A 57,671-nucleotide genomic window follows, 5' to 3' on the forward strand; every position below is an offset into this window, starting at 1 on the left:
ACTCACCTGTCTCATCAAGTACTTCACCTGTTTCTAATACGATAAATGTCTGGATAACCCCCTCTTTTTTTAACGCATTTCTTGCATTTCTAATTCCCCATGCAAGTTGTTTTTTTCCTAAATCACTTGTCGCATTCATCAAATATGGGGTAAGTGACCCCCCTGTTGCATACTTGTAAATTGGATCGATAATGTTTTCTAGTTCTGCATGTACGTCTTTGGAGATCGAGGTAAGGATGAGTTCGTTTATAGTACTTGCGCTTTTTGAAACGTTTTTGAAGGCAAGATATGATGAAATTGAAACACTTGTTACCGTAGCAATTATTGCTACCAATACTAAGGATAGTATGAGTTTAAATTGTAGTTTCATTTAACCACCTCCGAAAGTATGTATTCTCTTACATTTTCAAAATCTTCTCCAAAATATCTATCACCATTCATTTCGATATTAATATTTGAAAGAAAATCTTCAATCATTTTAGAGGACTTTAATGGACGCCTAAATTCCAAAGCAACCCTAACTAACATTGTCTCAATTGATATTAAATCTACTACATTTGTATAAATTTTTCTTAACTTCCTTGCAGAAGTTGCTCCCATACTTACATGATCTTCTTGGTATGCAGATGTTGGAATCGTATCACATGATGCAGGATGAGATAAAACTTTATTTTCATTACATATTGCAGCAGCCGCATATTGCCAAATCATATAACCAGAGTTAAGTCCCTCTTTTCCAGATGCAAGAAATGCAGGTAATCCCCTATTAACTAGTGGGTTTACCAATCTATCAATTCTTCTTTCGATCATATTACCTAAATCAGTTAACGCTATAGATAAATAATCACAAACTAATGCAACTGGTTCACCATGGAAATTTCCACCACTAATTATTTCCTCATCAAATATTAACGGATTATCCGTTGCCGCATTAATTTCATTTTCAGCAACTTTTTTGGCAAATTCAAGAGTATCATACACTGCACCATAAACCTGAGGAATAGCTCTAAGTGTGTATGCATCTTGGACATTAGAACATTTGATGTGTGATTCTCTTAATTTACTCTTATTAAGATATTTTCTCAGTAATTCGGCAATATAAATTTGGCCTTTATGATTTCTTACTCTTTGCAATCTATCATCAAATGCGACTGGTGTCCCAAGTAAAACATCTGTTGATGCTGCTGCAATTAAAGTTGCAATTTCTATTAATCTAAACATATCTCTGACAACAAGTGAAAGTATCGCTGTCATAAATTGCGTGCCATTTAATAAACTTAAGCCTTCTTTTTCTTTTAAAGTCAATGGTGTTATATTTTTTTCTTTCAATATTTCTCTTGTTTCAACTTTCTTGCCATTCTTTAAAACATATCCTTCACCAATTAGTGCCATTGAAATATGTGATAATGGTGCCAAATCACCACTTGCACCAACACTCCCCTTCTCCGGCACATATGGTACAACATCTTTATTCAAAAACTCTACTAATTTTTCTATTACCGACACTCTTACCCCTGAAAAACCTTTTGCTAATGAATTAGCCCTCAACAACATCATCGCACGAACGATATCATAGTTCAGTGGCTCACCGATACCTGCTGAATGAGATAACACAATATTTTTTTGTAAATCCTCTAATTCTTCTTTTGAAATTCTTACATTAACCAATGCACCAAAACCTGTATTCACACCGTAAACTGGTTTGTTTTTTTCTAAAATTTCTTCAACTTTTTTTCTAGAAAGTTCAACATTTTTTTTGGCCTTATCATCAAGCAAAACTTGTTCATATTTTCTCGATACTTTATGAACATCCTCAACGGTTAAGCTATTTCCGTTAATATATATCAAAAAAATCCCCCCTCTAATATTATCTATGACAAATATATCACAATAAAAATTTTAATCAAATACCAATTCTTATCTTTTTTATAAATCAGATACAGATATCTTATTTATTTCATCATTTTCTAAATATCTTGCAATAACATAAAGTAAATCTGAAATCCTATTAATATACGCCAATAACTGTAATCTTACATTTTCGACTTTTGACAGTCTAACAATGTATCTTTCGCCTCTTCTTGCAATTGTTCTACAAACATCAAGTAATGCACTTTCCTTTTTAGCACCCGGTATTACAAAAGAGCTTATATTTAATTTCTTTTCGTAATTTTCTACATATTTTGTTACTCTATCAACATCTCTTTTGTCAATAAGCTCAATAAATTTTTCACCTTTTGCTAATTCAGTAGCTATTCTAAACAAATCCTTTTGAATTTCTTCAATTATAGTTTTTTCATTCACATCCAAACCAATTTTTGCCAATCCAAGAAATGATACCAGCTCATCTATCGTTCCATATGCTTCTACTCTGATATTATCTTTGTCTACTCTCTCACCATTTGCCAAAAATGTCTTTCCATCATCACCCATTTTTGTACTTATCATTATTTATCCCCTCCTAAAATTACTCTTTTAAAAAATTCTAATTCTTTGATAATAATATCTATATTTACATCCTGCATTAAAAATGATTTTAAAATAGATAAAGGTATTAATTCCAAAACATTATTTACATTCTTTAAACTATTAAAAAAACACTTTTTTTGTATATCAATACTAATATTCATATTTAATTTCTCCACTTCATTCCAAAAACTCTGAAAAAGAGCATAATCACTCTTAAATTTTACCTTATAAATTAAAGTATTATCTGAGTTAATTATGTAGCCTAACTTTTCTACAATTCTCAACAATCTAGAAAAAATTATTAAATCAAGGTATTTCTCCGCATTCTTTACAGAAAATACGTTAGGATGCTCTATTAAAAAATCCATATTTAAATTTATAATAATTTCATTTTTTTCAAAAGAATTTTCTATTTTTAATACCTCTCTTTCACAGTTTACTTTCTTTTTAAATAATTCTTTTGAAACGAAATTTCTAATCTTAAATAATTCAAAATTTTCATCATTAAATTCAATGAAAATATCGATATTTGAATCTTTTTCCTTACATTTATATATATTAAAATTTATATCATTAAACTCTTCACTGCCAATATAAATACACTCACTTAAATTCCAGTCAAAATAGCTGTTACAAACAATATATCGTTTTTCAACTATAATTGGTACTAGATAATCAAACACTTCCTTTATCGAAAAGAAAGAATCAATGTATAAAATCACACCTAATCCCCCTTAAAAATTTTTTTTAGTTCTTTAATATCATCCTTAAAATCATCTTTGTTTTCGCAATTTTCAATTATATTTTTCAAGATTTTTAATGCTTTAACCGTCTTTTTTAGCTTTCTTTCAGGTTCCCTTTCAAAACGTTTTAAGTAAAAAAAGAAATAGTAAATAATAAACAAAGAAACTGGGACAAATACAAAATACAACATTATATGATGTGCTGGATAAGCAGAATAAACCAAAAAATTCAAGTCTTTTTTTTCAACTATTTTAAATAAAACTTTTTTCCCGTTATAATAAGTAATATTACCTTTAACATCAGGAAACATTTCATTAAAACTTACAGAAAAATTGTTACTATTAACTATCTTTTTATCATTAGTAAAAAATACAAAATAAGATGTTATTTTAGGAATTGTATAAAAAGCATTATCTTTTACATAAATAAGATTTGAAGTTTCACCAAACTTTACAATTGAAATCCCCTCTGAAAGATTTTCCACTTTAAAAACCTTCCCCATATAGTATATTTTATTTCTTTCTACTACATAACCTTCTGGTTGTCTGTTTGAAATTATATTTGCAATCAAATTTTCATAATTTTCATAATCAAAATCAGCAATTTTTTCATACTCATTTAGTTGAAATTTTGAGTAAGACAAATCCATTTTAAACATTAAATAAGGCAAAACCATAAAAAAAATAACAAAAAAAATAACGGGTAACTTCCTCATCCTATCATTCCTTTACTTTTGCCATTATTAAAAGATCAACATAATTTCCATCTAAATTCACAGCTTTTTTCTTTCTACCTTCGATTTTATATCCAAGTTTAATATAAAGATTAATTGCAATTAAATTACTCTCAATTACTTCCAATTGAATTCTTTTTACTCCATTCTTAAAAACCCACTCTTCTGCAATCTGAATAAGCTTTTTACCAATACCCATTCCTCTAAATTCCCGTAAAACAGATATTCCATATTCAGCAACATGTCTCATACGTTTTCTTTCATGAATCATTATATCAATTTCACCTATAATTTTGTTTTCTAACTTAGCGATAAAAATCTTTCTTAACTCATTTTCAATGTAGAATTCTACATATTTCTTAAAAGATTTAAAATCCATCAATTCTTCTAGAGAAGTTACTAAAAATTTTGTTTCGCTTAAAACACTTTTTCTAAATTCATATAACTTATTAATTTCATTAAAAAAAATTTCCTTAAAAACAAAATCAAAATTCAACGTTAAACTCCTCCAATATTTTGTTATTGAGATCTATAACCTTTATATTTAAATCATCATTAAGTTCCAACAAAACGAAATGATATTCTTTATAAAACGATACAAGATATTCATTATCAATCACTTTCCCATAAAGTGATGCACCAGCACCTCCGGTAATAATATAATGAGTATTATTAACATAAAAATGTTGATAATTATGCTCATGCCCAGAAATAACAATTTTAATACCTTTATCAGCAACAATTTTATCTAATTTTGACAAATCCAATCTATCTTTCCAATGTGGTCCAACTGTATAAATTGGATAATGCAAAAAGACTATGCTTCTCTCATTTCCATAATTTTCTAAAAATTCTAAATAACCTTTCGTATACGGATCCAAAAAAATAAGTCTATATTTCTTAAAATCTGCATAATAATTGTACAATCCAAAATACTTTTTATAATAAACATCAGGATTCTCGTGATTGCCTTTTACTAATTGGAAATAAGAATTTTTTCTCAAGTTTTTTGTTATTTTAAAAAAAGTATTCCACTCCTCTTTCCTATCTCCTCTATTTACCATATCCCCCAAATGAACTACGACAGTTGGATTATAAGAAGAAATCAACTCTACAATTTTTATATGAACTTTATTTCCAAAACGTGAATCACCGTATACAGCTACCAAATTTGTTGTGTTAGGAAAAAACTCTCCATCACACAACTTACACATATCATTTTCTTCATACAAATAATAAAAAACATTAGAGAATAAAAACATTGGAACAAAAATAAATAAAAATACCATCTTCTTTAACATTAATCTGCACTTCCAGAATTTTTTCTAATTTCAACAATATCAAAATCTATATCCATTTTTAAACTATCTAACATTTTTAAAATGTCCTCTTTAAAATAATCGGTTGTAACAATCCTTAAAATTCCACCTTCGTATTTTCTTATATTAACCATATTATCTTGCGCTTCTAAAATGTAACTCAAATAATGTACATCATTCTTATCAATATTCAATAAAATATCAATCTCCATATTTATCCTCCTTTTTAGTCATAAATGGACATTTACTTATTATCTTATTATTCTTTAAAAACTCATCAAAATGCTTTAAAAACAATGGCTTTTCCTGCGGGCACTCATTCATAAACTTTGCAAATAAAACAAACTTTTCAGCGACTTCATCCCCCAAATCAAAATATATCTTAAAACATGCTTCTTGTGCTTTTAAAGGTTCTATTTTCAAGAATTCTATCAAAAATCTTCTAAATGCTTGAATGTTTTTATTTTCCTTCAAAGCTATGTTTTTGCCTTCCTCAGTTAAAGTTATAGCTCCTCTTTTTTCATAATAAATCAAACCTTTTTTTGCCAATGAATTTAAAGTCTGCTTCGCAGAAGGCATTTTAACTCCTGCATAATCCGATACTTTCTTTAATCTTGTCCAGCCCATTGAGTTTAAAGTAAGATATACAATCAAAAGATATTTTCTTTCTGCTTTAGTTAAATTACGGTGACTTGACAAAAAAATCCCTCCACATAAGTTTATTCTAATTGTATTTTAACACATCATTCCAATTCAAGATACTTTTGAAGAAGTTTAAGTGTTGCTTCAATTGCATCGACATGAGTTCTTTCATAGCCATGTGACGCATAAATCCCAGGACCAATTAATCCATGTTTTACGTTATATCCCGCACGCACTGCAGCACTTGCATCAGAACTATAATACGGATATATATCAACAGTAAAATTTACCTTTGATAGTTCAGCAGCTCTTATCAATTTACCAACTACATCATAATCATATGGTCCACTTGAATCTTTGGCACAAACTGAAACTGAATAGACATCTGAATCTAAATCATCTCCCACTGCTCCCATATCTACAGCAATAACTTCTGTTACGTCATCTGGAATTCCAGAAGATGCTCCATGACCAACTTCCTCATAACTTGTAAACATAATATAGATCTTTCTTTTTGGTTCTATAGTAAAATCTCTTATTACCTTTGCCAAAGTTAGCAAAATACCTGCTCCTGCTTTATCATCTAAAAATCTACTTTTTAAAAATCCAGTTCTTGTTAAAACAGTTCTTGGCTCAAATGCTATATAATCACCTGGCCTTATTCCAAGGTTTTCCACATCTTCCTTGCTATAAACTTTCTGATCTAAAACAACTTCCACGTTATTTTCATTTCTTTCAATAGTTCCAGTATCATTATAAACGTGGACTGAAGGATGTATGTTATAAATTGTACCAGTATATGCTTTGTTATCTCTTGTGAAAACTATACAATTTTCATTTTCAATATGCGAAAAAGGATACCCACCAATTCTTGTTAACTTTAATCTACCATTTGGTTTTATTGATCTAACCATAGCACCAAGTGTATCAACGTGCGCCATAAGTAATATTGCATTGCTATCCCCATGACCTAAATCTACAATTAAGCTTTTTTTATTAGTATATTCATATCTAAAACCTAATTTTCTAACTTCATTAATCAAATAATTCATTATCCTATTTGTAAAACCAGTAGGACTTGGAATCTCACACAAATCAATAATTTTACCGATTGCTTCTTGAACGTACGACATTTATATCCCTCCCAATTTATAATTTTTCAAAATTTTCTTCAAATAATCTTGCGTATAAAAAGAACTAAATTCCATAAATTCAATAGAATTTTTATCGGAAAAAGTTAGGTAAAAAACCTTATTTGAAATTTTTTTTATCTCACTTAAACTATTTAAATTAATTAATTCAAAATAACTCAATTCTTTGTTATTAACCATATAATAAGGCACATCTAAAATTTTAAAATCACCTTTGAATGTTATACCTAAATCCACTTCGCCTTTCTCAATTAACTTCATACATTCCCCAATTGTTAAAACTTCAACGTATTCAATCTTATGATTATACTCTTTTGAAAAATCTTCTAAAATTTTTGGAATAATTCCCGCAAAAGTATCTTGATATTTTTGACAAATAACTGGGATCCTTACAACAGCCACCTTCAATTTTGAATGAATTTTAAAAGAGAGTAAGTAAACAAATGTAGTCAACAAAGCTCCAAGCATTGCTTCGGTAATTGCCACATCTGGTGCTAAATATACAACGTAAATTGCAACCATCAAAACACTCAGTACCGTTCTATATAAAAAAGAATTAAATACTTTTTTAGAAAAAAACACAAAAATAGTTACCAAAACCGCAAAAAAAGATAAAACATACTGCATCATTATCTTTTATCCTTTCTAACAAAAGAAATTGAAATAAAATAAGTTACTGCAGGCATTCCTATTAACATAATTAAAAGTGCAACTAAAATCTTTTCAATTTGAAAACCGCGTATTAATAAACCTATTAATATCAAAATCCCTCCACCAGTATCTCCCGCGCTCAAATAGTGTAGTTTTTTAAACATGTTTTTATTAAACAACGCAAAAATATTCCCAATTAACATCAAAAAAGCACCAAAAATTATTATCATCAATCACTCCTTGAAAGAAATGAAGTAATAGCAAATGCTCCACCTATTGAAATCAAAACATAAAAAATTGCAACATCTACTATTATTGGCAAATCACTATAATATGAATATACCAACAACAAAATTGATATCTTAGTAGAAATAGAAAGAAGAGGAATCAATTTTTCATAAACATTCTTAAAATATCCAATCCCAATTATCGAAATAAATAATGAAATCAATATTAACAATATTGCTACCATCTCAATCACCTAATTTATGAATATAAAGGAATCTGTCATCGTGATCAAAAGCTATTGTCTTTGGTGTTAATGTTATATACAATATCTTTATTAACATCTCAAAATCATCTTTATATTCCTCAAATTCGATTTTTTCATTTTTAATAAAGAAAACCAAAATTGATTCATACAAAGTTTTGGGAATATACTTTAAAAGTAAAAACACCAATTTAGAAAAATTTAAAACATTTTGTTTGAAAATTTCATATACTATTATTGAAACAAAAAGATTTAGAAAAAAATATTCTTTCCCCGAAAATACACTCAAGAACAAAGTACCTAAAATAATATTAATTAAATGTACCATTCTTCTTTTAATGGCCTCCTCATTAAATCCAACATAGATAGCCTTGGATTTTTATTTGCGTATAGTATTTTAAACACTTCACTAGAAATAGGCATATCTATACCTCTCTTTAAGGAAAGCTCAACAACAGCTTTCACAGTATACATACCCTCTGCAACCATTTTGGTATTTTTCATTACCTCTTCAAGTGTTTGACCTTTTGCTATTAACTCTCCCAAAAGTCTATTTCTACTATGTCTACTATTACATGTGACCATCAAATCTCCTACGCCTGAAAGTCCAAAAAAAGTTTTTTCCTGTGCTCCAAAGATTTTTCCAAACTTTATCATTTCATATAAAGCACGTGTCATTAGTGCCGCTTTTGAATTATCCCACCCACCTAATCCATCTAAAACTCCTGCGGCAATTGCCATAACATTCTTCAAAGCACCAGAAATCTCTATCCCAACCACATCATCAGAGGTATACACTCTAAAATAATCATTACTGAACAATATTTGTAATTCTTCAACATTTTCACCGGCGATTGTTACAGCTGTAGGTATATTTTCAGCTACTTCTTCAGCATGTGATGGTCCTGAAAGAACGGTATAGGGTATACTAACAAAATCTCTTATAATTTCCGAAACTCGTTTTAAAGTCTTTATCTCTAAACCCTTTGATAAGTTAACGATTCCTTTAACATTATCCCAATACTTAATCTTACTTAAATTTTCCCTTATAAATTGCACAGGTATAGCTATAACAAGATAGTCCGAAAAATCCACAACTTCTTGTATGTTATCTGAAGCATTAAATTTTGGTCTAATCCCATTTAAATAACTTATCTTTTTTAAAACATTTATTTCAAATACTACTTCCTTTCTTCTAGCCCAAACCAATACATCTTGTCCATTATCAACCAACAAATTTGCAAAAGCACATCCCCAACTTCCTGCACCAATTACTCCAAATTTCACTCGAGCACCTCCATAATCTTTTTTACGGACCACTTTACAGCAGGTGTTCTATACGGGTTTGATTCACTATCTAATTTTAATACCCACTTCATCTTCTCCTTAGGGTATAAAACTAAAAAGTAATGTTGCGTAAATTCATCATCAGAAGATATAATTTTAAATATATAAGCATCTCCATTTACTTCCTTATAAACATTTTTAACCACAAAAATCTTATTATCTTCCTTAAAAACTTGTCCCTTTAATTCCAATACCTTTTGTTCTGTTATTTTTCCCACAGCATGTGGCATATCATCCTCACTCCTCAACAAACGTGTTATCTTTCCCTTTTTGATTTTCCAAACCTTTAATCTAAAAATATCTCTATTAAATCTTATCCATTTTTTCTCATATCTGGTTAAAAATTCACGTTTAGGGTTTTTTTCGATATCATTTACTTTAAAGTATCCGCTCTCCTTTGCATTTTCGTATGCTTCAATTGCGTACCACTCTTGATCAGTAACAAGTTCAAATTCCCCATTGTATTTTAAAACTACTGACAATACATTGAAAAAATCCTTAATTATTATTCTTCTATGTGCCTGTGAATTTTTATACCAAGGAACAGGAAAATTCATTATCAACTTATCAATAGAATCGTCGCTAAAAAATTCTCTCACACCAAACCTTGCATCACAGAGAATTAATTTTGCATTTTTTATACCATTTCGTTTTAATTTTCTTTGTGCTTTCACCATAGATGTAATTGAAAGCTCAAATCCAATATAATTAATATTCTTATTCTTACTAGTATAGTAAGCCGCATATTCCCCATTCCCAAAACCAAGTTCCACATGAATTGGACCATAATTTCCAAAAATTTCATCCCAATTTAAAGGAAACTTATTTAAAAATTGAGGTTTCAACTCAAATTCCGGATATATCATCTGAGACCTCCTACTCTTTCAATAAAATACTTTGCATGCTTGCTATAAGTACTATTTGGAAATCTTTCTATAAAATCTTTAAATAACAAGTAAGATTTTTCAAAATCACCTATCTGATAATAATTTAAAGCTCTATAATAATATGTATCATCTAAGAAATAAATATTCTTCACATTCAAAGAAACAGCTTTATCTATTACAAATTCCAAAATATTAATCGACATTAAATAATTTTTCTGTCTATAATATTCATATCCCATTAACCATAAAAAACGTAAGGTTTCAATATTTTTTGGATTTAACCTTTCAAATAGTTCAACACTTTTTGTTTCTTTATCTTTGGAATTTTCAAGTACTTTTAAGTTTTCTTCAACTTCAGAAAGTTTTAAAATAAGATTTTTAGAACTTTCCTGTTGTAATGTTTTTATTTCCTCCAAGATTTTAGAGACTGTTTCATTCGAGGAAATAATCTCATTTTTTACTTCATTACTTGATTCCAAAATTTTTGTATTCAATTTTTCAAAATTAACTTCAATTTTTGAATTTATTTTATCTAAAGAATTTTTTAATGAAAATATAGTCGGATTAAACAATGAGATAATTGTAAAAATCAATATAATAATCAAAGTTCCCATAATAAATATGTTAATATTTTGTGGTTTTTTTTCTTGGAGTTCTAAATCTAAATTTGGTTCGAAATTTAATAAAATACCTTTCAAATATCTTATAAGCTCTTTATCATTATTTCTAATTGCTTTTTCTAATTCAAGTCTTATCACTTGAACAACTTCTGGATACTCACTTTTTATTGAATTATAATCTATATTTTTATCAAGTTCATTATAAATTTTTTCTACTGCATTTTCTAAATCACCAATCTGTATCTCTCCCGTTTTAAGTGCAATGCCATAAAAAAATTTCTCTTCATAACTCAAACTTTCAAATATCTTTCTTGCATTTTCTAAATCACCTGAAAAAACAGCATATTCAAATTTTAAAAATGGATATTCTCTTTCAACTATTTGTATTATACTTTCCGCTAACTGGTATTTCCCCTCTTTCATAATTTTTCTAATAAATCTTACAAGATTGTCATTCACTTTATCACCTCCGTAATAGCTTTTGGTAAATAATCAAGAATTTCACTAACGAAATTACGCCCCTCGTATTTATACATCTCAGCAGCAAGTCCCATTGTATAAATTCCTGTAAGTACTCCATTTAATACCTCATGGTTCTGTGCAACAAATCCTGCTATAACTCCACTTAATATATCTCCACTTCCACCTTTTGACAAAGAGGAATTTCCCGTTAAATTGAAATAAATACTTTCTCCATCCGAAATTATAGTCGTAACATCTTTTAAAGCAATTACTAAATTATATCTTTCTGCAGCTTCTTTTACTAGTTTATAATTATATTTTACTTCAGATATTTTCATTTCCATAAATTTTGCAAATTCACCTGGATGAGGTGTTATTACAACTTTTTCTTTAAATAAAATTTCATCTTTAAATCTTGAAAGATAGTATATACCATCTGCATCAACTATTATCGGTACATTTACATTTTCAAAAACTTTCTTTACAAATTCACTTATTTCTTCTCTTCTTCCCAATCCAGGTCCAATTACAACAACTGTATTTGGATCAAGCACCTTTTCTATCTCATACAAACTATTTTCAGTAAAATCTATTGTAATAGGAATAATTCCAGGCTCATAATTTACCGCATTAACTACAACTTTATTATTACCTGCAATATACACCCTTCCAACACCAGCCCTTAAAGCCCCTAACACAGATAATAAAGGCGCACCTATATAATTTTCAGAACCACCAATAACAATAACTTTTCCATAAGTCGATTTATTACTTTCCTTTAATCTTTTTGGAACCTCAAAATAACTTTTCGTTAAAAGTAATTTATCACATGGGTAAATAGCCCCCAAAATCTTCGGTATACCAATTTTAACTACTTTTAACTTTCCAGTAAGTGCTCTTCCAGGAAATAAAAAATGGCCAACTTTTGGGTATTCAAAAGTAACTGTTAAATCTGCCTTAATTGCCGTTCCCAAAACTCTTGCAGTATCAGCCGAAACACCTGTTGGTATATCAACTGAAACCGTAAATTTTGAATATAAATTTATATAATCAATAATTTCTGCATAAATTCCTTCCACTATTTTTGATAATCCAGTACCAAAAATAGCATCTATTACCACATCACTGTTTCCCAATAATTTAGGCACTTCCAAAATATTCTCCTTTGAAATTTTTATTACCTCTCCGCCAAACGATTTATAAACTTCAAAATTCTTTTTTGCCTCTTCTGTAACAAAATCATCTATAAAAACTACTTTTACTGCTTCTGTATAATTTAACAGTTCTCTTGCAATTACAAGACCATCTCCTCCATTATTTCCAGGTCCACAAAACACTAAATAACTGTATTTTGATAATTTTTCCAATTCATTCCATAAAACTTCTACTGTTGACACTCCAGCTCTTTCCATTAAAATCAAACTATCTATTCCAAAATCGTTTATAGCCTTTTTTTCTAATTCCTTCATTTCTTTAGATGACACTATTCTCAAATCAATCACCTCGATATAAAAATTTATAAATATAATACGCAGTATAGACTTTCTTTAAGTATCTTTTACCAGCACTTTCTTTAACCTCTTTTGATGCATGTGGGCCTGTATTATAACCAATTAAAGCATCCGCTAAATTACCGTTAAGTTCATACAGATACTCAAGATATTTTATTCCCAATTGTATATTATCCTTTGGAACATAAAGATTGTAATTTTTATCAAACTTTTTATTAATCCACTCAGAAGTTTGTGGCATTACCTGCATTAAACCATAGGCACCAAGCGGAGAAACAGCATCTTTTATAAAACTACTCTCAACTTTTATAATGCTTAATATCAAGAGCTTATCAAAAATTGTTTCTGGAAAATATTCAGTATATTTATACGGAAAATTTTTAAATAACCAAAACAAAAAAAATAAACAAATTACTGAAACAAAAAACATAAATATTCTCAAATTAAACACCTCAAAAATATTTTAACATAAAAAAATACAATAAATATCCAGAAATTGAAATAAATGGTCCAAATGGTATTATTTTTTTCTTTCTAATCAATGAAAATAACAAACCCAAAACAGACGAAAGGAGTAAATGATAAATTGAAAATGGTAGGCTTAGCAAAAATGAAAAAGGGACAATTAAGTAGATATCGCCTTCTCCTAATTCATCTTTATAAAATTTCTTCAAGAGTAAAAATATACTCAACATTAAAGTTAGAGAAATTATTCTTAAATACCAAAAATACTGATTTCTAATTAAATCCAAAATTGCTGAAATCCATAACAAAACCCAAGTAAAATCTGGTATCATCAAAATTTTCATATCAACATAAACCACTACAACAACTGAAAAAATCATTATATCTAAAATTAAACTTTCAAATCTTGTGAAAAATACACTATGTACTAAAAACATAATACCTGTAAAAAGCTCAACAAAGAAGTACCTGAAAGGTATTTTAACTCCACAATTCCTACACCTTCCACCCAATAAAATATAACTTAAAAGTGGTATGTTATCATACCACTTAATTTCCACTTTGCAATAAGGGCAAAAAGAACGTGGAGGATCGTTAACCTTTAATCCCTCCACGCTTCTATATAATATTACATTTAAAAAACTCCCGAATATCACTCCCAAAACAAAATTTACGAAATACCACACAATTGTTTCTCCTTATTTGTTAAATATTTATCAAAAATTTCCTTTTTACCAAACAAGTACCAAAAATCATTTTGTTTTAGCTCCTCATAAAATTTTCTGGCTTTTTCAGTTTTACCTAATTTTATATATGGAACTATCAATAAAGCTTTGAGATGTAATGATTCAATAGATTCATCTATCATTGGTTCAATAGCTTTTACAATTTCTTCGTACTTTCCATATTTCATTTTTATTTTAGCCCAAATTTCCATTCCATTTGGATCGCTTGGCTTGGAATTTAAAATTTCCTGCTCTACAATCTCTGCTTCCTTTTCTTTTCCAATCTCTCTGTATATTTGTGAAAGTTCATACATTGCAATTACATTATCATTATCAATTTCAATTAATCTATTTAAAATTTCAATTGCCTTCTCATAATTTTTGGATCTAGTATATGCATCTGCAATCATAAAATAAGTAAAAATATCATTTGGTGAATATTCTATCTCTTTCAACCAATAACCAATCGCCTTATCATATTCTCCTTTATTGTAATACACTTCACCAAGAGTAGAATACGCCTGAACAAGCCAAGGATCAACTTCAATAGCTCTATTTAAAAATTTTATTCCCTCATCAAAATTCCCCTGTTCAATTAATATAGTTCCCAAAAATTCGTATGCAGGAGCAAAATTTTTATCAATCTTAAGTGCAAATTCTAAAATATTTTTCGCATCACCAAGTAAATCCTTATCAGCATACTCTATTGCAAGTTCATATAATCCATCAACCGTACCATGCTCAAACTTATCAGGATGTATATTTCTTTTATTTAAAAATGCAATAATCTCTGACCAAATAATTGGACCATAAAATGCTTCACCTAAAATAGTGATATTTTTTTCAATAAATTCCAAATCTTCAATTTCATTTACAAATTCGGTAAAATCCTTCTTCATGTTATACCAATCTCCACCATAAAACAAATCTCTCAACATTATAAAGAAAGGAGTCTCATCTGTTAAAATTAATGTTTTATCTTTTACCATCATTTCTACCTTCATAATTATCACCTCCAAAAATCTTGTTACTTTCTATTTACATTATAACACAACATGTAAAATTCGAAAACTATATTTTAGAACTAAAAAAGTTACAAATTAGTCAAATAAGATGGTAATTGAAGATAATTACTAATAATCTCAGGAGGTGAAAAACATGAAAAAAAGTTTAGTTGTAGTATTCTTTGTCACTTTGTCAATTTTAACATTGGGATTTGTAAACCAAAATTACGAAAGTCCTATTACAAATGTTGTAGAAGCGGCAGCTCCAGCCGTCGTTAAAATTGAAGCAACGGTTTACTCAACTTCGTATATTGATCCATTTATAGAAGATTTCTTTAAAAGATGGTTTGGAGATATACCAAAACAATATCAACAAAAAGGTACAAGTTTAGGTTCAGGATTTATTTTTGATAAAGAAGGATACATTTTAACAAACTTTCATGTTGTAGACGGTGCTGAAGATATAAAGGTAACTCTATTGGATGGTACAGAATTTAAAGCAAAATATATTGGTGGAGATAGAGAATTAGATATTGCCATACTTAAAATAACTCCAAAAAACAAAGAAATTCCAACTTTGGAATTTGGTAATTCCGATAAATTAAAAATTGGTGAATGGGCAATAGCAATTGGTAATCCTCTTGGATTCCAACACACTGTAACAGTAGGTGTTATTTCAGCAACAGGTAGGAAAATCCCCAAACCAGATAATAGCGGATACTACACAAATCTTATCCAAACTGATGCTGCGATTAACCCTGGAAATAGTGGAGGTCCATTATTAAATATTCACGGTCAAGTTATAGGAATTAATACCGCTATAATAGCCCCTTCTGAAGCAATGAATATTGGATTTGCAATACCGATTAATACTGCAAAAAGATTCATTGAAAGTATAATAAAAACTGGAAAGGCAGAAAAAGCATATTTAGGTGTATACATGCAAACTGTTACAAATGAACTTGCAAAGGCTCTTGGACTTAAAGTAAATAAAGGGGTATATATTTCACAAGTTATCGAAAATTCTCCAGCAGAAAAAGCAGGATTAAAAGAAGGAGATGTTATCACTGAAGTTGAAAATCTGTCTGTAACTACCGCTAGTGAACTTGCTTCAATTATCCATAATTATACACCAGGTTCAAAAATAAAGATAAAAATAAATAGAAAAGGAAAAGAAATTGAACTTGAAGTAGTCCTTGGAAAATCTGAAAATAAAAAAGAGACCATTGAAACGAAAGAATTCATAGGAATAACAGTTAAAGAAATTACAAATTCTGATAGAGAAGAATACCAAATACCAGAAAAAATTAAAGGAGTATTGGTTATAAACAGCAAAAACAATTTTATAAAAGAAGGAACAATAATATACAAAATTGCAATAAACGGAAAAGTTTATAATATTAAAAATTTAAACGATTGGAATGAAACAATTTCAAAGGTTAAAAAAGGTGACTATGTGGCTTTATTCTACTTTTATAAAGGTGCTACTGGTGTCTTTTCATTTGGTTACTGAAATCCTGGCTAAAAAGCCAGGATTTTTTTTTATCATCAAAAATCTTCGTAATTCTTTTTATTCCTTGACATTTCATAACAAAAAATGATAGAATTTAAATGTCAAATCTACTGGAAACGATTCCGAATGGAGGTTTTCAAAATGGGAGTTACTAAAAAGATAAAAGAAGATAAAAGGTTTAGAACTTCTAAAGGACTCATCAAAGAAAACTATTTAGATCACATCAATCTAACCCTTGGAAAAACACTTGAAAATGCAACATCATGGGACAAGTATAATGCACTTGCACTCTTGGTTAAAGACCAAGTAGTAGAAAAATGGTTGCAAACTCAAAAAAAATACTTTGAAAATCCTGATACCAAAAGAGTTTATTATTTCTCAATTGAATTCTTAATTGGTAGACTACTTTACAATAACCTATTAAACTTACAAATCTACGATGACGTAAAAAAAGCGATGCAAGATTTAAATCTAAAATTAGAAGAAATAGCCGAAATTGAGCCCGATGCAGGATTGGGAAATGGCGGACTTGGAAGACTTGCAGCGTGTTTTCTAGATTCTATTGCCACGCTTGGTATACCTGGATATGGTTACGGTATAAGGTACGAATATGGTATATTTAAACAAATAATCAAAGATGGTTTTCAAGTTGAACTACCAGATGATTGGCTCAAAAATGGGAATCCATGGGAAATCGAAAGAAAAGATAGAAGCGTAAAAATTAAATTCTTTGGAAAAACAGAGAGTTACAAAGACAAAGATGGAAATTTAAGATTTAGATGGGTAGATACATACGATATTTTAGCGGTTCCCTATGACACACCGATAATTGGATATGGAAATGAAGTTGCAAATACATTAAGACTTTGGTCTGCAAGGCCAATCAATGAATTTGATTTTGACAATTTTCAAAAAGGAAATTATATAAAATCCGTTGAATCTCAAGCAATTGCAAGTGCAATCTCCAAAGTGTTATATCCAAACGATGCTTTTTACGCAGGGAGAGAGCTAAGACTAAAACAAGAGTACTTCTTTGTTTCAGCCTCCATACAAGATATTATAAGAAGATTTAAAAAACAATTTGGAAACAATTTTGATATATTCCCAGATAAAAACGTAATCCAGCTAAATGATACACATCCAGCACTTGCTATTCCAGAATTAATGAGAATTTTAGTTGATGAAGAAAAATTATCTTGGGAAAAAGCATGGAAAATTACCACTAAAACTTTTGCATATACAAATCATACAGTTATGCCAGAAGCTTTGGAAAAATGGGAAGTACATCTTTTGGAAAGGCTGCTTCCAAGACATCTTGAGATTTTATACGAAATAAATGCAAGGTTTTTAGATAACGCAAATAAAATATTTAGTGGAAACATTGATAAAATAAGGAATGTTTCTATTTTTGAAGAAGGACATGTAAAGCAAGTCAGAATGGCTAATTTATCAATAGTTGGCTCTTTTTCAATTAATGGTGTATCTAAATTACACACAGAAATACTTAAAAACAGTGTTTTTAAAGATTTTTACGAAATATGGCCAAAAAAATTCAATAATAAAACCAATGGAATTACTCAAAGAAGATGGTTATTGCAATGCAATCCAAATCTTTCAAATCTAATTAATGAAACACTTGGAGATAATTGGATTATAAACCTAGACTATCTAAAAAATCTTGAAGCCTATGCAAATGACAAAAACTTTTTAGATAAGTTCTTTGAAGTAAAACAACATAACAAAAAACAACTTTCAAACTATATAAAAAAGGAATTAGGTATAAATGTAGATCCTGAATCTATCTTTGATGTACAAGTAAAAAGGCTCCACGAATATAAAAGACAGCTTCTCAATGTGATGCATATTATATATCTTTACCAGACTTTAAAAGAAAATCCAAATATTGATATCTATCCTAGAACATTTATCTTTGGCGCAAAAGCTGCACCAGGATATAGAATGGCAAAGTTGATAATAAAACTGATAAACAGTGTAGCAGACATAGTAAATAATGACAAAGAAATAAACGATAAAATAAAAGTTGTATTTATACCAAATTATAACGTATCCCTTGCAGAAATAATAATACCAGCCGCAAATGTAAGTGAACAAATATCAACTGCTGGAAAAGAAGCATCAGGTACTGGGAATATGAAATTTGCATTAAACGGGGCATTGACCATTGGAACACTTGATGGTGCAAATATCGAGATAAAAGAATGCGTTGGTGATGAAAATATCTTTATATTCGGATTAACTGCAGAACAAGTCCAAAAACTAAAAGAAAGTAGGCTTTACAATCCATATGACATATACTTGAGAAATGAAAATATTAGAAAAATACTAGATGCTATAAACAATGGATTCTTCAACAAAGAGAATCCTGACTTGTTTAAAGATATATTTCAAGCGTTATTATTTGGTTTAAATGGCTCACAAGCAGATGAATATATGCTACTTGCAGATTTTGACAGTTATAAAACTAGACATAAAGAAATAGACATAACATATAGAGATAAATATCTTTGGAATAAAAAAGCATTACTAAACGTTGCAAGAGTCGGCATTTTCTCAAGTGATAGAACGATAATGGAATACGCAAAGGATATTTGGAATGTGAAATAATAAAAATAAAGGCTCCTTAAAAGGAGCCTTTATTTTATCCCAATTGGTTGAACTGGTCCAAAATTTTTCAATGGCCAAATTCTCAATATAGGTCTTCCAATAACAGCTTCTTTGGGAACGAATCCAAAATATCTACTATCTAAGCTTTCCCTAGAATTATCTCCCATAAAAAAGTAGAAACCGTTTGGTATTTTTACAAAGACTTGCCCATTTTTTTTCCATATATAATCTTCAAAATTTATATTCTTTGGTTTTAAATATTTATCCACATATTCATAATACGGGATACCGTATTTCACTGGTTCCATTCCGCCAACTATACTAAAAACTATATTGGCAAATTTTGAACCTTTTTTCAAAGCAAGTTCATAGAGAAATTTCCTATATTCTGTTTGATTATTTCTCAATCTACTAGCCTTATCTAAATAATTCCAAAGTTCCGGATATTCAAAAACACCTTCAGGTAAGTAATTAACATCCCTTAAATTTTCTGGAATCTCTCCATTAACAAATAGTTTCCATTTACCATCAACTAACTTTAACGTAATAACATCGCCTTCTTTTGCCACAAGCCTTTTTACATATTTTACATGTCCTTTAAATTCCTTGGGGGAAAACAAATCCATAAATTTATCAAACGCTCTAAGCATCTGTTGAGCTCTCTCATCGCGGAAAGGCGTCCAAAATACTGTTATTTCACCTATTTCAGGTTCTCTCGCTTGAAAAGTTATTTTTTCAATAAAAAGGCGGTCCCCAATGTTAATAGTTGGTATCATAGAACCTGTGGGGACCATCATAGTTTCAAAAACAAACAGCCTAATAATTGTAGCTGCAACTATAGCATAAACAAGCGTAATAACTGTATCCTTAAAGATTTTTGAAGGTCTTTTTTTCATTTAAATTACCTTCTCTCCTTAATTTTCACCTTTCCGCGGATGTTTCTCAAGTAATATAGTTTTGCCCTTCTAACTTTACCACGCCTGACAACCTCAATTTTTTGAATTATTGGTGCATACAGTGGAAAGATTCTTTCAACACCTACACCATTAGCACCAATTCTCCTAACTGTAAATGTTTTTCCAATACCAGAACCTCTTAAAGAAATTACAATTCCCTCAAAAGCTTGTGTTCTTTCTTTGTTGCCTTCTTTAAATTTAACATATACTTTTACAGTATCTCCAGGTCTAAATTCTGGCACCTCTTTAATTTGATTCTTTTCAATAATTCTAATAAGGTTATCCATACTCATATAAATCCCTCCTTTATACATTCTCTCCTATTAACCTATCAAGTATTATTGCAACAGCAGCCCGCACAGAAAGATGATTAAAATCGGATTTTCCTCTTACAGGCTCTAATGCATAATCACATTGCTCTAAAATCTCATCTGGCATACCCCAACCAGTACCAAATAAAATTAAAATAGGTTTATCACTTCTCAAAATCATTTCTTTTCCTTCATCAAATGTTATAGTATTTTCGCGCCATTTGGCAGATGTAAACATGATGATAGGTTTCTCTTTTTCAATATTTTCTATATCTTCAATAACATCCTCATAATAACTCATTAACTTAACTAATGATAAGGCCTCTGAACGATTGGGATTGTACTCTTTTCCAAATCCCTCTCGCCAATATGCCAAAACTTTCTTTACTATATCTTGCTGGGCAGGTAAGTTATTCACAAGATAGTACTTTTTAATATTGTAAGTCCTACAAGTCCTTGCAATGTCATGTATATCTAAATTTGTAACAGCTGTAGATATAATCTTACCATCTCTTCCTAAAATTGGATAATGAATTAAAGCGAGATAAATTTTATCTAACACCATCAATCAACTCCCTAAACAACTCCAGCAACGCAACTTTATCAAGCTTATCAAATTCTTTATTAAAGAACAAATCCGGCCTTTTCTCCATAGTCTTTTTTAACGCCATTTTACGTCTCCAAATTTCTATTTTATTGTGGTCTCCACTTAGTAGAACTTCTGGAACCTTTAAACCATTTATTTCTCTCGGTCTTGTGTAATGTGGATGATCAAGTATTCCCGTATTAAAAGATTCTTGCTCAACCGAATCTTTATCTATGACTTCTGGAACAAATCTTGAAATTGCATCTGCAATGATCATAGCTGGTAGTTCCCCGCCAGTTAAAACATAATCACCTATTGAAATTTCTCTATCAACAAAACTCATTACTCTTTCGTCAATTCCCTCATACCTTCCACAAATTATAAGAACATTTTTTTCACAACTCAATTCTTTTACAATTTCGTTATTTAACGTTTCTCCCTGTGGCGAGGTTAAAATTGTATAAGGCTTTCCAAATTCTTTATTAAAATACTCAAAAAACCTAAAAAAAGGCTCGGGCTTCATAACCATTCCTGGCCCCCCACCAAAAGGGTAATCATCAACAACCTTATGTTTATCATTTGTAAAATCTCTAAGATTAAATATTTGGATATCTAAAATCTTATTCTCCACCGCTTTGGAGATTACTCCATATTTTTTTATTACACTTACCATCTCAGGAAAGATGGTTAAAATACTTATTTTCACCCTAACCACTCCGGAAGCCTGACAACTATCTTTCTATCTTTCTTGTCAATTAAAACAACATAGTCCTTAATAACAGGTATCATAAGTTCATTTTCGGTATCCTTATTTATTACAAGAACATCGTTACTACCCGTTTGTATAATCTCATCAACTTTTCCTATGTTCTTACCATTCTCATCAAAGACATTTAAACCTAAAATTTCGTAAAAATAATACTCATCATCTTTTAAAGATGGCAACATACTTTTTTCAATATAAAGTTTAGACCCCACAAATTTTTTAGCGTCATTCACAGAATCAATTCCCTTAATTTTCACAATGTAATAACCATTTGACAATACCATGTATGAGATTCTACCAAATAGAAACTTTTTTACCTTTTCGTTATATATAAAAACTTCATCTAAAGATTCAATAACTTCAGGTATATTAGTTAATGGTAACAACCTTAACTCTCCACCAAGCCCGTGCGTTTTCCCAAGTATTGCAACTGGGACTTTGTCTTTTAAAAGCTCATGGAGAGTCTTAATCATCTTACCACCTTCAAAATAAAATCATTTTCATCGGTTATTGAAGATAAAAGTATCTTAATTGACTTTATTGTTCTTCCATCCTTTCCAATAACCTGCCCAACATCTTCAGAATTTACCGATATTTCAAATATTCTTTTTCCATCCTCATTAAATTCCAAAACAACTACCTCTTCGGGATTTTTTACAATCCCCTTGAGTATGTACTCAAGGAGCTCTTTCATTGATTAGCCTCCTTCTTTTTTGCATTTTTTATTTCATCAACTTTTTTAAAGACCCCTGCCTTTCTCAAAAGGTTTCTTGCCGTTTGGCTTGGTTGTGCACCTTTTAAAATCCAATCAACTGCCTTATCTACATCAACATTTAAAACATAAGGGTCCTTAATAGGATCATAATATCCCAAACTTTCAATGTATGCACCATCTCTTCTTTTTCTTTGATCAACTACCACAATTCTGTAAAATGGTTGTTTCTTTTTACCCATACGTGTTAACCTAATCCTTACCACACTAAACACCTCCATACAAATTTTTATAATTTAAAACCTCTTAAATTAAATGGTAACTTTCCTTTTTTAAACATTTTCATCATTTTTTTCATTTCCTCATAGTTTTTTATTAATTTATTAACTTCTTGTACACTAGTTCCACTACCTTTTGCAATCCTTTTCTTTCTGCTTGCATTAAGTATCTTGGGATTTCTTCTTTCCTCAGGAGTCATTGAATTTATTATCGCCTCTGTTATTTTTAATTCTTTTTCACCTTGATCTAAATCAACCTTCGGGGCACCTGGTAAAAGATCAATAATTTTTGAAAGAGAACCAAGTTTTTTTATTTCCTTCAACTGTTCTTGAAAATCTTCCAAGGTAAACTCCGCATTTATCATTTTCTTTCCTAAATTTTTCATTTTTTCTTTATCAAGTTCCTGCTCTGCCTTTTCAATTAACGTCAAAACATCCCCAAGCCCCAATATCCTACTTGCAATTCTTTCTGGATAAAACTCCTCAAGGTCCTCTATTTTTTCACCGGTTCCAATAAATTTCACAGGTTTTTGTGTAACATATCTAATTGATAAAATCACTCCGCCCCTTGCATCACCATCCATCTTTGTTACCACAAATCCCGTGACATCTAGCCTTTCATCAAAAGTTTTAGCAGAGTTTACCGCATCTTGCCCAGTCATTGCATCAACTACCATCAAAATTTCATCCGGGTTTAAAATATCTTTAATTTCCACCAATTCGGACATCATTTCTTCATCTATGTGCAATCTCCCAGCAGTATCAAATATTACTACATCATATCCACTATCTTTTACTTCTTTTAAAGCCCCTTTTACTATTTTAATTGGATTTTTTTTATCACCATAGTAGACAGGTACGTCTATCCTTTTACCCAAAGTTATCAATTGATCAATAGCCGCAGGTCTATAGGTATCTGCTGCGACTAAATATGGTTTTCTACCTCTTTTTTTAAGTAAATTTGCAATTTTAGCCGCACTCGTTGTCTTACCACTTCCTTGCAATCCAACCATCATAATATATGAAGGAGAATGAATCATTTGCAATTGCGATTTTTCCCCCATTAATCTAATTAATTCATCTTTCAAAATCTTAATAAACATTTGATCAGGAGTCAAAGATCTCAAGACTTCTTCTCCTAACGCTTTCTTCTTTACTTCATCTATAAATTCTTTTACCACTTTATAATTAACATCAGCTTCCAGCAAAGAAAGCTTTACTATTCTAATAGCTTCTTTAATATTTTTTTCCGTAATTTTTCCTTTTCCAGATAAACTTTTAAACGCCTTTGAAAGTTTTTCTTGTAGTCCCTCGAACAAATAAATCACCTTCCTTTTTCTTCCTAATTTAGTATATTATACTTTTTCCTTTTTTCAATTAAATTTTTGTACAACTTTGAAAACAAACACAAAATTATATGTAACAAATAAATTACACCAGTTCGATTGCTTAACTTAACACATCGAATAGTTTTAACATTTACGTAAAAATTTATGTTTTTGAATTAATCAACCTGATGTATAATAGAATTAACCCAAGGGGAGCTCCATATTCCGGGGCTGAGAGGAAGGTGGAAACCTTCGACCCTTTGAACCTGACCCAGATAATACTGGCGGAGGGATGGGAAATACCCTCCAAAAGGAGGGATTTTTTTTAGGAGGTGAAAAAATGAAAAAATATATTGTAAGCTTGTTTGTTCTAATTGGAGTACTTTATTTTTCTACCCAAACATTGGTAATTTACACATACGATAGTTTCGTCTCAGGGATTGGTTATGAGGTAATTCCAATTTTTGAAAAAATGTATGATTGCAAAGTCGATCTTAGATCTTTCGGAGATGCCGGAGCCGTATTAGCAAGGTTAATATTAGAAAAAGATAAGCAAAAAGCAGACGTAATAATAGGACTTGATCAGGCTTTACTACATAGGGCAAAAAAAGAAGGGTTACTTGAAAAATATTCACCGATAAATTATTCTTTATTAAAATATCCAGAATTAAAAGATGAATACGGTGTACCGTTTGATTTTGGTGCCATTGCAATAGTTTACAACAAAAACACTGTAAAAAATCCACCGAAAAGTTTTTCGGATTTATTAAAAAAAGAGTTCAAAAACAGAATAGTTGTGGAAGATCCACGCACTTCAAGCACAGGAATTAGTTTTTTGTTGTGGACAATCGCTGTCTATGGAGATAACTATTTAGATTTTTGGAAAAAATTTAAAGAAAACATACTAACAATAACACCTGGCTGGGATGAAGCGTTTGAGATGCTCGAAACTGGTGAAGCAGATATCATGGTAAGTTACGCCACAGATGGTGCATATAGTTATTACAACTATGGTAAAATTACATATGTACCAGTAATTATGAAAGAAGGAGCATTTGTACAAGTTGAATATGCTGCAATAGTAAAAGGTGCAAAAAACATGGAACTTGCAAAAAGATTTTTAGAGTTTGTATTAATGGACAATTTTCAAGAAAAAATTCCATTAAATCAATGGATGCTTCCTGTAACTAATGTCAGTATTCCAGACGCATTTAAATATGTGCCAAGAATGGAAAAAATTTTGAAAATAAATCCCAATTTATATGAAAAACAAGAGGAGATATTAAAAGAATGGTCAAAAGAAATTATTGGTGGGTAATTCCTTTGTTATATGTTATTGGGGGACTTTTTGTCCCCCTATTTTTTCTATTTTATAAATTTGGTGGAATAAACTTTTCCGCTATAAAAGATCACTCAAATGTTATCAAATTTACTATAACCCAAGCAATTGTTTCATCGATTTTTACATTGCTTCTTGGACTACCCGGTGCATACATTGTTGCCAGAACAAAAACACATCCATTTTTAAAATCTATTTTTAGAATATTGTCATCAATTCCTTTTATTTTACCTGGTGTTACCATGAGCATTGGATTTTTAATGGCTTTTGGAAGAAATGGACTCTTAACTAAGTTATTGGGAATACTAGGATTTGATGGGAAAATTTTGTATACATTCACCGCTGTAATTCTAGGACATGTCTTCTATAACTTTCCACTTTTCATAAGGATAGTTGGAGAAACATGGGAAAAAATAGATGCAAGTTTAATCGAAGCAGCAAAAATAGATGGTGCAAAACAATACAGAATTTTTTGGAAAGTGGAACTTCCAATTTTAACTCCATCAATTTTAAAAGCATTTCTTTTAACTTATGTCTATACTTTTACAAGTTTTTCAGTTGTTTTAATACTTGGTGGAATAAAATATTCAACTATTGAAGTTTCCATATATATGTATACAAAAATACTCTTTGATTTTAAAAGTGCTCTTTCACTTTCATTTTTTCAAATCTTATTCATCTCTGTAGTTTCATATATGCTTTCATTTGAAAAGTTTGAATTTCTCAATGGAACTTCTTTAAAAGAAAAATTCCCCATTTGGGGATATTTCTATATAATTCTAACCATTGCAATCATATTCATTCCACTAACATATTCTGTCCTTTCAGGATTTATAAACTACGGTGGAGGATTTGGAATAGAAAACTTCAAAAGACTTTTATCATTAAATTTAAAAAGATACATTGGTACCACTTTTTCATCTATGTTTGTATATACAATCTCTTTTAGTATAATCTCTTCAATTATTTCAATAATTATCTCAATAATAAGCTCTTTTTATAAAATCCAAAAGCTTCAATATCTAATGTTTTTACCCGCATCAATTTCTCCAGTTACTCTTGCTTTCTCATATGTATCTCTAAATATTAGTCAATACATTTCAATTCTTGTAATATATTCGTTAATTTCGCTTCCAATAGTATATGGAATAATCTCAAGTGGTTGGAAAACAATTGATCCATACTCTATCGAAGCAGCTAAAATAGACGGTGCAAATACATTTAATTTAAACTTAAAAATAAGGTTTCCACAAATTAAATACCATCTACTAACAGCTTTTGTATACGCTTTCACCTTATCAATAGGTGAAATGTCTGCAACTATAACATTAAGTAACCCACCAGTTTCAACACTATCTATATCCATATACAGACTCTTAAGTTCCAGAAAAATTCCAGAAGCAAGAGCCTTAAACACAATTTATTCATTTATAGTTATTCTTTTATTCTCAACAATTGAATATTTAAGAAATAAAAAACTAAAGAATGTCTATATTAAATAACATCTTAGCAATAATTCCTATTATAAAAGACAAACCCATAACTCCAAAACTAATTAAAAACATTTCAGAAAAATAACCTTTAAAACTCTTATTTTGAACTATTGAAACAAAATATGAAAAGAACAAAATAATTACTAATGCAATAACCAGCAAGAAAATTAAAGCAAAAAATGGATTAGGTACCAATATATATGGCATAACCAATAAAAATACTGTAAAAATGTAAGCAATACCTGTATAAATAGCAGATTTTAATGGATTTTGTGAATTTGGATCAGACCTTTGTGATAAATATTCGGAAGCAGACATTGAAAATGATGCTGCAATACCAGTTATCACACCTGAAAGGGCAACCAATTTTGAATTTTGAAATGCAAAAGTTAATCCTGCGAGCGTTCCTGTTAATTCAACAAGAGCATCATTTAATCCCAAAACCATTGAACTAATATATTTTATCCTTTCTTCGTCGATAAGCTTTAGTAACTCTTTTTCATGTAAATCTTCATCTAATATTATTTTTTCAATTTCCGGTATTTCATCTTTTAACATCAAATAATTTTTTTGGGCTTTTTCTTCCGCCTTTTCCATAGCATTCAAAGAGAAAGTTAATCCCAAAATAAAGTAAACAAAGATATGCCAAATTATTTTCAAATAATTCGGATGAAGATCTTTTTTCGAATATTTTTTTAAAATGTTATAGTGTCTAAATTCATCTTCTGCAATTTTTCTAAGAACTTTACTATTTTTATTTTTAGAAATCTTTGACAAAAATTTATAGACATAAAATTCTGTAATTTCATTTCTTTGAAAACCATATAAAATTTTTCTCAACTTTTTTGTCAAAATATCCCTCCTTTTATTACAACTTTTTCAACTAATTTTTCGGCAATTATTTTCCTTGTTCCAGCACCATGTGCAATTAATTTAAATAATTTTTTTGAATCTAAAACTCTTACTCCAGCAAGGAATTTCACCGGTATTTTTTCCACAAGTGGTGTAGATGGTCCTACAATAATAACCCTTTTTGTATTTACATATTTTAAAATCCAATCTATTGTTCCATTAACAACTGTTGCACCAGTTATGATTACTACTGTACACTTAGGCAAAAGATCAACTATAGCCCAATCTGGAAGCACATCATCACTATTCCTATTCCTATCAAAAACTAAAACATCCCAAGCAACAGGTTTAAGATATTCAATTAATGGTTCTATTTTTCCAACAACTCCTACCGTGTCATCAAAAGATACATCTAAAAACTTAGTTATGTCTCCTTTCAGATATTTACTTTCATCATAATAAAAAACGGAATTTAATACCGCATATGCCACTGATCTTGTCAAAGGATCAGGGGAAAATGCCCCTATTTTCAAAATTTCTCTTACACCCATTCCAACATCTATCTTACTTACTGGATTACCCGTACTTGAAGTACATTTAAAAAACTCTTCACATTTTCCAAGTGTATCTTCTCTTAATGTGTAACTAACACCACATCTACCATCACTTAACAACGCAGCAGTTAAACCATATCCAATTATATAATCTTCCAAAAAAACAGAATTATCTACAAACTCAAATGCCTCATTAAACAACACTTCCGAAATTTTCATAAAATCCCTCCTATTTTTCGACTTTTCCCTTTAAATAATACCATAAATACATATCAAATTTCCCTGGACATTCTCCAAATTCATCTGCAAGAGCTTTAAAAACTTTTTCAATTTCAAGATATCTTCTTTTACTCCAATTTTTGGGTATAATATCAATATAACCATACTTATTTAACAACCTCAAAACATGTTTATCTAAAATTGCAACTTCACAAAAAGCTACATTTCTCAAAAAATGCGAAGATTCTTTCCATGAAATTCCTTTAACATTTTTTACCAAAAACTCCCTTGCTTCTTCAACGGGTAAACTCAACAAGTTTCTTAAATTTCCAACAATCCATCTATTTTCATATATATACCTTGCCCTTGCCCTTGGAAACCTATGCCCGACCTTCATTAAAGATATCTCTAATTCTTCTAGAGAAAATGTATAAAATCCCTCACCAATTTTCTCTTGCGCAATCATTCCACCTTTTGCAGACCAATTTGCAGTTAAAACACAAAAAGATAATTCAGAAAAAAGATCTATTTCACTACCATTTTTCCTAAGTTCTAAAAATTCATTCCATCTTTCATTTACCATTTCTTCGGCTTCACTTTTTATTTGTTTTATCTCTAAAATCACTATTTCACCTCTTTTTTCAATTAAAAACTTTTAAAAATTTAAAAAAATCATAATAAAATTATCTCCACAATATGATAAAATATAATCAAAAGGAATATAGGGGGGATTAAATGTACATTAAAATGTTCGGAAAATATGGTATTTATCTAAAAGATGAAAAAATACTTTTAAACAGCAAAAAAGCCGAATACATACTATACTATTTAATTTTAAACGTCAAAAGGAAAATATTTGTAAATGAAATCCTAGACTTATTTTTTGAAGGTTATGACAAAATATACTCGAGAAAAAACCTAAATACACTTTTATATATGATTAGAAAAGGATTAAACATAACCAAAGACGATCTCAAGATAGAAAAAAATATGATATTCCTTAATCCTAGAAAACTCAAATGTGATTATCTTGAATTCCAAAAACTTATGGAAAAAAAACCTTCTAATGATGTCTTACAAAAAATCACCCAGCTTTACTCCGGTGAACTTCTAAGTGGATTAGATTTTGATTGGATAATGCCTTTTAGAAAACTATGTGAAATGCAAATTTTATTAATGACTCAACAACTAAAATTACCTAATAATTTTGAAATAACAAATTTACCAACAAGAAATGAAATATCTATGGAACTTGCAATAAAACTAATTGCTCTAGATAAAAAAAGGCGAAATCCAATGTTTTATCCTATTTTGCTAAAAACAAAAGAAGATATAAATGAAAAAATAAGAAAAAGTGATTTTTATGTTAGATTATCTCAAAACAGCTACCTTGTATTATTTGAAACAGGAGATTCGAATATTGAAGCACTTAAAAACATATTAAAATTTAGATTCAATAACATAGAAATTGTAAAAGAAATTTAACCCCTCTAGATGGGGTTAAATTTTGTTAAATACACCTGTAAATAATTTTGAAAGTACATTTGCAAGGTACATATAGTTTTCATTTTCAAATGCAAATTCATTTTCAAAGTTGTATAAAGATATAAACCCGAATAATTCATTATTTTTATAAAAAGGAATGGACAACATCGATAATATTCTAGTTAAATGTGCGTACTTCATTAAAAATTCTACTTTTTTCATCCTTTCATTATCTACATTCAGATAATATTCCTCAGCAACATCATCTAATTTAACGATCATTGGTCTTTTTAATCTTTCAGAGTATACTTCATCTAAAGTAAAAAAAACATCTTTCATTATCTCATAATCAAAACCTGATGCACCTCTTATGCGTAAAATATCACCATCTCTCGTGGAGAATAAAGCACCATCTATCTCTGGAAAATTTTCAACAAAAAGTTCAGTTAAATTACTATAGTTTTCTTTTCTATTAAATCCTTTTTCCAACCATTCACAAATAAATTTATCAAGTATCTTTCCTAAAATATTAAACATCTTTGCTTTTAAATCCTTACTAACTAAATCATTAATCTTTTTAAAACTAATTATATATTTATAGCCATCTTTTTCCACATCTACTTCAAAAATTTCATCTTCAAATTCAAAAAAGAATTTATCCATTCCATCCAACAAATTAAATCTATTTTGTTTAAGAAACAAACTAAATATTTTCTTCACTCTTTCCTCAGAAAAAATAGTTGAAACTATTTCAAAATCATCTGATTCATAGACTAATAAAATATCCGTTAGCTTTTTCAAAATTCCTTTAAAGATAATCCACACCTCCTTATTTCAAAAATATTATAGCATAATTATCCAAATTAAAAACTCCTCAAGCTCATACGCTTGAGGAGAAAAATACGCTTTATTTAACTGTTTGTTTTTTAAAAGTTTCACCACTAAATTCTAAAAACAACAAGAGGACTTTTTATTCATATTGTAGCAAGCATAACAGCCTTTATCGTATGTTTTCTATTTTCAGCTTCATCCCAAACTTTACTTTGAAGTCCTTCAATAACCTCAAAAGTTACTTCTTCTCCTTTTACAGCTGGCAAACAATGCATAAATATTGTTTCAGGTTTTCCAGTTTTTTTCATAATTTCTTTATTAACCTGATATGGCATAAGTAACTTTCTTCTTTCTTCTGCTTTTGACTCTTCACCCATTGATGCCCAAACGTCTGTGTATATTACATCAGCACCTATCACTGCTTCATCTACATTATCTGTAAATTCTATTTTTGCACCTGTTTCCTTTGCAATTTCCAAACATCTTTTAGTTAATTCTTCATTTGGTCTTAATTCTTTTGGAGAACAAATCACATAATGTAAACCCATTTTTGCAGAACCTATCATCAAAGAATTAGCCATATTATTTCTTCCATCACCCATAAATACCAACTTTACGCCTCTCAACTTTCCAAAATTCTCCTCTATTGTCATCAAATCGGCAAGAACTTGAGTTGGATGATACAAATCAGTTAATGCATTATATACAGGGACACCAGAATACTTTGCCAATATTTCAACTGTTTCTTGTTTAAATCCTCTAAACATTATTGCATCAACCATTCTCCCAAGAACTCTTGCAGTATCTTCAATAGATTCTTTAGCACCTAATTGAATATCCTGAGTAGATAAAAATAATGGATGTCCTCCTTCCTCACCAAAAGCAGTTTCAAAAGCAACTCTTGTTCTTGTAGATCTTTTTTCAAAAATCATTGCAAGTGTTTTTCCTCGAAACCTTTGATGGATAATTTGCGATCTACTATCCGCTTTACATGTTTTTGCTATTTCAATCAAATATTTGATTTCATCTGTAGAAAAATCAAGCAACGTTAACAGGGATTTACCTTTTAAATTAACTCCCATTTGTACATCCCTCCCACTAAAAGATAGCGGGGGAATCTCCCCGCTTTTTATTATAACAAACCTTTTTTCTCGAGAAATTCTTTCAAAATATCTTCAAGTGTTGGTTTTCCAATTTCTTGTAATTCATAAGTAACTCTTACAGCAGGTTTATTTAATTTCGTTACTCTTCTAAGATCAATAGGTGTACCTATAATTACGAGATCAGCATCTGCTCTATTTATTGTTTCTTCTAATTCCTTCATCTGTTTTTCACCATATCCCATTGCGGGAAGAATCATATCAAGGTGAGAATATTTCTTGTATGTATCAACTATAGAACCAACTGCATATGGTCTTGGATCAATTATTTCTGCTGCTCCAAATTTTTTCGCTGCTACGTATCCCGCACCATACCTCATTTCACCGTGTGTTAGGGTTGGTCCATCTTCTACTACAAGCACCCTTTTACCTTTAATTGCTTCTGGATTCTCAACAAAGATTGGAGATGCTGCATCAACAACAGTCGCATTTGGATTCCACTTTTCAATATTTTCTCTTACTTTTTGAATACCTTCAATATCTGCTGTTTCTTCTTTATTAATCACTACAACATCCGCCATCAACAAATTAGACATACCTGGGTAGTATAAAACCTCGTGACCTGGTCTGTGAGGATCAACAACCGTAATCAACAAATCCGTTTTGTAGAATGAAAAGTCATTATTTCCTCCATCCCAAAGTATAATATCTGGATCTTCTGCTTCAGCTGCTTTTAAAATAGCTTCATAATCCACCCCTGCGTAAATTACACTCTTTCTATCAATATGTGGTTCGTATTCTTCTCTTTCTTCAATTGTACATTTGTGCTTGTCCAAGTCAGAGTAATCAGCAAATCTTTGCACCTTTTGAGCAACAAGGTCACCATATGGCATTGGATGCCTAATAGAAATAACTTTTTTACCAAATCCTCTTAAAATATCAAGAACACGCCTTGTTGTTTGACTCTTTCCACATCCTGTTCTAATTGCGCAAACTGAAATAACAGGCTTTGTTGACTCAACCATTGTATTTCTTGGCCCCATTAATTTAAAATCAGCTCCTGCCGAAAGAACGGTTTCTGCTTTTTCCATAACGTATTGATGTGGAAGGTCACTGTAAGCCAAGATCACCTCATCCACGTCATATTTCTTAATTAATTCTACCAACTTTTCTTCCGGCTCAATTGGAATACCATTCGGATAAAGTTCACCGGCAAGTTCTGCAGGATATACCCTTCCTTCGATATCTGGAATTTGCGTAGCAGTAAATGCCACTACCTCATAGTCTGGGTTATTTCTAAAATAAGTGTTAAAATTATGAAAATCACGACCCGCTGCTCCCATTATTATAACTTTTTTCTTTCCCATGAAAACACCTCCTTAAATTACGTTCTACCACTTAAAAGTATATCTAAAAACTTCTTATTTATCAACTAAATTCTTGTATAATTATAAAAACTTATCACATTAAATCTTTTTTTTGCTTTAGTATGCGTAAATATGCATAAAAATGAGGGGATATATCCCCTCATTTTATATTTTATACTTTAAAACTATATTCTTCAGTGTGTTAGTACCATCTCTAATATCCTCTACCTCATCTACTATTTCCTGAACATTAGCATTCACTTCTTGAAGTGATGCATTAATATCACCGATATTGTAATTTATCTCTTCAACACTCTTTGAATTATCAACCATTGCCGTTGAAATCTCATCTACGGCCGCAGTTTGTTCTTCAACAGATGCAGCTATATTCTGTAGCATTTCGTTTATTTTCTGTATTGCTCCTATTATCTCATCAAGTTTTTTATCAGCTACATCAGTTAATTTTGTTCCTTCATCTACCTGGATAGTTATTTCTTGTGAAACACTTTGTGCTTCTTTTGCAATGCCTGAAATCTCATCAACAACGACTTTTATTTTTTCTGATGCAACTTTACTTTCTTCGGCAAGCTTTCTAATTTCATCAGCTACTACGGCAAATCCTTTTCCTGCTTCGCCAGCACGTGCAGCTTCTATCGCCGCATTGAGTGCTAGTAAATTTGTCTGTTCTGCAATGGCATTAATTGTTTCAATAAATTGTGTTATATCTTCTGCTCCTTTATTAAAACTTTCAACCACTCTTTCTACATCTTTTGTAGAATCTGCTATCTTTTTAGTTGTTTGAATAACGGACTTTAATATATCTGCTGCATCTTTTGCAAGATCTGTACTTTGTTCTGCAAACATTGCGGAATCTTGCGCACTATCTGCTATATGCTTGGTAGCAGCACTAATTTCCTCTGCACCAGCTGTCGTTTCCTGTATTGATGCGGAAATCGTTTGAATTCTTGCAGAAATGTTATCCATACGTTTTACAATATTATCAGATTGACTTGCCAGTGATACAGTAGAATCAGAAATTTTATCAATGTTTTCCACTATATCAATTGTTTTTCTTTGGATTTTCTTTAAATTATCCCTAAGATAATCAACAAACTTTTTAAATGATTTTAAAAGAACTCCCATTTCATCTTTCGTTTTAGCTTCATTAATATCAACTGTTAAGTCATTCTGCGTAAGTGAGTTAGTCACTGTAACTAACAATGTAATATTTTTGAAAATTTTAGAAGAAACTATTAAAACAAAGAACACAGAAATTACCGTAATAATTATTGGTAAAAAGACAAGTAAAACCTTTATCATAGAATCTGTATAATTTATTGCCTCGTTTAAGTTATCTTTCTTTTTTTCAAGATTAAAAAGTATATCTTTTTTTACATTTTCGGTAAATTTTACCACATCAGAAACAAGGTATTTATTGCCATCTTTTATACCTTTTAATTTCTTTGAAAGTGCGTCAATATTTTTCTTCAACATTGGTATATCATTAGAAACTTTTTGTAATTCAACAAAAAGTTTGTTTAATTCCTCGAAATTTTTTGCACCGTATTGGTACGCTTTAACACTTGCTTGAAAATCAGAGAGTTTTTCAAGTACGTAAGTAGCTTTTTCATATTCTTGAACTTTTTGTAAAACATCTTTGTTACTACTACTGACCATACTTGCAGTAAACATTCCAATCACAAATAATACTAGAAGAGGTAAAAAGACTAATAATAATATCTTTGTTTTAAGATTCATATACCCCACCTCCTCTTTAAATAATTTCATTTTATTAATTTCCTTTTACGATTATATCACTTCTTGTTATTTTTTAAATCGCAAATGGATAATATGATTCATTATCTAATTACTAGAACGTATTCTCATTTTTATTTTTTAATTTTTTTAGATACCTTTCATTATCATATTCCACAAACTTCACTTCTTTTTGTAATTTTTTTAACACTTCATCTATTGTTTCTTTAAAATATTCTGCTATTTCTTTTGCTTGATCATATCTTAATGGATGTTTTTCCGTTATATCTAAAATTGCTTCACATGCATTCGTATACTTATTAACATCAAACTTACCTTCTTCCCTAAAATTAATGGGTATAGCATTTGGGAGTTTTTCCTGAGCATACATCAAACTTCTTTTATCTGGTATAGTCACCCACTTTTCTGTCGGCGGTCTAATGGGAACATTTATATAAACCCTTTCAGGTATAGGAAAAATAGAATTTATTATTTTCGAAATTTTATCAATATCTTCTCTGGAATCATTAATATCTTTCATCAACATGACTTCAATCCAGATTTTTCCATTAAAATTTCTTGCAAAAAGTTTTAAGCCATCTATTATTTCTTCGTATCTAATTTTCATGACTGGTCTATTGATTAACCTGAACTTTCTTTCATCAGGAGCATCTATACTAGGAAGAACCAAATCGGCATATAGCAAATCATTACATACTTCATTTAAATACAACAACGACCCGTTTGTAATAACTGCAACCTTAAAATTTGTTTTTTCTTTTATCCATCTGATTATCCTTCCAATTCCCGAATGCAAAGTTGGTTCACCATCACCTACAAAAGTTATATAATCTATATTTAAAGTAGTATTTTTGATAGCATATTCCAATTCATTTATTATTTTTTCTGTAGGATAATATTCCTTTCTTTCGTTTGTAAAATAATTTGTTTTTCCCAATTGACAATAAACACACGAGTAATTGCACGTTTTCAAAGGAACTAAATTAACTCCTAATGAGTTTCCCAATCTCCTTGATGGAACAGGTCCAAACACATTAGCCACTTTTTCGCCTCCTTTTCTATTGAATACTATAACTCTATTCACAAAAGTTTTGTAAAAATTTTTTCAACAACTTTGAAAGTTTAACTATGATATAATTTTAACGATACAATTCATGAAAGTTGGTGATAGATGATGTATGACTGTGCTATATTGTATGGTACCCATTTTACATCCTCTGATGTAAAAAGCATCATTAAATACAAAGAACTAGGCTTTGCAAAAAAATTTATCGTTTTTGTTTCCAAAAAACCAATAGGATATCCCAATGAATTTTCAAAAAAAGTGGATTACCTTGAAATAATAGTAACACCAAAATTTGTAAACGATGCAAAGAAAATCTTCAAAACCACAAAAAACTCTTATATTGCACCTTTGGATGAATTTGGTTTTAGAGGGATGGAGCGTGATCCCTGTTGAGCATTACAAACGCTCTAATTAACTTACTTTCCAGGTTATCACTTCTTATTGTCATAATGTACATGATACTTACATTATACAATACTAGAAGCTTATTTATAAAACTCATAAAATCGCATAATGCAATACTTTTAGGAATTCTTGGTGCTATTTTTGGAATAATTGGAACTTATTTAGGAATATGGTACAAAGGGGCAATAATAAACTACAGGGATGTTGGTGTGATATTTACTTCTTTAATTGGTGGATTTCCATCTGCTTTTATTGCTGGAGGTATAGCTTCTGCACATCGACTTTTTCTAGGTGGAATCTCAGCAATCCCTTGCGCTATTGGAACATTTCTTTCTGGAATTATTGCCGCATCTATCCACTATTTAACACACGGTAATCCTTCTATAATTACAATTTTTTTTACAGCGTCTTTTGCAGAAACAGTTCATCTTGCAATTGCTCGTTATATGATATTTCCAGAAAGTTTAGCAATAGATATAACTCACAAAATCTTTATTCCCATGGTTGTTGTAAATACATTTGGTGTTACACTACTTGCTACTATGTTTAAAAATTTCGAATGGCAAATGCAACTTGTGTCAAAAATCACTACAAACTGGTTTATATCCATTTTTGAAGAGCTAATTGGAACTATCAATACAAAAAATAGCGAACAAAATATCTCAAAAATATGCCAAATAATAGCACAAAATTCACCTGTAGACGGCGTATTTGTAACCTCGCAAAATTCCATTATCTCGAAATATCCAGAAGATCTAAATCTTGAAATAGATTACAAAAAATCCATAAAAAGCAAAAAGATTTTGAAATTCTTTAAAAATGGGACATGGTATATAGTTTTCCCTATTACAATTGGAGATGATACAGCTGGAACATTAATCTTTTTCTCCAAGGACAAGATGAAAGAAGTTCATATATTCTTTGGAAAAAAAATAGTTCACATACTATCACTTGTTTTTTCAATTCAAAAAGCCGTAATTGAAGCAAAACTTGCAAAAGAAGCACAACTTCGTGAATTCACTTCTAAACTTAGCCCACATTTCCTCTTTAACACACTAAGTACAGTAAGATATTTTTCAAATGTAGAGCCAAAAAAGTCCGTAGAATGTATAGACAAACTTTCTGAATTACTACGTTATATTTATGAGAGGAAAGATAAATTAACAACTTTAGAATCCGAAATAAATGCAATAGAAAATTATCTTGGAATAATGAAAATGAGATATCCTGAAATTTTAGAATACAAAATAAACTGCCCCAAAATAGATGTAAAAATTCCTCCTTTTATTTTTCAACCTGTAATTGAAAATGCAATTAAGTATGGAAGGAAAAATAATAAAATAAAAATTGAAATATCATGCCATATCAACGAAGATCGAATAAGGATTGAAATTCGCGATCACGGGCCAGGTATAGATAAAATTACAATGGGAACAGGTCTCAAACTTGTTAGCGAACGTTTAAAGCTGATCTACAACAACCAGGCTTCTCTTTTATTTGAGAATTCCAATGGACTAAAAGTAATATTTGATCTACCTGCGAGGTGAAAATATGATAAAAGTATCAATAGTTGAAGATGAATTTGCATCACGTGAACACCTAAAGAAACTTATACTGTCAATTAATGAATTCGAACTTATAGGAGAATACCAATCAATTGACGAAATTAAAAACTTAAACAACTTGGATATTTTATTCTTAGATATAAACTTAAATGGAAAAAATGGATTGGAATTTGCGCGTTTTTTAAAAGATATAAAAGTTGTTTTTGTTACTGCATATCCAGAATATGGTGCAGAGGCATTTGAAATTAACGCAATTGATTATCTTGTAAAGCCTGTTACTGAAACACGCTTTAAACAGTGTGTTGATAAGATTCTAGAGTTATTTAGACCACATTTTGAAAAACTTCCCGTTATAGATCAAGACGGCATCTTACTTCTAGATATAGAAAAAATTCTATATATTGAATCTTTCGGCAAAACAGCAACTGCAATAACTTTAGAAAAAGAATATAAAATTCACAAACTAAACATTGGAACCTTGGAAAAAAAGCTCCCAGATAGTTTTTTACGCGTTCACAAATCTTTTATCGTAAACATGAATAAATTAAAAAAAATAACCAAAGAAAGAAAAAACTTACTTTTAAAACTTGGTGACTCTTGTGAAATTACTATACCAGTTAGTAAAAAATATTCTAAACTTGTCAAGCGATATTTGCACCTCTTATAATTCATATTTAACTTTTCATTCCAAATTTTGCTCTAGTTGTTCCTTCATATTATTAATCCACGTTACAATGGATATACCAAAACTTTATAATGGAGGTGGTTAAACCATGAACTCCGTATTTCTCGTTTTAATAGCTTTCTTTGGATATATACTTGCATACCAAACCTATGGTAAATGGATTGCAAAAAAACTCATGGGCTTAAACGACAAAAACCCTGTCCCATCAAAGGAATTTTATGATGGCGTAGATTATGTACCAACCAAAAAGCACATACTTCTTGGCCATCATTTCACAACAATTGCTGGAACAGGTCCAATTGTTGGACCGGCTATAGGAGTTATCTGGGGATGGGTTCCTGCATTTTTATGGGTTCTACTCGGACCAATTTTTATGGGTGCAGTTCACGACTTTATGGCACTTGCTATAAGTGCTAGAAACAAAGGTAGCACTCTAGGTGAATTAACAAGAGGAGTTATCTCTAATAGAGTAGGAATAATATTTCTACTTCTTATCCAATTTTTGCTTTGGATTGTAATAGCGATTTTTGGTTTAATTATGGGAATACTATTTAACATGTATCCTGCAAGTGTCTTTCCAGTTTGGATGGAAATACCTATTGCTATTTGGCTTGGATATATGGTGTATAAAAAGAATAAAAACGATACCATATACTCGATAATAGCAGTATTTTTGATGTACGTTACTATCTTTATTGGACTTTATTTCCCAATAAAAGTTCCAGCACTTGGTGGTTCTCCAATAATAACGTGGATCATCATACTGTACATCTACGTATTCTTTGCGTCAACTTTACCAGTACATAGGTTACTTCAACCTCGTGATTACATAAACTCACATGAACTTTTAATAGCAATGGCATTACTTCTTTTAGGTGTATTTATTGGTCACCCAAAGGTAGTTGCCCCGGCATTTCATCATGTAAGTGATGCTCCATCTATTTTTCCAGCTTTATTTATAACAATTGCTTGTGGTGCAATTAGTGGGTTCCACAGTCTTGCAGCTTCTGGAACAACAGTAAAACAACTTGAAAAGGAAACAGATGCGTTGCCAGTAGGTTTTGGTGGAATGTTACTTGAAGGTGCTCTTGCAACTTTAATAATTGTTGCAGTAACAGCGGGGATTGGCATGAACGGTGGAGGCACAGCAGCATTCACACAACATTACGCTTCATGGGCCACCGCTAGTGGATTAGCGGCAAAACTAAAAGCAGTTATAGATGGTTCTGCAAATTTGATGAATTCATTTGGAGTTCCTCTAGAACTTGCACGTTCAATAATGGCTGTCTTTATCGTTTCATTTGCAGGCACAACACTTGATTCTGCAACACGTATACAAAGATTTGGACTTCAAGAGCTTTTAAGAACAAAAAATGGAAAAGTAATAAAACCATTCAACAACAGATATATTGCAACATTCATCGTCATACTATTAGCCTTTGGACTATGTATGGTAAGTCCTGGTGGAAAAGGTGCATTAATACTTTGGCCAGTTTTTGGAGCACTTAACCAGCTTCTAGCAGGACTTGCACTCTTGGTTGCCACTGTATATCTTGCCAAAAAAAGAAAACCCATATGGGTTACTGCTATTCCTATGATAATAATGCTAATCGTTACATTAACTGCATCATATCAAAATCTTGGAAAATTTATTTCTCAACACAATTGGTTACTTGTTTTTGTTTCATCAATAACTTTGTTTATAGCCATATGGATGATCATCGAAGGAATCATTGCTATGTTTAAATACTCAAGGGAAATTGAAATAGAAGAAACAATAGAATAAAAAATATTCATCAATTTTGGATTTATTAGCAGGTTAAACAAAAAGAAAATTCACTTAACTAAAAAAATATGGCTCCAATATTATGCTGGAGCCATGTTTTATTTGAGCTTTTCTTAATTTTTTTGACGCTAATAACATATTATTTTTTAATTTTTCTTTACCTTATACCAATCTAGTTTTTTCTTAAACTTTTTTAATTGTAAAAAAGAAACTAGTACAATTCCCGCATCAACAAATACCATCAAAATAATTCCCGCAATCGTTTTTATTATATTTGATTTTAACTTGTAAAAAATTTTCAATTCAATCCCTAGTATTGATAAAACAGACAAAAACTCTACTAAAAAAAGTATATTAAAATGTGAAAAAAATGGTAATATTACAATTGACCATATCCCTCCTATTTCTATTCCAAAAGAGACAAGAACTCTTTTAGCCCCATTTTCCACGGCTTCTGCCATTCCTTTACCATACCATCTAAATCTTTGTTTTACGAAATCTTTCATACCTACTGTTGCATATTCTAAAAGTACTGGGCCATAAAAATATTTAAATTTAAATCTTCCTTGATCAACTGCGCTATTTATCATTGCCCCATCATCAACACCTTGATAATTCAAATGATTCTTTATATATTCGAAAACTTTTTTTCTAATAAACATTCCTCTTCCAGTGAAGGAGGAAAAAATATTAGTATACCTTAAAAAACTTAAAAGAAGTATCTCTATAGTATGCATTAAAGCTGAAAAAGAATCTTTCTCGTTATACGATCCAAGTGTACTTTCAGTTACATCAACGTCTTTCATCCTTTTTACATAATATTCTATATAATTCTCTGGAATAATATTATCCGCATCCATAACAAAATAAATATCTGCGTCAAATTCTTCTGTTACTTTTAAAATATTTTTCAATTTTCCTTGACCTTTTTCATTTCTTTTAACATGAATTCTATCAGGGTATATTTTTTGATACTCACACATTATTTTATAGGTACTATCAGTTGATCCATCATCAACAAGAACAATTTCAATGTTTTTATAACTTTGAGAGAGAAGACTTTTTATAGATCTCCTAATTGTTTCTACTTCATCCTTTGCAGAAACAATTGCGCATAATTTTTCCTCTTGATTATTTTCTGCAACATTCTTCGACTTATTTATATTTAACAAAATTTTCAAAAGAAAAAAAACAACCACTCCTAAAAAAAGAAAGATATTTGTAAAAAATGAATACCCTAAAAAAGAAATTGCTACAATTGAAAGTACTATACCAAATATAATATAAATCATATGAATTTTTCACCTACTCTTCAACATGTTTGTTATTTATCCAAAGCATAAAAGTTCCCAACACCAGCTGTAAATAATAAGCTATAAATCTCCAACCAGTTATTGCAATAAGTGATATCTCAGAATTACCAACAATACTTGAAAGCACATATTGATAAGTTGCTTCTATCCCACCGGATGAACCCGGAGTAGGAATAAAATACGCTATTGCATTTACTGCATTAATTGATCCAAACAAAAACCAAAAATTTATTTTCAAAGATGATATACCCTTAAGAATATAAAATAAAGAAAAAAGCTGAAGCATAACTATAAAGAACCAACCTAATATATCTACAATCATTATGTAAGTGTTTTCTTTCCACATATACTCAAGACTACTCTTGAAATTTGAAACCCAATTTTCAAATCTAGTAACCCAATTTGTTTTTCTTAATATCTTTGACATTCCTCTAACTATCGGTATCATAACTTCAGGGACAACCATTGACAAAATAAGTATAAATGAAGAAATTAAACTTATAGCAATTCCTAATAAGACTAATTTTCCCTTATCCATAATCCATCCCATACTTGTGTTAAGCATTATTATTGCAATAATCGCTCCACCTAAAGAGTTTTGCAAAACCCTTGCAACCATAATCCCTGTTGCATAACTTGAATCAACGCCTTTTTTTACTAAATGATAAATCTGAAAGGGTTGGCCTCCCATGGCAAAAGGCGTAAGATAAGAAAAGAAATACCCCAATATATTGTTATACAACAACGAAAAATAACTTACCTTGTACCCTCTATGCCATAAAAGATACATCATACGAAATGCCTCTAAAAAATACGAAGAAAAAAATATTAAAAAAGCCACTAAATAAATTTTTATTGGTACAGAAAAAATTAGGGAAACTATATTAATATTCCCTTTGTGTAAGAAATTCATAATTGAAACTACAGTAAGTCCAGAAATAACCGCAAATATAATTGATAAAAATATTCTTTTATTCTTCATCTTTTTTAATTATATCAAAATTTTAATCTATATCAAGAAACAAAAAGGTATATTTCAAGAATAAAAAGGAAGATTATTAAATCTCCCATGATATAAACATAAAGAAAACATTAATCCTAACCATCACTAAAAATAATTACTTTACGCACTACCTCAATCATATATATCAATGTTTTAGTATACAAAATTCTTCAAAAACCTAAATCATCTAAAATTTCACCCAAAGTTGCCCCGTCTATATTACTTAAATCTTCGCCTAAAATATCTTCAGCAGTTTCTCTCCAAAAATCCCAACAATCATCCTCTTCATAATCGTATTCATCTTCGTCATCTTCTCCAATATGATCTTCCCAGTAAAAATACCAACCACACCGATAACATATTTTCTCTGAATCATCCAGATACTCTCCACATCTTGGGCATTTTTTCTTATAAAATTTCCAACCACATTTACAACTTTTTCTATTATCTCTAACTTCCTCACCACACCTTGGACATTCTTTCCAGCCAAATATCATAACTTTCACATCGCTCTTATTGTTTTAGATTACTATAAAACATTATCACTTAGAGAAAGTTATATCTAACTCTACTTCTATGTTTAAACTTAAAAATATCATAACATATTTTTCATATTACTTCAAGAATTCAAACTTTAGCTGTTACCTTAAAAATTCAGGCCATATTAAATATTCATGTTTAATATTTTTGTCGTATAATATAAAATAAGTATATGATAAAATGGAGGGATTTAATGTTCTTTAACACTAACTTTGAAGATAAAAAATATGCTATAGAAACATTAGAAGATTTTATAAACAATCTATTAGATTTTCTCATTATCTCTGGAAGTGCAGGTACTGGTAAAACTTTTCTTATATCTAAATATGCACAATACTTAAATAAAAAAAACATCAATTTTGTCCTTCTTGCACCTACTGGAAGAGCGGCAAAAATACTCTCAGAAAAATCTGGCTTTGAGGCTAAGACTATACACAGTGAAATTTACAGTTTTACCAATATGGAAATTAAAGAAAAAAACGACGAATTAAAAATATATTTTTCTTTAAATATTAACAAAAGTGATAAAACAATTTACATTGTTGATGAAAGCTCTATGATTTCCGATGTAACCAACAACAATTTTTTAGTATTTGGAAGCGGAAAATTATTAACAGATCTTATTACCCACATAAAATATGGGAAACATAACAAAATAATATTTGTAGGAGACAACTACCAACTTCCTCCTGTCAATTCTTCATTTTCACCTGCACTTGATGAATTTTATCTAAAAGAAAAATTTCATCTCGATGGTAAAAAAATTACATTAGATAAAGTAGTAAGACAAAAATCAGATAGTTTTATTCTAAAAAATGCGCTTCTAATAAAAAAACATATTCAAAATAATAATTTTTTTGATTTAAACTTATCACTTTCAAATGATTTCGTAGAAACTCCAAATTTAATTTCACAATACGATGTTAATAATACAAATAACAATATAATCATATGTTCGACGAATAAAAAAGCACTTGAATATAACAAAAAAATTAGAAAAATGAAGAATCTAAAACAAACATTCGAAATAGGAGATATATTACTAAATACGCGAAATGTTCATTTTCAAAACCAAACTATCTTAAACGGAGAATTCTTTGAAGTTTTAGATATTATCTCAAACGAAAAGCAAAGTATTTATTTACGTGGTAAAAAACCAATAGATTTAATATTTTATGATTTAAAACTCAAAAATATACTAACTAATAATGTAATAAAATTCAAAGTCCTTGCAAACAGTCTTTACACAAAAAGTACAAGTGAAAGAGATTTACAAATAGCATTAATCGTATTAACTAAAAATATGGTTGGAAATATTAAAAATAATGAATTACATAAACACCTTGAAAACAACCCTTACTTTAACGCACTATATGTGAAATATGGATATGCTATTACCACCCACAAAGCACAGGGAGGAGAATGGGAAAATGTTTATGTTGATACCGAATTTTACAATTCCTTGAAATCCAAAGAATATTTTAAATGGCTATACACATCAATTACACGTGCAAAAAAGAAAGTATATATAACACCGTTACAAATCAATTCTATAGAAAATAATAATATTAAAATCTCTGATAAGTATGTTATAAAAAGCAAAATAAAAATTCCAGTTGAAAATGAAAAATTAAATAAAGAATGTTCTAAAGTTATACATAACAAATTAATAAAAAACATAACTTCTTACAATTTTAAAATAATTTCCATAAAACATTTTGATTACCAAGAAGTATATTATCTACAAAAGGATAATAAATATCTTAAAATACAAGTATTTTATAACAAAAAATGTGATATTACGAGAATAATTTTGTCAGAAGCAACTTCGGAAAAAATTGTCAAAGATTTTCTTAATATTTTCAATGCTAAAAACAAAAATTATAACAACACAATCAATAATAATCAAAATTATGATTGTATAAAAGCTTTTGTTGATGGTAGTTATGATGATAATTTAAAAAAATTTGGTTCAGGACTAGTAATTGTCAAAAAAAATAGAATTGAAAAATACTGTAAAAATTATTCCATAACAAAATTCATTGAAAGTAGAAATGTATCAGGTGAAATATTTGCAACGTTACTTGCTTTTGAATATGCAAAACAAGAAAATTTAAAATGTATTGAAATAAATTACGATTATGAAGGAATTGAAAAATGGGCTCTTGGATATTGGAAAACAAAAAAGGAAATATCTAAATTTTACAAAGAAAGGTATGATTATTACTCAAAATTTGTAAATATAAAATTCAAAAAAATTCAAGCACATTCAGGAAATAAATACAATGATTTAGCAGATAAGCTTGCCAAAGAAGCTATTTACAACAATTGCAAATCCATAAAATATGAAATAAAAATTTAACTTAAAACTAACAAAAATTACAATCTATAACAAAAATAAAATTTACACAATCTGATCTTTTGGTATATAATATTCTTCGGAGTTTTTTTAAAAATCTTGATGGAAAAGAGGAATAAAAAATGCCTTTAAAACACATATTAGTTATTATCATTGTTTTAACTTCCTATTTATACATAATTTTCGGAAAGAAAAATAAACCTGCTGTTGTATTTAGTCTAGCGCTGTTAATTTCAGCTTTAAGACTGGTAAATGGACTCAATTCGGAGAATTTTAGTCACATTGTTGACGTGGATACTCTGGGTTTATTAACAGGAATGATGATGATTGTTGCCTTTCTTAATAAATCTGGATTTTTCGAGTATTTTTCTATAAAAATAATCAAATTTGGCGGAAAAAAATTCTTTTTAACCATGACTTTACTAATGATTATTGTTGCATTAACATCTGCATTCTTAGACAATGTTGTCACTATTCTTGTAATGGCCCCTATGATTTTTTTAATTTCTGATATGTTAGAACTTAATCCTATCCCATTAATTATGCTTACTATTCTAATGGATAACATAGGTGGTTCTGCCACACTAATAGGAAGTCCTCTAAATCTTGTAATAGGATCAATTAGCGGTTATTCGTTTAACGATTTTATTAAAGTAATGGGACCTGTTTCAATTTTAGCTTTTATAGGTGTTTTATTATACTTCAAAAAACACCTAAAAGTTGATGAAAAATCTCTAAAAAATATTGAAAAATTAAACCAAATGGATGAAAAAAAGGCTATCACAAATCCAAAAATGATGTGGTTTTCATTAATAGACTTTATAATAGTAATTATTTTATTCATTCTACATTCAACTTTAAATTTAGAATTATCTGTAATTGCACTCATAGGTGGTTCAATATTAATAATTAAATTTTCAAATGGATATGAAGATGTCGGAAAAGATATTGATTGGGATATGTTATTTTTCTTTGCAGGACTTTATATGACTTCCTATGCTCTAGAAGAGATAGGTTTTACTCAACAAATTGCTAATCTATTTTTACCATTTAAAAGTAATAACCTGATAATATTAGGAGTATTTTACATCTTATCGATAATTACAATTCCAATATTAAATAACGTACCATCTGCTCTAATATTAGCACCTGTAATAAAAATATTAGTATCACACGGTGTTAACCCTATACTGTGGTGGACATTTGCCATAGCTTCAAACTTTGCAACAAGTTTAACACCACTTGGCGCAGTTCAAAATTTAGTTGCCGTAAATTACTTGGAAAAAAATTTAGGAAGAAAATTTGGATTTTTTGAATACATGAGATGGAAAATAGTACCTGTTTTTCTTACATTAATTATAGGAATAGTTTATATATTCTTCTTAACCTTAATTCATTGATGTAATGAGTAAAACAACTGAAATGTTTTTGTAATTAAATTCAAAAAATAATTAGCTTATTTTCCTTATCAATAATGAAAGAAGTTTTTTAAAAGAAAGAACGATTTTTATATTTATACTACCCACTATTATCCTTATATCTTTTCAAGTAACCCAAACCCCTGTGAATTTTTTGCACCAATTCCTGCTTCATATGCTATCTTAATCAACTCTTCATCACCAAATAAATCAAAAGCTGTCATCCAACCCACAATTTTAAAACCTTTATAATAAACAACAATTCTTTTGGGATTTTTTCCAACATGCTTGATTTTGATAAATCCTTTTGGTTCTTTTTTATAAATAGAATAATATTTTTTATAAATATTTTGTTCGATTATTTGTTTAAATTTTGGATCATCTGGATGATAATACAAGGTTTTTTTCTTTCCATTTTCGTCTAAATAAGTCGAATAAACTGTAACCGGAGATTTTGTAATGGTCTTTAAACTGTTTTTAGATTCAAAATAATCAACTTCAATACTTTTTGGAGATACAAAATTTCCTCCTAAATAAATATTTTCAAAGCTTAAAAACCTTTCTGCAAGATATCGACAAAACATATCATCATAAGATGAAACAATAAAATTTGCACTGTCAAAAAATGTAATCTTTCCCTTTTCTTTGTCGATACTAAACTTTCCATATATTCTTGAAAAAGTATAAAGTTTGAACTTTCTCTTTTCATAAATATATCCTTGATCATGAATAAAACTCTTAAAATCATCATTGGAAATCAAATTCAAAATAGTAGATTGTAAAATATGGTTATAATCTATTGGAAGAACTAACTTTTCAAATTCAAAGCTCACTTTTAATCTCATTATTTATCACTCCAAATTTTTTATCTTCAACCAAAAATCCTCTATATCCCCCTGTACCATAAAGTCCTAATACATTTGCCAAATTAATTAATTCTTTTGAACCAAAGAATAAAGCTTTTTTATAATTTTTTCCATTCTTAATTATTACAACCAAAGAATTATCATCAGGATTTTTACCATACAACTCTCTATATTTTTCAATCAACTTTTCTCTTATAAAATCACTATAATCTTCTACTAAATCTAAATCTAAATTGCTGTTCAATACATAAAACTCTCTATTAAAATTTAATCTATTTATGTAAATTTTATGTGGTTTTAACCCGTATATTTTATTATTTAAAATATCCGCTATCCTTTTGTTAAAAAATGTCTTAATTATAAAAAACGCTCTTGATTTTATATAAAAGCCATTTTCAGATTTAAAAACTTTATCCGATAAAAAACCCGAAAAACTAAAATCGGAAAACCCTACACTGGTTAATTCATTTTTGAGATTCTCAAAATTACCTTTTCCCAAATACAATGGAAAATCAAGTTTAAACTCGAAAATCAATTTCACTCCTATTTTTTCGTTAAAGTTACCATAATCCATCCTAATGGTTGCATCACCCCATCTTTTTTTACCACTCTTTTTGTCAATGGGAAAAACTCTGGTTTGTAATTTCTCGCCCTTTTACCTAAAATACTTTTTAAAAATTTTACTTGCTTTACTTCCAAATGCTTTACAAAAATTGTTTTTGAATAAAACCCTGTTGAAAAACCTAGTTGTAACAAAAACTGATTTTCATTCAAATTATTTAACTTATCTTCCAACATATTGTAGAATCTTTTTAAATCTTCAATACCTTGTTCAGTTACTATTTCTTTTTCTTTTTCAATATACCTTTTTACACCCAAATTTATGTTTTTCACAAAATCATTGAAAATTAAACGTGGATCTTTGTAATAATGCCTCAAAATAAAATCCATACTTCCATACTTTTCAAAATCATCAATTTTAATTGTTCCATTTAATACTTTTCCACTATCCAAATACTCAGCATAAAGATCTAATACAGTCTTATTCTTTAACAAATGATAAACTTGAATATTTGCTATTTTTAAATCATTGTACTCTAAATAATTAGAATCAGAAACCTTTAAAAGTTTAAAAGGTGACATAACAGCTTTTCCGAAAACTTTTAAATCAATATTTTTTACAAGTTTCTTAATATCTTTCTTATTATCTTTTTTAGATTCTAATAAATATTGAAATTTCTTCTCATACTCTCCTTGAAATTGAGTCCCTTTAATCAAAAAAGTTCTAATTGCACCTTTTAAGGAAGATCCAGGGATATAAGGCCTTCCAGCAGTTTTTACAAATTCACTAACTTCCGTGTTTCCCTTTATATAACCTTTAATTTCATTTTTAATATAATTCTTATAATTTATATTCAATCTTTTTAACGTATTTAGAAAGTTATTCCTATCCCCCAATATTTCTGGATAATTTATTACAAAATTCATAAAATTTTCTTCATTTCTTATTAACCTATCAAAATCAACAACAAATGCTTTATTACCATCTTTTATTATTTCAAAACTTTTTATTTTATCTCCAGAAAGTATAACTGTAGGAGTTAAAATTTCTATTTTATAATTAAACACCATATTATTTAAGAGCCTCCTTTTCAATTGGAATTAAATAGGCTCGCGCATATTTATAAACCCTATGATACTTAAAACCTTTAGGTGTAATATCTAGTATTTTTCCTACAACTTTATCTGAAAATACGCTACCTTCGCTAAATAATCGAACTATTGGTTGTCTTTTGGTATTATCATATAGCGAAAAAACATAACCAGTCTTTTCATAAATTTTGTAATAAATAACTTTTCTTACTTCTGATTGATCCTTGGGATAATAGGAGGACAGCAACAAAAACATTTTACCTTCACTTTTTAAATCTACTTCTTCCACATCAAACTCAAATGCTCCATATCCATATGTCCTTTCTCCACCAATTCCTTCATCTCCTAATAACTTTAAAGAAGCAAAAACTTCATTTTCCAAACTTTCATCAACATCTAAAAAAAACCACAAACCACTATCTTTGTCAAAAGTAACATATGACATATAAAAGATACTTACCTCATTTGTAATTCTATCATTGACTATTCTTGGAACATCTCTAACATGGACAAACTCTTCTACATTTTTTCCATTCGTTGCAAATTTGCCAAATATAACTGGATTTTCAACATTTCCTTTCAAAAATTCTTCTGAAACAAACTCTAATTTCTTTAATTTTTTCATATCATCTAGGTAAAACTTATCCAAACCAAAGTTATACCCAAAGGGTTTAGGATAAAAGTATATATCTTTATAATAGAAAAATGAAGACGAAATTCTAAATATATCTGGATTTTCAATAATTACATTGAGAAATTTTTCGGTTTTTTCACCACCAAATAAAATATTATACGCATTTACCAAACCAGAAAATATTGTATCAGAATGCACAAACTTGGAAACCGCATTATAAATATTATCTTTTTCTCCAACATGTAGAGGGGTCCTAAACTTTAACTTTACCCTATATTTTTTCATCTTATCAAACCCCATTTCATTCTATTTTCATACTTTCCCAATCTATCTTTTCAGTAGTATCATTCAATTTTTTTAATTCTTTTTCATCCGAAATTCCCAAGTAAAATCCTTTATCTCTAAACGAAATAGAAATATTTTCAAATTTCACCTTTCCATATCCCCTTGAACCAGAACCACCCAAATAATCATCTTCAAGTAATTTCATAGCAGTTATCAACTCTTTTAAATATTTTACTTTTTCATCGTTATACACATTAATGACAAATTCAACTTTAAACCTTGCTCCAGCAGGTACTCTTTCATTTTGTCTTGGATTAGCAGAAGAAGTTATTCTATCAATTGTATTTTCGTGTTTTACTTCTGTATAACTAGTATCTAGATTATTTCTCATTTCATCTGTAATACTTTCCTGTATTAATTTGGCATCTCTAACTATTAACCTTGTAGGCATTAAATTCTCAAACATTTTATTTTCATCATTTACAAAGGTATGTTTCCCATGATTTCTTCCAAACAAATTACACACAGGGCAGTCTTTATCATCGCACATATGAATTTTAATTTCACCTTTCTTTACCCAAACAAGTTTATTTTCATCAATTTTTTCATGATAGTATTCCATAAGTGTTCTAAGTTTTCCTTTAAGACTTGTTCCAGGAATATACGGTATACCACGTTCATCTTTTATAACTGGATTATCAATACCTCCAATCTCTATCGTATTATCTTGCCCCCCAATATGTAGTCCAGTAAGTAAAACTAATTCAGCCTTTACAATAAATTTTCCTTTAAAATTTATTCTTTCCATATTCTCCCTCCTTAAAAATTATCTTCTTTTATTTGTAGTTTCTAGATATTTATGATATGCTACTAATGCTTCCCAAAAATCCTTAAATCTTTTCAAGTAGTTTATATCCCCTTCATCCAAAGTCAAAACCATATTTTTCATTGAATTTGCAAAATTTTCCGCTTGATTAATAATACTCCTATAATTTGATAACTTCTTTATATTGTACAAAAAAACAGCTAAAAATCTTTTAACCTCATACTTAAATTTACTTTCATCCATGGAAATCTTTTTTACTTCACTAAAATATTTTCTAATTTGATTTGAATTAATACTTTTAACTTCTTCTGCCAATTTCTTAGCATATTCAAATAGCAACTTCCCATCTGGATCTTTCTCAGGATTAAGCATTTTTTCAGATAATTCTTTTGATATCAACACTTTATTTTCCATATTATCCCTCCCTAGTTTCGTATTCTACCCAATAAGTAATTGAATCAATATGTTTATACAACTTGTTATCATTTCTAAGTATTAAATCTAAAAATCCAAGTATTTCTTTTCCTATTTCTTTGTTTCTATCAGCAAGTCTTGAAAAATAATAAAACAACCTCCATATTTTTCTATTTTCACCTGAAAAATGTCTTAGAACATATAAAACTTTTCTAGTAATATTTTTGTTAATAAAGCTTTCTAACTTTTCCTTTATTAGGGTATACTCTTCAAACTCTTCCCAACCAACTACCTTGTTGAAATTAAAAAATGCATTTTTTTCATACCCATTCCTTTTGTAATTCTTTGCAATGTCCAAGTTATTTCCAGCACCCAATGCTACCCGGTAAACGGGATATTTTTTTGCGGGAGCAAATTCCATTGCCATTGAAACTGTTATATCTTTATTTTCCCCACTAAAACTTCTTAGACTTTTTTGTATTTCCCACGCCAAATTCGGTAAATCACTCCAAGGTCCCAAAATAAAGAAATCATCTCCTCCAGAATATATAACACTAGAATTTGGAAATCTTTCCCTAACAATATCTTCTAAAAATTTCCCAAAGAATATTTCAATTTCTTGTGAAAGTGTAGCTTTTTTTGATATTGGTGGTTTATCACCTAACCCCTTCCCAAAAACCTTTCCTAAATTATCTACATCTCCTCTTAAAACACCCCATTTCTTTATCCCATTTGAATTATTAGCTATAGTCTCTAAATCGGCTATACTTCCATCATCTTTCTTTGGAACATAATTAGCAGATTTTATAATATATATATATCTTCCAAAATCTATTTTTTTATCTTTTACCGTCAAATAAGAATCTTTTAAATTATCTCCAAACTTTATTTCGTATCCAAACAAATTAAAAATATCGTTATAACTATTTATCTTTTCTACCTTTTTATTTGTTTTTAAAATTTTGAAAGAATTTTTCTTTGTGAGAAAATCCCCTAATTCTGCAAAAGACTCACAAAACTCACATTTTTCACCTATTAATTCTCTGTGACAATAAGGACACAAATTTTGTGAAACATCCTTTAGGTTAAATATTTCTTCATGGTTTTTTTTCAGAATACTTTCAAATTTTCTAAACTTTTTATCTTCAACTTTTTCGGAAATATTTTTGAATAATTCACCGCTAAGTTCATTGAGTGATATTTTTTCTCCAGATAAATTTACGGTTAATTCTATGCCGTGTGCTTTAAACAAATTTTCTTCGATTTTTTTCTGATAATACGAGAGTTTATCAATTAAGATTGCCGGTCCAAGAAGATAAAAGTGTCCACCACCATTGTATATTACATTACTAATTGACAATTTTTCAGAGTAAATTATATACCTTGCAATGATTTCCAAAAGATATGAAACATAAAAAGAGCGACCTCTAAGCTTTTTTACAGCATGTTCCTGTGAGACGTTATATATAAAATTTTGTATCCCAGAAACATCACCTTTTACTATACCCATTATCTTTTTGTCACTCTTAATACCTTTGAATATGTTTATATCTCCATTTTTAAAACCATCTTCATATTGTTTGAAAATAGATATAGCAATTGCTGCAGTGGTACTTAAATGAGAAAACAGGGAAATTTCAGGTTCAGAATAAAAAAATGCAGATGGCACATTAGATGTATATTCTTTCAATAGATAATATATTTTCTCATAGAATGGATCAGTAATATCCAGTTTTTCTGTATTTTTGTGTTCTCTGACAATGTTTTTTACTTGTTCTTCAAACTCATTCCATAAATTTTTGTATGAAAGTTTTATATTCTCCTCTTCTCTATCAATTAACTCCTTGAATTCTGATAGTCTGGACACTCTTTTATATTTTTTATTTTTTTTGTTATATTTCAAAGAAACCAAAGAAAGAGTTGAAACCATATTTTTTACTCGTTCGTTTTCAGAAGAAATATAGTCCTCTCTTTCGTTTGCCGAAACATGATCAGCCAATTGAACTAACTCTGATAACAAATTTATGGGGCTATGGTGATTTAAAATTACACCTTCAATCTCATTTTTATAAGGTAAACCTGAGTTTTTATAAAAATACGCGCCCCATTCTTGGTGTCTTGGACTATAACTTTTCGAACTTTCAATAGAATATCTATAAGTTTCTGTTATTATCTTCTTTAAAGAATTAATTTCTGCTCTTTGATAAAATTTCCCAATATCGTGAAAAATACTAGCCAAAAATACTTTTTCAACTGTAAGTTCCATAATTTCACCCCTTGAACTCTAAATATCCTTGAAATTTCCAAGAATATTTTTCATTTGAGGTATTATCAAAATATCATTTTTTGTCTTTTTGATTTTAAAAGTTCTATTTGAAAGTCCTGCATGTGCCAAAAAGTTTCTTTTTTCGCTGGAATAAATTTTAGAATAAATTTGTTTACTTTGTTTATTCTCATTATCTTTGCTCTTAGTATAAATAATCTCACCTTCTGGCAACCCTTTAGCATAATTTTTTATATCGCTTAACTCCTTTTTTATAGAAAGTGCAGAAAAAACATTTATGTAATTACCTTCCTCATTTATCTTCCATACAAAATTTGAAATACTTTCTAAATAGTCAATTGGATACTCATCCTTTAAATGTATTTTTTCATCATATTCATCAAACAATTTGACAAATAATTTACTAAAAATGGACGAAAAAATAATTCCTTTAAATGAAGGAGTAATTGCAAGTTTTCTTTTTACTATTTTTTTATCAACGCCATTTTCGATATCCAAAACATCTTTATATATTTCAATTCCTTTTAAAATGATTTCATCAAAATCTACCTTTTTAAGCATTAAAGAAAATACCAATGGGAATCCATAGTAAATTGACTTTAAAAATATTCTAGACTCATTTATAACTTCACTCTTTTTTAATTCTCTGTAAAAATCATTTAACCTGTTCTTTCCGATTATTCTTTTTTCTTGATTATCCACAAAACTTGAAAACCCAAAAATTTTTTCCCCTTGAAAATCTTTTATATTTAAAAATGGAATTATTCTTTTTTCTTCAATTTTATGAACAAATAATATATTTTTTTCTTCTCTACTAAATGGTGACTCTGAATTTGTAACAACAAATTTTACGGGTTTAATAAATGAAATTAATTGCAACAAATCAATCAACGAACTATAAAGCATATTAGTATGGTAATTAATTCCAAAAGTAATATCTAAATACACTTCCAAATCATCATTTATATTTAAATCTTTGAAAAGATTATAAAAATAATATAAATTCAAATAGTAAAGATCAGTAATTGTACCTTTAAATCTGTATTCCATATCTTTTCTATTTCTAAAAGTGCCTACACCTGGAACAACTTTAACTTCAAAATTTTCAAACTCACTGTGACTACTAAAATACTCTGAATATTTCTTAATTAAAAAATTCTCCATCTCATTGTAACTTTTAGGTTGTTCATCAGTCAAATTAGGATACAAAGTATCTAAAACGAAAATCATAACCTTGTCAATATTAAACTCATTGATTAACAAATTTGGTAAAAAATCATAATTATTTGATTGTTCTAATTTATAAACAACGCTATTTTTATATGTTCTAATATTGCCAAGTGGCATCAAAAGAATTTTCAAATCCAATCCCTCCTTATATTTTCAATTTCAAATGCTTTAATATAACTTCCTGTTTCTTTATCTAATTGATAAATACCTCCTTTTGAAAAATCACCATAAGCCATTCCCAAACCAAAAGCAATCGGAAGTGGTGCACTAATGAAAAAATGAACATTTTCACAGCCAGTACAAGACCTTACATTTTGTGTAATAGACATAATTTCAGAAACTATTTTAGTCCAATCTCCAGGTTTAATATTTCCTTTACCATTTTTGTATTCAATAAAAATTATTTTAGATGAAATATTATTATTCAACAAAAATTTTCGAACATCCTGTATAGGATTATGTGAAGCAAGATAAATGACATATGAACAATCTTCACCTTCACCTTCAACTGTATACTTAACAAATCTATAATCTTCAGTAATCGATTTAACTTTTCTAACATTGTCAGTTAAGTCTAAAACTCTATGATATTCTCCATTTTGATGATGGTAAAATACTAACTTATTATGTGTTCCTAATGTTACTCCCAAAGCCATCGCCATTGCAACAGGTCCTACAATTGATATATGTGGTATTCCGTTATTTGAAATTATACTATTTAACACTTTTCTTGCATCTTTTAGAACTTTTTTCCACTCATTATTTTTTATTTCATCTGAAACATATGTTTTCTTAAAATCGTATAATTTTTCAAATATATCAACAAAATTCAACGGAAATTTTTCTCCAACTTTTTCTTTCAATTTCTCATAGGAATTATCTACAAACTCTTCATCACGTTTCTGAAACACGAACAACACTGGCACATGATATTCTTTTGCTTCGAAAAAGTCTTTTAATTCAAATACATTATTAACATCCAAAGCACTTATTAACTTCAAATTTTCTCTTTCACAAACAGATTCTTTAAAATGTAAATTTCTTATATTCTTCAATATACTACCATCACTATCAACTTCACCAGTAAAGGCTACATTTTTTGGAATTTTACTAGTTAATCCTCCCATGGTTATTGCTAACATAAAGGAATTTCCTGTAAAATGGGAGTCAAATATTACTCCCAAGTTTTTCTGAACTATATTTTCAATATTTTTTATCTTATCTGTAAATCCTTCTAGATTTACATACGTTTTCTCATTTTTAAAAACTATAGCCCTTGCTATCTTTCCATTACCAGAGTCATTTACAATCGGAAATCTAACCTCATTATATCCATTTCTATACAAGTTCAAAACTGTCAAATCATCATTTAATAATTTAATCAACAACTCTATTGACGATGTCTTTTTTGTCTCTAATATCTTTTTTATTATTTCATACAAAACAAAACTTTTTTGTGGAAAATCTTCGCATTTTAAATATGAATCAACAGCTTCATTTAAACTTATCAAATCTTTTTTTACTAAAAGAACAAAGTCCTCAATATTTTGCTTTAAAATATTAATATACAAAGTTTACACCTCGCTTATTTTTAAATTTTTCTCTATTTCTTCTTTGGTCAAACCATCAATATTTGTAATTTTAATGTGATCATGTACAACTCCATTAAAAAGTTCTCTGTCATCATAAAACACCTTTACTTTCTTTTCCAAAAGACTATCATCTAAATAAATTATTAGCGATTTTTCCTTAATTATTCCCACATAATTTTCACCTTTTACACCATCTGTATCGGCTGCCAAAATTTCTTCATGTCTTTTTAATTCTTCCGGAAATTCTATACATACTTCGTTTGAATCATCATAAACTATTTTTTCAAAGAAAAGTTCATATAATTTTTCAATTTTCTTTGCCTCTAAACTAAAGAATTCTTTTCTTGGGCCAGAATACACTTCAGACACCAAGATATTGTAATTTTCTACAATTTCTTCCACATCTACGTGTTTTATAAATTCACAGTACTTGTCT

Annotated in this window: 60 protein-coding genes, 1 pseudogene and 1 riboswitch (1 of these 62 running past the window's edge); of the genes and pseudogenes, 11 read left to right on the forward strand and 50 right to left on the reverse strand. The window is 29.2% G+C overall.

The features are described 5' to 3' along the window. The 21 genes and pseudogenes from XJ44_RS00300 to XJ44_RS00400 form a co-directional block, all read right to left on the reverse strand. A pseudogene (locus XJ44_RS00300) lies at positions 1-370 on the reverse strand (methyl-accepting chemotaxis protein); the annotation flags it as partial. Continuing rightward, the gene (gene hutH / locus XJ44_RS00305) at positions 367-1,848 is read right to left on the reverse strand and encodes a histidine ammonia-lyase (RefSeq protein ID WP_075665098.1); all 1,482 of its coding nucleotides are present in this window, start codon (positions 1,846-1,848) and stop codon (positions 367-369) included. The gene hutH and the pseudogene XJ44_RS00300, both read right to left, overlap by 4 nt. Before the next feature lie 78 nt (positions 1,849-1,926). Next, on the reverse strand, positions 1,927-2,448 hold the full coding sequence (locus XJ44_RS00310) for a cob(I)yrinic acid a,c-diamide adenosyltransferase (RefSeq protein WP_075665099.1): 522 nt from the start codon (positions 2,446-2,448) through the stop codon (positions 1,927-1,929). Next, positions 2,448-3,191, reverse strand: a complete 744-nt coding sequence (locus XJ44_RS00315) for a hypothetical protein (protein ID WP_075665100.1) — start codon at positions 3,189-3,191, stop codon at positions 2,448-2,450. Before XJ44_RS00315 ends, XJ44_RS00310 begins: the two co-directional genes overlap by 1 nt. Before the next feature lie 2 nt (positions 3,192-3,193). Beyond that, on the reverse strand, positions 3,194-3,862 hold the full coding sequence (locus tag XJ44_RS00320; RefSeq protein WP_158071816.1) for a hypothetical protein: 669 nt from the start codon (positions 3,860-3,862) through the stop codon (positions 3,194-3,196). Between the two features lie 70 nt (positions 3,863-3,932). Further along, entirely contained in the window at positions 3,933-4,442 is a 510-nt protein-coding gene (locus XJ44_RS00325; protein ID WP_077197701.1) for a GNAT family N-acetyltransferase, read from the reverse strand. Continuing rightward, on the reverse strand, positions 4,432-5,247 hold the full coding sequence (locus XJ44_RS00330) for a metallophosphoesterase family protein (protein ID WP_143608951.1): 816 nt from the start codon (positions 5,245-5,247) through the stop codon (positions 4,432-4,434). The genes XJ44_RS00325 and XJ44_RS00330 overlap by 11 nt, the downstream gene beginning before the upstream one ends. After that, the gene (locus XJ44_RS00335) at positions 5,247-5,477 is read right to left on the reverse strand and encodes a DUF4911 domain-containing protein (RefSeq protein WP_077197702.1); all 231 of its coding nucleotides are present in this window, start codon (positions 5,475-5,477) and stop codon (positions 5,247-5,249) included. Before XJ44_RS00335 ends, XJ44_RS00330 begins: the two co-directional genes overlap by 1 nt. Beyond that, complete coding sequence (locus XJ44_RS00340; protein WP_075665104.1) at positions 5,467-5,964, reverse strand: metal-dependent transcriptional regulator; 498 nt, start codon at positions 5,962-5,964, stop codon at positions 5,467-5,469. Before XJ44_RS00340 ends, XJ44_RS00335 begins: the two co-directional genes overlap by 11 nt. Positions 5,965-6,008: 44 nt before the next feature. Continuing rightward, positions 6,009-7,040: a M42 family metallopeptidase gene (locus XJ44_RS00345; RefSeq protein ID WP_075665105.1), complete on the reverse strand. Its 1,032-nt coding sequence runs from the start codon at positions 7,038-7,040 to the stop codon at positions 6,009-6,011. Then, a complete protein-coding gene (locus tag XJ44_RS00350; RefSeq protein WP_077197703.1) occupies positions 7,041-7,688 on the reverse strand; it encodes a Na(+)/H(+) antiporter subunit B in 648 nt (215 codons plus the stop codon). Then, the gene (locus tag XJ44_RS00355; protein WP_172799323.1) at positions 7,688-7,939 is read right to left on the reverse strand and encodes a monovalent cation/H(+) antiporter subunit G; all 252 of its coding nucleotides are present in this window, start codon (positions 7,937-7,939) and stop codon (positions 7,688-7,690) included. Before XJ44_RS00355 ends, XJ44_RS00350 begins: the two co-directional genes overlap by 1 nt. Then, a complete protein-coding gene (locus XJ44_RS00360) occupies positions 7,939-8,181 on the reverse strand; it encodes a hypothetical protein (RefSeq protein WP_075665108.1) in 243 nt (80 codons plus the stop codon). Before XJ44_RS00360 ends, XJ44_RS00355 begins: the two co-directional genes overlap by 1 nt. Before the next feature lies 1 nt (position 8,182). Beyond that, the gene (locus XJ44_RS00365; RefSeq protein WP_075665109.1) at positions 8,183-8,527 is read right to left on the reverse strand and encodes a hypothetical protein; all 345 of its coding nucleotides are present in this window, start codon (positions 8,525-8,527) and stop codon (positions 8,183-8,185) included. After that, positions 8,515-9,486 carry an NAD(P)H-dependent glycerol-3-phosphate dehydrogenase gene (locus XJ44_RS00370; RefSeq protein ID WP_075665110.1) on the reverse strand — a complete coding sequence of 324 codons (972 nt, stop codon included), beginning with the start codon at positions 9,484-9,486 and terminating at the stop codon, positions 8,515-8,517. The genes XJ44_RS00365 and XJ44_RS00370 overlap by 13 nt, the downstream gene beginning before the upstream one ends. Then, positions 9,483-10,412, reverse strand: a complete 930-nt coding sequence (gene trmB / locus XJ44_RS00375) for a tRNA (guanosine(46)-N7)-methyltransferase TrmB (protein ID WP_075665111.1) — start codon at positions 10,410-10,412, stop codon at positions 9,483-9,485. The genes XJ44_RS00370 and trmB overlap by 4 nt, the downstream gene beginning before the upstream one ends. After that, entirely contained in the window at positions 10,409-11,512 is a 1,104-nt protein-coding gene (locus tag XJ44_RS00380; protein ID WP_077197704.1) for a tetratricopeptide repeat protein, read from the reverse strand. Before XJ44_RS00380 ends, trmB begins: the two co-directional genes overlap by 4 nt. Continuing rightward, on the reverse strand, positions 11,509-12,999 hold the full coding sequence (locus tag XJ44_RS00385) for an NAD(P)H-hydrate dehydratase (RefSeq protein ID WP_233119488.1): 1,491 nt from the start codon (positions 12,997-12,999) through the stop codon (positions 11,509-11,511). Before XJ44_RS00385 ends, XJ44_RS00380 begins: the two co-directional genes overlap by 4 nt. A 10-nt stretch (positions 13,000-13,009) precedes the next feature. After that, positions 13,010-13,423: a lytic transglycosylase domain-containing protein gene (locus XJ44_RS00390; RefSeq protein ID WP_233119485.1), complete on the reverse strand. Its 414-nt coding sequence runs from the start codon at positions 13,421-13,423 to the stop codon at positions 13,010-13,012. Positions 13,424-13,478: 55 nt separating this feature from the next. Then, positions 13,479-14,177: a prepilin peptidase gene (locus XJ44_RS00395; protein WP_077197705.1), complete on the reverse strand. Its 699-nt coding sequence runs from the start codon at positions 14,175-14,177 to the stop codon at positions 13,479-13,481. Next, complete coding sequence (locus tag XJ44_RS00400; RefSeq protein ID WP_077197706.1) at positions 14,162-15,220, reverse strand: tetratricopeptide repeat protein; 1,059 nt, start codon at positions 15,218-15,220, stop codon at positions 14,162-14,164. Before XJ44_RS00400 ends, XJ44_RS00395 begins: the two co-directional genes overlap by 16 nt. A gap of 154 nt (positions 15,221-15,374) precedes the next feature. Between XJ44_RS00400 and XJ44_RS00405 the strand changes: the two genes are divergently transcribed. Together XJ44_RS00405 and XJ44_RS00410 are read left to right on the forward strand one after the other, a co-directional pair. After that, positions 15,375-16,733, forward strand: coding sequence for a Do family serine endopeptidase (locus XJ44_RS00405; protein WP_077197707.1), 1,359 nt, complete (start codon positions 15,375-15,377; stop codon positions 16,731-16,733). Between the two features lie 141 nt (positions 16,734-16,874). Continuing rightward, positions 16,875-19,358 carry a glycogen/starch/alpha-glucan phosphorylase gene (locus XJ44_RS00410; RefSeq protein ID WP_075665117.1) on the forward strand — a complete coding sequence of 828 codons (2,484 nt, stop codon included), beginning with the start codon at positions 16,875-16,877 and terminating at the stop codon, positions 19,356-19,358. 29 nt (positions 19,359-19,387) lie between these two features. Here XJ44_RS00410 and lepB read toward each other — a convergent pair whose 3' ends face one another. The 8 genes from lepB to ffh are packed head-to-tail and all read right to left on the reverse strand — an operon-like array spanning position 19,388 to position 24,286. Beyond that, positions 19,388-20,254 carry a signal peptidase I gene (gene lepB, locus XJ44_RS00415; protein WP_077197708.1) on the reverse strand — a complete coding sequence of 289 codons (867 nt, stop codon included), beginning with the start codon at positions 20,252-20,254 and terminating at the stop codon, positions 19,388-19,390. A 5-nt stretch (positions 20,255-20,259) separates the two neighbouring features. Further along, positions 20,260-20,607 (reverse strand): 50S ribosomal protein L19, encoded by a 348-nt coding sequence (gene rplS / locus XJ44_RS00420; RefSeq protein WP_075665119.1) that lies wholly within the window; start codon positions 20,605-20,607, stop codon positions 20,260-20,262. Positions 20,608-20,620: 13 nt separating this feature from the next. Continuing rightward, on the reverse strand, positions 20,621-21,187 hold the full coding sequence (locus XJ44_RS00425; RefSeq protein ID WP_075666661.1) for an RNA methyltransferase: 567 nt from the start codon (positions 21,185-21,187) through the stop codon (positions 20,621-20,623). Then, complete coding sequence (gene trmD, locus XJ44_RS00430) at positions 21,177-21,917, reverse strand: tRNA (guanosine(37)-N1)-methyltransferase TrmD (protein WP_075665120.1); 741 nt, start codon at positions 21,915-21,917, stop codon at positions 21,177-21,179. The genes XJ44_RS00425 and trmD overlap by 11 nt, the downstream gene beginning before the upstream one ends. Continuing rightward, the gene (rimM, locus tag XJ44_RS00435; protein WP_075665121.1) at positions 21,914-22,450 is read right to left on the reverse strand and encodes a ribosome maturation factor RimM; all 537 of its coding nucleotides are present in this window, start codon (positions 22,448-22,450) and stop codon (positions 21,914-21,916) included. The genes trmD and rimM overlap by 4 nt, the downstream gene beginning before the upstream one ends. Further along, positions 22,447-22,671, reverse strand: a complete 225-nt coding sequence (locus tag XJ44_RS00440; RefSeq protein ID WP_075665122.1) for a KH domain-containing protein — start codon at positions 22,669-22,671, stop codon at positions 22,447-22,449. The genes rimM and XJ44_RS00440 overlap by 4 nt, the downstream gene beginning before the upstream one ends. After that, positions 22,668-22,955 carry a 30S ribosomal protein S16 gene (gene rpsP, locus XJ44_RS00445; protein ID WP_077197709.1) on the reverse strand — a complete coding sequence of 96 codons (288 nt, stop codon included), beginning with the start codon at positions 22,953-22,955 and terminating at the stop codon, positions 22,668-22,670. The genes XJ44_RS00440 and rpsP overlap by 4 nt, the downstream gene beginning before the upstream one ends. Positions 22,956-22,978: 23 nt before the next feature. Beyond that, positions 22,979-24,286, reverse strand: a complete 1,308-nt coding sequence (ffh, locus tag XJ44_RS00450) for a signal recognition particle protein (protein WP_075665124.1) — start codon at positions 24,284-24,286, stop codon at positions 22,979-22,981. 208 nt (positions 24,287-24,494) lie between these two features. Further along, a riboswitch (TPP riboswitch) is annotated at positions 24,495-24,605 on the forward strand. 30 nt (positions 24,606-24,635) lie between these two features. Here ffh and XJ44_RS00455 point away from each other — a divergent pair. Together XJ44_RS00455 and XJ44_RS00460 are read left to right on the forward strand one after the other, a co-directional pair. Next, positions 24,636-25,613 carry a thiamine ABC transporter substrate-binding protein gene (locus tag XJ44_RS00455; protein ID WP_075666662.1) on the forward strand — a complete coding sequence of 326 codons (978 nt, stop codon included), beginning with the start codon at positions 24,636-24,638 and terminating at the stop codon, positions 25,611-25,613. Between the two features lie 5 nt (positions 25,614-25,618). Continuing rightward, on the forward strand, positions 25,619-27,136 hold the full coding sequence (locus tag XJ44_RS00460) for an ABC transporter permease (protein ID WP_233119486.1): 1,518 nt from the start codon (positions 25,619-25,621) through the stop codon (positions 27,134-27,136). Here XJ44_RS00460 and XJ44_RS00465 read toward each other — a convergent pair. Genes XJ44_RS00465 through XJ44_RS00475 form a run of 3 tightly spaced genes read right to left on the reverse strand, consistent with a single transcriptional unit; the run spans position 27,113 to position 29,398 of the window. Next, positions 27,113-27,979, reverse strand: coding sequence for a VIT1/CCC1 transporter family protein (locus XJ44_RS00465; protein WP_077286946.1), 867 nt, complete (start codon positions 27,977-27,979; stop codon positions 27,113-27,115). The two genes, XJ44_RS00460 and XJ44_RS00465, sit on opposite strands and share 24 nt — an antisense overlap. Continuing rightward, positions 27,976-28,752: a Rossmann-like domain-containing protein gene (locus XJ44_RS00470; protein ID WP_075665126.1), complete on the reverse strand. Its 777-nt coding sequence runs from the start codon at positions 28,750-28,752 to the stop codon at positions 27,976-27,978. Before XJ44_RS00470 ends, XJ44_RS00465 begins: the two co-directional genes overlap by 4 nt. 10 nt (positions 28,753-28,762) lie before the next feature. Further along, complete coding sequence (locus tag XJ44_RS00475) at positions 28,763-29,398, reverse strand: N-glycosylase/DNA lyase (RefSeq protein ID WP_255407169.1); 636 nt, start codon at positions 29,396-29,398, stop codon at positions 28,763-28,765. 89 nt (positions 29,399-29,487) lie between these two features. On the opposite strand from XJ44_RS00475, the gene XJ44_RS00480 reads away from it, so the two are divergent. Beyond that, positions 29,488-30,237: a hypothetical protein gene (locus XJ44_RS00480; RefSeq protein WP_075665128.1), complete on the forward strand. Its 750-nt coding sequence runs from the start codon at positions 29,488-29,490 to the stop codon at positions 30,235-30,237. 15 nt (positions 30,238-30,252) lie between these two features. On the opposite strand, the gene XJ44_RS00485 is transcribed toward XJ44_RS00480, so the two are convergent. The 5 genes from XJ44_RS00485 to XJ44_RS00505 form a co-directional block, all read right to left on the reverse strand. Next, positions 30,253-31,038 (reverse strand): hypothetical protein, encoded by a 786-nt coding sequence (locus tag XJ44_RS00485; protein WP_077197711.1) that lies wholly within the window; start codon positions 31,036-31,038, stop codon positions 30,253-30,255. A 173-nt stretch (positions 31,039-31,211) separates the two neighbouring features. Beyond that, a complete protein-coding gene (gene argF / locus XJ44_RS00490; protein WP_075665130.1) occupies positions 31,212-32,150 on the reverse strand; it encodes an ornithine carbamoyltransferase in 939 nt (312 codons plus the stop codon). Between the two features lie 50 nt (positions 32,151-32,200). Continuing rightward, positions 32,201-33,535 (reverse strand): cyclic 2,3-diphosphoglycerate synthase, encoded by a 1,335-nt coding sequence (locus tag XJ44_RS00495; RefSeq protein WP_077197712.1) that lies wholly within the window; start codon positions 33,533-33,535, stop codon positions 32,201-32,203. Positions 33,536-33,700: 165 nt separating this feature from the next. Further along, entirely contained in the window at positions 33,701-35,293 is a 1,593-nt protein-coding gene (locus XJ44_RS00500) for a methyl-accepting chemotaxis protein (RefSeq protein ID WP_077197713.1), read from the reverse strand. A 112-nt stretch (positions 35,294-35,405) separates the two neighbouring features. Continuing rightward, positions 35,406-36,353 carry a radical SAM protein gene (locus tag XJ44_RS00505; protein ID WP_077197714.1) on the reverse strand — a complete coding sequence of 316 codons (948 nt, stop codon included), beginning with the start codon at positions 36,351-36,353 and terminating at the stop codon, positions 35,406-35,408. 129 nt (positions 36,354-36,482) lie between these two features. On the opposite strand from XJ44_RS00505, the gene XJ44_RS00510 reads away from it, so the two are divergent. From XJ44_RS00510 to XJ44_RS00525, 4 genes are all read left to right on the forward strand, one after another. Beyond that, positions 36,483-36,770 (forward strand): hypothetical protein, encoded by a 288-nt coding sequence (locus XJ44_RS00510; RefSeq protein WP_143608955.1) that lies wholly within the window; start codon positions 36,483-36,485, stop codon positions 36,768-36,770. Between the two features lie 62 nt (positions 36,771-36,832). After that, on the forward strand, positions 36,833-38,329 hold the full coding sequence (locus XJ44_RS00515; RefSeq protein ID WP_158071817.1) for a LytS/YhcK type 5TM receptor domain-containing protein: 1,497 nt from the start codon (positions 36,833-36,835) through the stop codon (positions 38,327-38,329). A 4-nt stretch (positions 38,330-38,333) separates the two neighbouring features. Continuing rightward, a complete protein-coding gene (locus XJ44_RS00520; protein WP_075665136.1) occupies positions 38,334-39,014 on the forward strand; it encodes a LytR/AlgR family response regulator transcription factor in 681 nt (226 codons plus the stop codon). Between the two features lie 106 nt (positions 39,015-39,120). Then, entirely contained in the window at positions 39,121-40,818 is a 1,698-nt protein-coding gene (locus XJ44_RS00525) for a carbon starvation CstA family protein (RefSeq protein ID WP_077197717.1), read from the forward strand. A gap of 146 nt (positions 40,819-40,964) precedes the next feature. Here the strand turns inward: XJ44_RS00525 and XJ44_RS00530 are convergent, their stop codons facing one another. The 3 genes from XJ44_RS00530 to XJ44_RS00540 all read right to left on the reverse strand — a co-directional run bounded on the left by XJ44_RS00530 (position 40,965) and on the right by XJ44_RS00540 (position 43,631). Beyond that, positions 40,965-42,110 (reverse strand): glycosyltransferase, encoded by a 1,146-nt coding sequence (locus XJ44_RS00530; protein ID WP_077197718.1) that lies wholly within the window; start codon positions 42,108-42,110, stop codon positions 40,965-40,967. A gap of 13 nt (positions 42,111-42,123) precedes the next feature. Beyond that, entirely contained in the window at positions 42,124-43,113 is a 990-nt protein-coding gene (locus tag XJ44_RS00535; RefSeq protein ID WP_077197719.1) for a lysylphosphatidylglycerol synthase transmembrane domain-containing protein, read from the reverse strand. A gap of 191 nt (positions 43,114-43,304) precedes the next feature. Beyond that, the gene (locus tag XJ44_RS00540; protein ID WP_075665140.1) at positions 43,305-43,631 is read right to left on the reverse strand and encodes a zinc ribbon domain-containing protein; all 327 of its coding nucleotides are present in this window, start codon (positions 43,629-43,631) and stop codon (positions 43,305-43,307) included. Between the two features lie 236 nt (positions 43,632-43,867). On the opposite strand from XJ44_RS00540, the gene XJ44_RS00545 reads away from it, so the two are divergent. Next, positions 43,868-46,036 (forward strand): AAA family ATPase, encoded by a 2,169-nt coding sequence (locus tag XJ44_RS00545; protein WP_077197720.1) that lies wholly within the window; start codon positions 43,868-43,870, stop codon positions 46,034-46,036. Positions 46,037-46,155: 119 nt separating this feature from the next. Further along, complete coding sequence (locus XJ44_RS00550; protein ID WP_077197721.1) at positions 46,156-47,433, forward strand: ArsB/NhaD family transporter; 1,278 nt, start codon at positions 46,156-46,158, stop codon at positions 47,431-47,433. A 134-nt stretch (positions 47,434-47,567) separates the two neighbouring features. Here XJ44_RS00550 and cas6 read toward each other — a convergent pair whose 3' ends face one another. The 10 genes in view from cas6 to XJ44_RS00600 are tightly spaced (at most 18 nt apart) and all read right to left on the reverse strand, a layout consistent with a single transcriptional unit that may run on beyond the window. Further along, positions 47,568-48,296 (reverse strand): CRISPR-associated endoribonuclease Cas6, encoded by a 729-nt coding sequence (cas6, locus tag XJ44_RS00555; protein WP_077197722.1) that lies wholly within the window; start codon positions 48,294-48,296, stop codon positions 47,568-47,570. Further along, positions 48,274-48,891, reverse strand: a complete 618-nt coding sequence (locus XJ44_RS00560; protein ID WP_077197723.1) for a hypothetical protein — start codon at positions 48,889-48,891, stop codon at positions 48,274-48,276. The genes cas6 and XJ44_RS00560 overlap by 23 nt, the downstream gene beginning before the upstream one ends. Beyond that, positions 48,861-49,949: a type III-A CRISPR-associated RAMP protein Csm5 gene (gene csm5, locus XJ44_RS00565; RefSeq protein WP_077197724.1), complete on the reverse strand. Its 1,089-nt coding sequence runs from the start codon at positions 49,947-49,949 to the stop codon at positions 48,861-48,863. The genes XJ44_RS00560 and csm5 overlap by 31 nt, the downstream gene beginning before the upstream one ends. Before the next feature lies 1 nt (position 49,950). After that, positions 49,951-50,889 carry a type III-A CRISPR-associated RAMP protein Csm4 gene (gene csm4 / locus XJ44_RS00570; protein ID WP_077197725.1) on the reverse strand — a complete coding sequence of 313 codons (939 nt, stop codon included), beginning with the start codon at positions 50,887-50,889 and terminating at the stop codon, positions 49,951-49,953. A gap of 16 nt (positions 50,890-50,905) precedes the next feature. Then, complete coding sequence (gene csm3, locus XJ44_RS00575; protein WP_077197726.1) at positions 50,906-51,697, reverse strand: type III-A CRISPR-associated RAMP protein Csm3; 792 nt, start codon at positions 51,695-51,697, stop codon at positions 50,906-50,908. 18 nt (positions 51,698-51,715) lie between these two features. Then, positions 51,716-52,129 (reverse strand): type III-A CRISPR-associated protein Csm2, encoded by a 414-nt coding sequence (gene csm2 / locus XJ44_RS00580; RefSeq protein WP_077286968.1) that lies wholly within the window; start codon positions 52,127-52,129, stop codon positions 51,716-51,718. Between the two features lies 1 nt (position 52,130). Beyond that, positions 52,131-54,395, reverse strand: a complete 2,265-nt coding sequence (gene cas10, locus XJ44_RS00585; RefSeq protein WP_077197727.1) for a type III-A CRISPR-associated protein Cas10/Csm1 — start codon at positions 54,393-54,395, stop codon at positions 52,131-52,133. Positions 54,396-54,413: 18 nt separating this feature from the next. Next, positions 54,414-55,775, reverse strand: coding sequence for a CRISPR-associated CARF protein Csx1 (gene csx1 / locus XJ44_RS00590; RefSeq protein ID WP_077197728.1), 1,362 nt, complete (start codon positions 55,773-55,775; stop codon positions 54,414-54,416). Beyond that, complete coding sequence (locus XJ44_RS00595) at positions 55,772-57,214, reverse strand: SAVED domain-containing protein (protein ID WP_077197729.1); 1,443 nt, start codon at positions 57,212-57,214, stop codon at positions 55,772-55,774. Before XJ44_RS00595 ends, csx1 begins: the two co-directional genes overlap by 4 nt. Positions 57,215-57,217: 3 nt before the next feature. Next, positions 57,218-57,671 carry the 3' portion of a hypothetical protein gene (locus tag XJ44_RS00600; protein ID WP_077197730.1) on the reverse strand. The gene runs 299 nt beyond the window's last position, so 454 of the gene's 753 nt are visible here — the last part of the coding sequence; its start codon lies beyond the right edge, outside the window — the gene reads right to left on this strand; the stop codon is at positions 57,218-57,220.

This window comes from Thermosipho affectus (assembly GCF_001990485.1).
Lineage (GTDB): Bacteria > Thermotogota > Thermotogae > Thermotogales > Fervidobacteriaceae > Thermosipho > Thermosipho affectus.

What these genes read in the sequence shown, in the direction of transcription:
- XJ44_RS00530 (WP_077197718.1), bottom strand. Translation starts at nt 42,110, where the DNA reads ATGATTTATATTATATTTGGTATAGTACTTTCAATTGTAGCAATTTCT.
- XJ44_RS00535 (WP_077197719.1), bottom strand. Translation starts at nt 43,113, where the DNA reads ATGAAGAATAAAAGAATATTTTTATCAATTATATTTGCGGTTATTTCT.
- lepB (WP_077197708.1), bottom strand. Translation starts at nt 20,254, where the DNA reads ATGAAAAAAAGACCTTCAAAAATCTTTAAGGATACAGTTATTACGCTT.
- csm2 (WP_077286968.1), bottom strand. Translation starts at nt 52,129, where the DNA reads ATGGAAAATAAAGTGTTGATATCAAAAGAATTATCTGAAAAAATGCTT.
- XJ44_RS00410 (WP_075665117.1), top strand. Translation starts at nt 16,875, where the DNA reads ATGGGAGTTACTAAAAAGATAAAAGAAGATAAAAGGTTTAGAACTTCT.
- csm4 (WP_077197725.1), bottom strand. Translation starts at nt 50,889, where the DNA reads ATGAAAAAATATAGGGTAAAGTTAAAGTTTAGGACCCCTCTACATGTT.
- XJ44_RS00360 (WP_075665108.1), bottom strand. Translation starts at nt 8,181, where the DNA reads ATGGTAGCAATATTGTTAATATTGATTTCATTATTTATTTCGATAATT.
- csm5 (WP_077197724.1), bottom strand. Translation starts at nt 49,949, where the DNA reads ATGGTGTTTAATTATAAAATAGAAATTTTAACTCCTACAGTTATACTT.
- XJ44_RS00560 (WP_077197723.1), bottom strand. Translation starts at nt 48,891, where the DNA reads ATGGATTATGGTAACTTTAACGAAAAAATAGGAGTGAAATTGATTTTC.
- XJ44_RS00455 (WP_075666662.1), top strand. Translation starts at nt 24,636, where the DNA reads ATGAAAAAATATATTGTAAGCTTGTTTGTTCTAATTGGAGTACTTTAT.
- XJ44_RS00405 (WP_077197707.1), top strand. Translation starts at nt 15,375, where the DNA reads ATGAAAAAAAGTTTAGTTGTAGTATTCTTTGTCACTTTGTCAATTTTA.
- rplS (WP_075665119.1), bottom strand. Translation starts at nt 20,607, where the DNA reads ATGAGTATGGATAACCTTATTAGAATTATTGAAAAGAATCAAATTAAA.
- cas6 (WP_077197722.1), bottom strand. Translation starts at nt 48,296, where the DNA reads ATGAGATTAAAAGTGAGCTTTGAATTTGAAAAGTTAGTTCTTCCAATA.
- XJ44_RS00500 (WP_077197713.1), bottom strand. Translation starts at nt 35,293, where the DNA reads ATGAATCTTAAAACAAAGATATTATTATTAGTCTTTTTACCTCTTCTA.
- XJ44_RS00540 (WP_075665140.1), bottom strand. Translation starts at nt 43,631, where the DNA reads ATGATATTTGGCTGGAAAGAATGTCCAAGGTGTGGTGAGGAAGTTAGA.
- XJ44_RS00320 (WP_158071816.1), bottom strand. Translation starts at nt 3,862, where the DNA reads ATGGATTTGTCTTACTCAAAATTTCAACTAAATGAGTATGAAAAAATT.
- rimM (WP_075665121.1), bottom strand. Translation starts at nt 22,450, where the DNA reads ATGATTAAGACTCTCCATGAGCTTTTAAAAGACAAAGTCCCAGTTGCA.
- XJ44_RS00330 (WP_143608951.1), bottom strand. Translation starts at nt 5,247, where the DNA reads ATGTTAAAGAAGATGGTATTTTTATTTATTTTTGTTCCAATGTTTTTA.
- XJ44_RS00515 (WP_158071817.1), top strand. Translation starts at nt 36,833, where the DNA reads ATGATACTTACATTATACAATACTAGAAGCTTATTTATAAAACTCATA.
- XJ44_RS00365 (WP_075665109.1), bottom strand. Translation starts at nt 8,527, where the DNA reads ATGGTACATTTAATTAATATTATTTTAGGTACTTTGTTCTTGAGTGTA.
- XJ44_RS00335 (WP_077197702.1), bottom strand. Translation starts at nt 5,477, where the DNA reads ATGGAGATTGATATTTTATTGAATATTGATAAGAATGATGTACATTAT.
- XJ44_RS00545 (WP_077197720.1), top strand. Translation starts at nt 43,868, where the DNA reads ATGTTCTTTAACACTAACTTTGAAGATAAAAAATATGCTATAGAAACA.
- XJ44_RS00525 (WP_077197717.1), top strand. Translation starts at nt 39,121, where the DNA reads ATGAACTCCGTATTTCTCGTTTTAATAGCTTTCTTTGGATATATACTT.
- XJ44_RS00400 (WP_077197706.1), bottom strand. Translation starts at nt 15,220, where the DNA reads ATGAAGGTAGAAATGATGGTAAAAGATAAAACATTAATTTTAACAGAT.
- cas10 (WP_077197727.1), bottom strand. Translation starts at nt 54,395, where the DNA reads ATGGAACTTACAGTTGAAAAAGTATTTTTGGCTAGTATTTTTCACGAT.
- XJ44_RS00355 (WP_172799323.1), bottom strand. Translation starts at nt 7,939, where the DNA reads ATGATAATAATTTTTGGTGCTTTTTTGATGTTAATTGGGAATATTTTT.
- XJ44_RS00310 (WP_075665099.1), bottom strand. Translation starts at nt 2,448, where the DNA reads ATGATAAGTACAAAAATGGGTGATGATGGAAAGACATTTTTGGCAAAT.
- trmB (WP_075665111.1), bottom strand. Translation starts at nt 10,412, where the DNA reads ATGATATATCCGGAATTTGAGTTGAAACCTCAATTTTTAAATAAGTTT.
- XJ44_RS00440 (WP_075665122.1), bottom strand. Translation starts at nt 22,671, where the DNA reads ATGAAAGAGCTCCTTGAGTACATACTCAAGGGGATTGTAAAAAATCCC.
- XJ44_RS00480 (WP_075665128.1), top strand. Translation starts at nt 29,488, where the DNA reads ATGTACATTAAAATGTTCGGAAAATATGGTATTTATCTAAAAGATGAA.
- XJ44_RS00550 (WP_077197721.1), top strand. Translation starts at nt 46,156, where the DNA reads ATGCCTTTAAAACACATATTAGTTATTATCATTGTTTTAACTTCCTAT.
- XJ44_RS00510 (WP_143608955.1), top strand. Translation starts at nt 36,483, where the DNA reads ATGATGTATGACTGTGCTATATTGTATGGTACCCATTTTACATCCTCT.
- argF (WP_075665130.1), bottom strand. Translation starts at nt 32,150, where the DNA reads ATGGGAGTTAATTTAAAAGGTAAATCCCTGTTAACGTTGCTTGATTTT.
- XJ44_RS00345 (WP_075665105.1), bottom strand. Translation starts at nt 7,040, where the DNA reads ATGTCGTACGTTCAAGAAGCAATCGGTAAAATTATTGATTTGTGTGAG.
- XJ44_RS00520 (WP_075665136.1), top strand. Translation starts at nt 38,334, where the DNA reads ATGATAAAAGTATCAATAGTTGAAGATGAATTTGCATCACGTGAACAC.
- csm3 (WP_077197726.1), bottom strand. Translation starts at nt 51,697, where the DNA reads ATGGAAAGAATAAATTTTAAAGGAAAATTTATTGTAAAGGCTGAATTA.
- XJ44_RS00350 (WP_077197703.1), bottom strand. Translation starts at nt 7,688, where the DNA reads ATGATGCAGTATGTTTTATCTTTTTTTGCGGTTTTGGTAACTATTTTT.
- XJ44_RS00495 (WP_077197712.1), bottom strand. Translation starts at nt 33,535, where the DNA reads ATGGGAAAGAAAAAAGTTATAATAATGGGAGCAGCGGGTCGTGATTTT.
- XJ44_RS00470 (WP_075665126.1), bottom strand. Translation starts at nt 28,752, where the DNA reads ATGAAAATTTCGGAAGTGTTGTTTAATGAGGCATTTGAGTTTGTAGAT.